Origin of the sequence: Bacteroides sp. BFG-637 (genome assembly GCF_024793605.1) — a bacterium.
GTDB classification, from domain to species: domain Bacteria; phylum Bacteroidota; class Bacteroidia; order Bacteroidales; family Bacteroidaceae; genus Bacteroides; species Bacteroides vicugnae.
The window spans coordinates 3,402,616-3,460,286 of record NZ_JANUPD010000002.1 but is presented as its reverse complement, the minus strand read 5'-3'; the positions used below and the strand labels follow the sequence as shown (position 1 = coordinate 3,460,286).

The 57,671-nt window shown below is 43.0% G+C and carries 31 protein-coding genes and 4 pseudogenes (2 of these 35 only partly in view); 9 read left to right on the top strand and 26 right to left on the bottom strand.

Annotated features, from left to right (window positions below):
- The 5 genes from NXX38_RS13185 to NXX38_RS13165 form a co-directional block, all read right to left on the bottom strand.
- Positions 1–688, bottom strand: the 5' end (the start) of a protein-coding gene (locus NXX38_RS13185; protein WP_297284621.1) for a DUF4874 domain-containing protein. Its footprint begins 878 nt before the window's first position; the window shows 688 of its 1,566 coding nt (coding positions 1–688); the start codon lies at positions 686–688; its stop codon lies beyond the left edge, outside the window.
- A gap of 28 nt (positions 689–716) precedes the next feature.
- Positions 717–2,027: a SusE domain-containing protein gene (locus NXX38_RS13180; protein ID WP_258979669.1), complete on the bottom strand. Its 1,311-nt coding sequence runs from the start codon at positions 2,025–2,027 to the stop codon at positions 717–719.
- Between the two features lie 15 nt (positions 2,028–2,042).
- A complete protein-coding gene (locus NXX38_RS13175) occupies positions 2,043–3,557 on the bottom strand; it encodes a RagB/SusD family nutrient uptake outer membrane protein (protein ID WP_148364391.1) in 1,515 nt (504 codons plus the stop codon).
- Between the two features lie 12 nt (positions 3,558–3,569).
- Positions 3,570–6,959, bottom strand: coding sequence for a TonB-dependent receptor (locus tag NXX38_RS13170; protein WP_309569414.1), 3,390 nt, complete (start codon positions 6,957–6,959; stop codon positions 3,570–3,572).
- A gap of 169 nt (positions 6,960–7,128) precedes the next feature.
- Positions 7,129–8,151 (bottom strand): FecR family protein, encoded by a 1,023-nt coding sequence (locus NXX38_RS13165; RefSeq protein WP_148364389.1) that lies wholly within the window; start codon positions 8,149–8,151, stop codon positions 7,129–7,131.
- Positions 8,152–8,285: 134 nt separating this feature from the next.
- Between NXX38_RS13165 and NXX38_RS13160 the strand changes: the two genes are divergently transcribed.
- Positions 8,286–8,861, top strand: a complete 576-nt coding sequence (locus tag NXX38_RS13160) for an RNA polymerase sigma-70 factor (RefSeq protein WP_148364388.1) — start codon at positions 8,286–8,288, stop codon at positions 8,859–8,861.
- Positions 8,862–9,177: 316 nt separating this feature from the next.
- On the opposite strand, the gene NXX38_RS13155 is transcribed toward NXX38_RS13160, so the two are convergent.
- Positions 9,178–11,076 carry an ATP-binding protein gene (locus NXX38_RS13155; RefSeq protein WP_148364387.1) on the bottom strand — a complete coding sequence of 633 codons (1,899 nt, stop codon included), beginning with the start codon at positions 11,074–11,076 and terminating at the stop codon, positions 9,178–9,180.
- 117 nt (positions 11,077–11,193) lie between these two features.
- Positions 11,194–13,830: a valine--tRNA ligase gene (locus NXX38_RS13150; RefSeq protein ID WP_148364386.1), complete on the bottom strand. Its 2,637-nt coding sequence runs from the start codon at positions 13,828–13,830 to the stop codon at positions 11,194–11,196.
- Between the two features lie 251 nt (positions 13,831–14,081).
- Here NXX38_RS13150 and NXX38_RS13145 point away from each other — a divergent pair, with 251 nt between their 5' ends.
- Together NXX38_RS13145 and mazG are read left to right on the top strand one after the other, a co-directional pair.
- Positions 14,082–15,137, top strand: a complete 1,056-nt coding sequence (locus NXX38_RS13145; RefSeq protein ID WP_234131909.1) for a DUF3810 domain-containing protein — start codon at positions 14,082–14,084, stop codon at positions 15,135–15,137.
- 12 nt (positions 15,138–15,149) lie between these two features.
- A complete protein-coding gene (mazG, locus tag NXX38_RS13140; protein WP_008775510.1) occupies positions 15,150–15,938 on the top strand; it encodes a nucleoside triphosphate pyrophosphohydrolase in 789 nt (262 codons plus the stop codon).
- A gap of 106 nt (positions 15,939–16,044) precedes the next feature.
- On the opposite strand, the gene NXX38_RS13135 is transcribed toward mazG, so the two are convergent.
- From NXX38_RS13135 to rpsA, 6 genes are all read right to left on the bottom strand, one after another.
- A complete protein-coding gene (locus NXX38_RS13135; protein WP_148364384.1) occupies positions 16,045–16,512 on the bottom strand; it encodes a hypothetical protein in 468 nt (155 codons plus the stop codon).
- A gap of 27 nt (positions 16,513–16,539) precedes the next feature.
- The gene (locus NXX38_RS13130) at positions 16,540–16,920 is read right to left on the bottom strand and encodes a hypothetical protein (protein ID WP_074557307.1); all 381 of its coding nucleotides are present in this window, start codon (positions 16,918–16,920) and stop codon (positions 16,540–16,542) included.
- Between the two features lie 47 nt (positions 16,921–16,967).
- Positions 16,968–17,519: an RNA polymerase sigma factor gene (locus NXX38_RS13125; protein WP_148364383.1), complete on the bottom strand. Its 552-nt coding sequence runs from the start codon at positions 17,517–17,519 to the stop codon at positions 16,968–16,970.
- Positions 17,520–17,543: 24 nt separating this feature from the next.
- Positions 17,544–19,085 carry a L,D-transpeptidase family protein gene (locus NXX38_RS13120; RefSeq protein WP_258979663.1) on the bottom strand — a complete coding sequence of 514 codons (1,542 nt, stop codon included), beginning with the start codon at positions 19,083–19,085 and terminating at the stop codon, positions 17,544–17,546.
- Positions 19,082–20,014 (bottom strand): ribonuclease Z, encoded by a 933-nt coding sequence (locus tag NXX38_RS13115; protein WP_148364381.1) that lies wholly within the window; start codon positions 20,012–20,014, stop codon positions 19,082–19,084. Before NXX38_RS13115 ends, NXX38_RS13120 begins: the two co-directional genes overlap by 4 nt.
- 298 nt (positions 20,015–20,312) lie before the next feature.
- Complete coding sequence (gene rpsA, locus NXX38_RS13110) at positions 20,313–22,115, bottom strand: 30S ribosomal protein S1 (RefSeq protein WP_148364380.1); 1,803 nt, start codon at positions 22,113–22,115, stop codon at positions 20,313–20,315.
- A 96-nt stretch (positions 22,116–22,211) separates the two neighbouring features.
- Between rpsA and NXX38_RS13105 the strand changes: the two are divergent.
- Positions 22,212–28,170, top strand: a pseudogene (locus NXX38_RS13105) (DUF3320 domain-containing protein).
- 1 nt (position 28,171) lies between these two features.
- On the opposite strand, the gene NXX38_RS13100 reads toward NXX38_RS13105, so the two are convergent.
- Both NXX38_RS13100 and NXX38_RS13095 read right to left on the bottom strand, forming a co-directional pair.
- Entirely contained in the window at positions 28,172–29,302 is a 1,131-nt protein-coding gene (locus NXX38_RS13100; RefSeq protein ID WP_175353653.1) for a retron St85 family RNA-directed DNA polymerase, read from the bottom strand.
- 204 nt (positions 29,303–29,506) lie between these two features.
- On the bottom strand, positions 29,507–31,714 hold the full coding sequence (locus NXX38_RS13095; RefSeq protein WP_167511727.1) for a DUF5686 family protein: 2,208 nt from the start codon (positions 31,712–31,714) through the stop codon (positions 29,507–29,509).
- A gap of 203 nt (positions 31,715–31,917) precedes the next feature.
- On the opposite strand from NXX38_RS13095, the pseudogene NXX38_RS13090 reads away from it, so the two are divergent.
- Positions 31,918–33,104, top strand: a pseudogene (locus tag NXX38_RS13090) (substrate-binding domain-containing protein).
- Here the strand turns inward: NXX38_RS13090 and NXX38_RS13085 are convergent.
- The 11 genes and pseudogenes from NXX38_RS13085 to NXX38_RS13035 all read right to left on the bottom strand — a co-directional run bounded on the left by NXX38_RS13085 (position 33,093) and on the right by NXX38_RS13035 (position 52,025).
- Positions 33,093–34,550 carry a PA14 domain-containing protein gene (locus tag NXX38_RS13085; RefSeq protein ID WP_258979651.1) on the bottom strand — a complete coding sequence of 486 codons (1,458 nt, stop codon included), beginning with the start codon at positions 34,548–34,550 and terminating at the stop codon, positions 33,093–33,095. The pseudogene NXX38_RS13090 and the gene NXX38_RS13085 sit on opposite strands and share 12 nt — an antisense overlap.
- 20 nt (positions 34,551–34,570) lie before the next feature.
- Entirely contained in the window at positions 34,571–36,895 is a 2,325-nt protein-coding gene (locus tag NXX38_RS13080; RefSeq protein WP_258979649.1) for a beta-N-acetylhexosaminidase, read from the bottom strand.
- Positions 36,892–38,343, bottom strand: a complete 1,452-nt coding sequence (locus tag NXX38_RS13075; RefSeq protein WP_234131904.1) for a glycoside hydrolase family 125 protein — start codon at positions 38,341–38,343, stop codon at positions 36,892–36,894. The genes NXX38_RS13080 and NXX38_RS13075 overlap by 4 nt, the downstream gene beginning before the upstream one ends.
- A gap of 15 nt (positions 38,344–38,358) precedes the next feature.
- A pseudogene (locus tag NXX38_RS13070) lies at positions 38,359–39,962 on the bottom strand (MGH1-like glycoside hydrolase domain-containing protein).
- Between the two features lie 21 nt (positions 39,963–39,983).
- Positions 39,984–41,117 carry an alkaline phosphatase gene (locus NXX38_RS13065; protein ID WP_370540792.1) on the bottom strand — a complete coding sequence of 378 codons (1,134 nt, stop codon included), beginning with the start codon at positions 41,115–41,117 and terminating at the stop codon, positions 39,984–39,986.
- A 54-nt stretch (positions 41,118–41,171) separates the two neighbouring features.
- Positions 41,172–42,035: an endonuclease/exonuclease/phosphatase family protein gene (locus NXX38_RS13060; RefSeq protein WP_148364372.1), complete on the bottom strand. Its 864-nt coding sequence runs from the start codon at positions 42,033–42,035 to the stop codon at positions 41,172–41,174.
- 14 nt (positions 42,036–42,049) lie between these two features.
- Positions 42,050–44,984, bottom strand: a pseudogene (locus tag NXX38_RS13055) (GH92 family glycosyl hydrolase).
- 113 nt (positions 44,985–45,097) lie between these two features.
- Entirely contained in the window at positions 45,098–46,732 is a 1,635-nt protein-coding gene (locus NXX38_RS13050; protein ID WP_258979648.1) for a RagB/SusD family nutrient uptake outer membrane protein, read from the bottom strand.
- Between the two features lie 14 nt (positions 46,733–46,746).
- Complete coding sequence (locus tag NXX38_RS13045; protein ID WP_258979647.1) at positions 46,747–49,956, bottom strand: TonB-dependent receptor; 3,210 nt, start codon at positions 49,954–49,956, stop codon at positions 46,747–46,749.
- A 99-nt stretch (positions 49,957–50,055) separates the two neighbouring features.
- Entirely contained in the window at positions 50,056–50,880 is an 825-nt protein-coding gene (locus NXX38_RS13040; protein ID WP_258979646.1) for an ROK family protein, read from the bottom strand.
- A 152-nt stretch (positions 50,881–51,032) separates the two neighbouring features.
- Positions 51,033–52,025 (bottom strand): phosphatidylinositol-specific phospholipase C, encoded by a 993-nt coding sequence (locus NXX38_RS13035; protein WP_148364367.1) that lies wholly within the window; start codon positions 52,023–52,025, stop codon positions 51,033–51,035.
- 955 nt (positions 52,026–52,980) lie between these two features.
- Between NXX38_RS13035 and NXX38_RS13030 the strand changes: the two genes are divergently transcribed.
- The 4 genes from NXX38_RS13030 to NXX38_RS13015 form a co-directional block, all read left to right on the top strand.
- Entirely contained in the window at positions 52,981–55,173 is a 2,193-nt protein-coding gene (locus NXX38_RS13030) for a glutamine synthetase III (protein WP_258981948.1), read from the top strand.
- 116 nt (positions 55,174–55,289) lie between these two features.
- Positions 55,290–55,991, top strand: a complete 702-nt coding sequence (locus NXX38_RS13025) for a Crp/Fnr family transcriptional regulator (RefSeq protein WP_148364365.1) — start codon at positions 55,290–55,292, stop codon at positions 55,989–55,991.
- A 34-nt stretch (positions 55,992–56,025) separates the two neighbouring features.
- Positions 56,026–56,580: an RNA polymerase sigma-70 factor gene (locus NXX38_RS13020; protein WP_148364364.1), complete on the top strand. Its 555-nt coding sequence runs from the start codon at positions 56,026–56,028 to the stop codon at positions 56,578–56,580.
- 66 nt (positions 56,581–56,646) lie between these two features.
- On the top strand, positions 56,647–57,671 hold the 5' portion of the coding sequence (locus tag NXX38_RS13015) for a FecR family protein (protein WP_195648444.1). 136 nt of this gene lie beyond the right edge of the window; 1,025 of the gene's 1,161 nt are visible here — the first part of the coding sequence; the start codon lies at positions 56,647–56,649; the stop codon falls past the right edge of the window.

Sequence of the window (57,671 nt, the reverse complement as noted above, 5' to 3'; positions counted from 1 at the left end):
TTTCTACACAATAAGGTGAAGGTAAGGCTCTCAATAAAGCACTGACGATTGCATTCTTCGCACTCTGGTCATTCATCAACGGAGAAGTATGCCACTCTCCCCAAGCACCGATAAACCCCACCTGCATGGTAGCAATTTGTCCAATGTATTCATTCAACAGAGGAGTCAGTTGTTCGATGTGCCGGAGAATCCATTGTTTGGATTCGCCACCGGAAGTATTCAGTCCGGCGTGATTGTATGCAAAACGAAGAATGGCTTTATATCCCTGCGCTTTCATCAATTCGAATATCTTGCGGATATTTGACAGAGCTTCAGCATCCAGATCCTTACTCACCCAGTTAGTTAAGTAGATATATTGCTGCACAAGAGTCAGGTTATCGTCCTTTGCATCAAATTGCTCTACTTTCTTCGTATACAAATCATTGCCATAAACCTCATAATCATTATATGGACTTTTCATTTGGTCGGCAAGCAAATTACATTCCAAGTGGAATCCCCTATCGGGATTCCTAAGCGACTCGATCGGTACAATATTTCCTGTTACCTCCGGAGTTTCCGGTTCACTCGTTCCGTCTTCTTCTCCATATTGTCCCGCATATACATCTATTGTATCAGAACAAAAGCTACACATAATACCTAATAATAAGGTAGATAATATGGTCATAGTTTTCTTTATATTGATTAACATGATTGATATACTTTTAATTTTCACCCGATTAATTTTCATTGTAGATAAAACGTGCAGGAGCACCGGTTGTCCAAGGACTCCACAATGTTGCTCCTCCATCATGAAGAATACATTGATGAGACATATCATCAGTGACCAACAGATAAGAATACGGTCCGGTATGATTAGTGATTGCATCACCGCTCCATTGACCGGAAGCACACAAATTGAATTTCCAGTCGTTCAAATGCGCCTGCCCTTTTACTGATTCATAATATTCAGGATCTTTCAATACATTCCATTGACCTTCGGCAGTTCCGGCTTCCGCAAACAAATTCTTATATTCCTGTATGGTCGGCAAACGCCATCCCTTAGGTGCTATCTTATCACGAATATCGTAATGATAATGCACTCCATAGGCTTTCACTCTACCTTCTCCGAGCGACGCAGGTGTATTTTTGAAATTATTCGCTTCAATATCTGTACCATCAGCATATTTAGTCGCACGCAGGTTATCCGCCAACCAAACCAATGACGTTTTATCACTATAAAATATACGAACAACACGGTAAGTAATCTTTTCATCTCCACGAACATCGACGAAGCGCATCATTTCTGTCATATTCAATACTCCGGAAGAACGCGATACCCATTGCCCATCATCAGTCTTCACATTCCAATACACAGAATTGGAAGTCCAACGTTTGATGGAAAGTTTATCGAGCAGTGCCTGAAGTTCTTCATGAGTCAATGATGCTTTACCATTCACAACTCCCACACTCTGTTCGGCAACCATCTGTTTCATTTCGGGATCCAGTGAGAAACAAAGCGAGTACGAGGTGGATTCAGGCCATTCCTGGGTATTCCATTCAAATTGCACAGCAGTCTCCGGCGCATTTTCAGCCAAGGAAATCTTAGTCAAATCTTCCGGCTGCACTAATTTGCTAGTCATACGTTTCACCCGAATGGTGCGTGCTTCCGAAGCTGCTGCGGTTATATTACCTGTTTCTTTGACCGTCCAATACAGTATTGCTTCCTGTCCCGCTTTAATTCCCAATTGAGAAAAACTCTGATCGGCAGTCAATGCAGATATCGTAACAGAAGTCGATTTTCCTGCATCAATTATCACCGGTTCTTTGAATTTCCTGTCAGCACAAATAAGCAGCTTTGCTCCATTTTCCAGAGGCTTCTCCCAAGAGAAACTATATTTCTCAATCGATAAATCATTCAAATCAATGATCGCTCCATCTTGAGGCGTGCTCAAGTAAATATCCGACATCGGAATGATCACATTGTACTTGTCTTCCTTACATCCGGCAAGCAACAATATTCCTAATAGACTATATAATAAATGTTTCATAATGCTATCTATTTTTTAGTAACCGGGATTTTGAATTATAATGCCTTGTCCTTCAGTTATCAGATGAGTAGGCAACGGGAATTTCTCATATTTATATTGTCCATCCACTTTCGTTTCTATTTTACCTGTCGGTTGTCCGGCAAATCTTGCTTTGGCAAGTGCTGCTTCAATAAATTTTCCATGGCGGATCAAATCCTGACGGCGCACTCCTTCAAAATAGAATTCATGTCCACGTTCTTCCAACAGTTTATCCAGAAAATCTTCTACTGATGAGAAATCACTCAATTGATAAGCTTTCAATCCACCATGAGTAACCCGCACCTGATTCAACAGGCCAATCGCCTCTTGAGTGATACTGTTTCCATTGCGAACGATAGCTTCCGAAAGTAAAGTCAATACATCCGCATAACGATAGATGGGCATATCTATTTCGCACTTCTCTCCTATTACACCCTCAATTTTATATTTCACCGGAATTGCACCGTAGAAAAGTATACCTGTCGTACCACCGTCACGGTCAAGCGCCCGGCTATGGTGTACGCCCTCCGTACCTGTATATTCACCAATAATTCTTTCGCGTCTCTTGTCTTTTGGATCATACGATTCGTATGCAGGCCAGGAAATTTTATACCCTCCCCAGGCAGTTACCGACATTCCGGCTGGAAGAGGATAGTCTGAAGTCAGTACGTGAGCGAACCATTTCTGTTCCATCACACCGGCCTCGGCCACACATGAGAATATGACTTCCGAATTCTTTTCACCAGATAAAGAGAACAGAGAGTTATAATCGTCTACCAATTTATAACCATATTCCGGTTTTGTCAATTCACGTCCTATTTTCTCCGCCTCATCCCATTGCTTAGTCATCATGTAGAATTTCAGCAATAATGTATTGGCCAATCCTTTGGTGAAACGTCCGTAATTTGTATCTTCATACTTATAAGGCAACACATTAGCTGCATCTTTCAAGTTGGAAACAATGTATTCACGCATGGCTTCTTCCGACAAACGTGGAATAACAATCTCCGCTTCCGGTTTTTGCAAAGTCTCCAGATCAGCGATAGGTATCGGACCGTACATATCATACATCAGGAAAGCCAGGAAACCACGTCCGCATTTCAATTCCGCCATATAGCGAGCTTTCAAGGTTTCATCCATATTCACGTCCTTGATGCGATCCATTGTCAAAGTCATGGAAGCCAAATACTGGGAATAGTCATACACACGACGATAGTCACCGTCGATATGCCAGTCATTAGCTTCATACGAATTGTATACGGTAGTCCATCCCCAAGTGTTTTCCACATAATCGGTTACCATTTCCGAAGTCGTCACATAGCCTGCCGCTACTTCAAAGATCCCCCACGGAGAGAACACATAATAAGCACTCGAATTGACCAAAGCATTTACGTCTTCAGCATTTTGGGGAAACATTCCCGGATTAATTTTATTATATACTTCCTGCTCCAGCGTACAAGACGAAATGAGGAACAAGAGAGTTGCTATTGCAGTATAAATTGTCTTTTTCATATTCATCACTTATTAGAAAGATATTGATACACCAAAATTATACGAGGTTACATTCGGATATGCATAGGTCCCGTTGTCCGTTTCCGGGTCCAGACCTGTCCAGTTAGTAATCACAAACGGATTGTTCACGTCTACATATACACGGAGATTCTTGGCAATCTTCTGGCTGACAGGCACTTTATATCCCAATGTAATGCTTCCACAACGAACATAATAGATAGATTTCACATAATAGTCACCCCATCCGCTTCCACCTCTGACGAATGTCGGATCAGTGGCTGTCAGGTTATTGCTATTGAAAGCTTTCAGGGCATAAGTAGAAACATTGATACCATTGTCCATACGTGTCCAGCCCTCATAATAACTGGCTCCTCTCTTTCTGCCGGCTTCTCCATAGAAATAGATATTCAAGTCGAAGTTCTTATATCTGAACGAGTTGTTCAGACCGTAGATTATTTTGGGGTCACCATTACCCATATATACTTTATCCTCATCTCCCAATACTCCGTTTCCATCGCGGTCTTTCAGTTTCATCATACCCGGAACCAAGTCTTTTTGAGCGTCCGGAACTTTTTCTCCCGGTTGCAGGATACCAAGCGCTTCATATTCCCACCATGCACGAATCGGATCATTTTCTTTTTCATAAGGTTTGGGTTTCCAGTTCGGGTCACGTGTCAGCCAACGGTCATTGTAATGTGACAAGGTTAATGTCGTATCCCATTCAAAATCTTTAGTAACGATATTCACCGTATTCACTGTGATTTCCACACCCTGACTTTGTGTTGATCCTATATTACCCGCTATTTTATTTATCTCATTATAAAAAGGCAATGGTTTATTTGTCACCAACAAGTCTGTAATCTTACGTTTGAAGTATTCGGCTGTCAACTTAAACCGGTTGTTGAGTATGCCTAGATCCACACCTACATTAAATTCCGTGGTCGTTTCCCAAGTCAGGCTCCTGTTACCCAAATCCGAAGCATATACTCCTGTTGATTCTGCACCTCCGATAATAGCACTTCTTCCCACTTCATAATAGTCGTAAATGCGATAACCGACATTAGAGTTACCTGTCTGTCCGTAAGAAGTTCTTAACTTCAACATAGATAACCAGTTTGAAGCCCCTTTCATGAAATTTTCTTCACTTATCATCCAACCGGCTGATATGGACGGGAAATACCCCCAACGATTTTCCGGGGCGAAATTGGAAGCAGCATCAGCACGAACTGTAGCTTCCAGTAAATATCTGCCTTTATACGAGTAATTGGCACGGGCAAACAGAGAAGCAATACTGTTAATAGAAGCCCATGAACCTACAGAAGGTTTCTTGTAATTACCTGAACCCAAACTATTATATCCGAAACCATCTACAAGAAAGTCTTCATTTCCGGCACTCAATCCATCATTCTTAAATTTCTGGAATGAATAACCACCAATAGCTTTCACGTTATGATCACCAAAACTCTTGGAATATTGTGCTGTCAGCTCCATCAGATAGGTAGTACTTGTTTCCTGCGAAATATCCGCTCTTCCGTTTTTGGTCTTTCCCTGCAAAGTTGTTTTAGGCAAATAGCTGGAACGTTTCTGGAAACTACGGTCGACACCTAACTGCAACTTCACTTCCAATTCTTTCAAAGGTTTCACGGATACGAATGCAGAGCCTATGATCCGGTCTTTTACAGTGTTATCCTTTATATCCAACAGAGACACCGGATTTGCAACAAAAGGACGTTTCGGATCAATATAATAATTTCCTTCAGAATCATAGATAGGAATAGTAGGATTGGACTGGATAGCACCGGTCAATACACCGGAATATTCATTGGCATTGTCTCCCAGCGGAACATTATCATACTTATTCTGTGAGTAAGTAGCAGTCAGTCCGAAAGAAACATATTCACTCAATTCCTGATCCAGATTCAAACGGGCAGAAAAACGGCTGATACCATTATTCTTGACAATACCCTCCTGATTCATATAGTTGACAGAAGCCAGATAACGGGTTTTCTCCGTACCACCATTCACAGAAAGATTGTGCTGTTGCGTATATCCATTGCGCATCACCGCATCCAACCAATCGGTACCGCTAGCTGTCAATATTTCATCATTATTGAAAGTGGGTTTATATTGAGTAGGCGGAGTGTCCTGCTTTTCAACATATCCTTCATAGATACCCATTCCGTTCAACTTTAACCACTCTTCATACATCTGTTTATTATACATATCCATATACATACGGGTATCAAGCATCTTATAGTTGGAACGGGCTACCTGCACCGATCCCATACCGGAATAAGTCACTCTGGGCTTCTGACTCTTACCGCGTTTGGTGGTAATCAAAACAACTCCATGTCCGGCACGCGCACCATAAATAGCCGTAGAAGCAGCATCTTTCAACACAGAAATGGATTCAATGTCATCCGGATTCAATGATTCCAGTACATTATCGATATTACCCGATTCGTAGAAACCATTACCCGAACTTAAATTGGAAGTAGAAGATACCGGGAAGCCGTCGATTACAAATAAAGGTTCATTACCAGCACCTGTAGACGCCTCTCCACGAATACGGAATTTCGCTTCACCGCCCGGCTGCGCAGAAACCTGGTTCACACGGAATCCTGCTGCTTTACCTGCCAACGCACGAGATACATTCGGTACGGTATTCATCTCCACATCTCCCATGTTTACCATAGAAACGGCACCGGTCAATGTCTTCTTGCTCTGTGTACCGTAACCCACCACTACCACTTCGTCAAGTTGTTTGGAATCTTCCTGCAAAGTGATTCTCATGTTTTTTCCGGGTTGTACGGCAACCGTCTGCGACTGATAGCCGATATAGGAGATATCGAGCTGTGCCTTCGATGAAGAAACGGAGAGTTTGAAATTCCCGTCAATATCTGTTATCGTACCGTTACCCTGTACTCCTTTTTCTAACACACTGGCCCCGATAATCGGTTCCCCCTGTGCATCTGATATAGTACCGGATATGGTTATTTTCTTTTCTTGTTCCGGAGACTGTGCCTCGATGGATAATATTATCTTCTTGTCCAGTACCGAATATTTTACATTAGTACCGGAAAAGATTTCTTTCAACACACTAAAAATGTTGCTTTTATCAGCGGAAACTGATACGCGACGATTCAAATCGACATGCTTATTATTGAAGAAAAAATCGAAATCAGACTGCGCTTCAATCTCTTTCAAAATGTCCTCCACTCGCTGATTACGTACATCAATACTGATTAAAGCCTTTTGAGCGTAACTATCGGCTGCATAGCTCAATCCGATAGAACATACAAAGAACAAAACCAATAGTCTCATAGATAATGGGATTTTTTTTGAGGTTAGCCAAAGTGACTTTACCACCCACAAAAATTGGATGCTAAAATAATTTTGCATAAATTTGTAATGACTTAAAGTTAATAAAAAGTTTATCTAAGCTTGTCGCCAAACAAGCATCAAAAAGATTTACCGATTTCCATACGGGGAGATACGCCAATATCCTCCCGTATGTTTTTGTTTAAGGGGATCTGTCTTTCATTGCATTTTTGTTTTTAAGGTTAATCAATCAATATATTTCAATTTTACTCTTTTCATCTTTTATATCCGGCGAATCAAGATAACGCCAACGGATTTGAGAAGAAAGCTGGAAATATTCCAGAATACGCTCCAAGCGTTGATTAGTAAACGTACCTGTAAATGAGTCTCCTTTCAAACGGTCGTTTTTAATAATGAATTCCACGTTATACCGCTTCTCCAACATTCGCAATCCCTCTTTGAGAGGAGTATTCTTGAATATAATCTTTCCCTCTTTCCATGCTATTTCCGACTCGCCGGAGGTGGCATAAAGCTGTACTTTACTGTCTCTTGTATCATAGACCAATTTCTGTCCGGGATCCATCAGTACTTTTTTCGAACCATTGTCAGATGAATAAATAAAACCTATCTTTCCTTCAACCAATGTTGCTGCAATCCGGTCTTCTTTTTCATAAGCCTCTACATTAAAATGAGTTCCCAATACCTCGATCTGTGACTGGTGGGAAGTAGAGACTATAAATTTCTTTTCCGGATTCTTGGCTACTTCAAAATAAGCTTCTCCCTGCAATGTTACATTTCTCGTGTCGCCGTCAAAGCGTGAGGGATAACTCAAAGTAGATTCGGAATTCAGGAAAACCAGTGTACCGTCGGGCAATGTCAAAGAAGTCATCATTCCTGGATTCGTCTTCACTTCCATGATTTGTACCAGTTCCTGTTCGCTTCCTCCCCAGTGTTGTACCATCAGAGTAACGAGAAGTGGAATGAACAGCACTGCTGCCGCACGTTGCGCCCATTCCCACCATGTCGTTTTCCTTTGTCTGTTACCTGTCATTCTACTTTTCACCTTTGTCAATGCTTTCTCTGTGTCGACTTTCGTCATGATGTGAACGGTATCTGTGGCAAGATAGAGAGCATGTATTTGTTTGGCCATCCGTCGGTTTTCTTCCGATTCATCCATCCACGTCTCAACTTGCAGACGCTCTTCTTCCGTTGCCAGTCCCTCACAATAACGGGGAAGCAATTCTTCTATTGTATTTTTATCAGTCTTATCCATATTCGTATTTTATTGCCTTTTACTATAAGACAAGGGAGACTTTAGAGATTCCTAAACCAAATCTCATTTTTTTTCAGAAAATCTTTGTTTTCTTATAAAAAAGCTATATTTGCAGTGAAATATCGAACTAATGCATGAAAGAAATTCACCTGTCAGACAACAATTTTCTATTATCTGCCATACAACAGGGAGACCAAAAGGCATTTGATGCACTGTTTCGGAGATATTATCCGGCACTGTGCGCCTACGGCCATCGCTTCGTCGATCTGGAAGATGCGGAAGAAATTGTGCAGGATTCTCTTTTATGGATTTGGGAAAATAGAGAAAATCTGATTATCGAAACCTCGCTTAGTTCATACCTCTTTAAAATGATATACCGCAAAGCTCTGAACAAGCTTGCACATATTGATGCCACCCAACGTGCCGACACTCGATTTTATGAAGAGATGCAGGAGATGCTACAAGATACGGATCTTTATCAAGTCGAAGAGTTGACACAACGTATCAAAAATGCCATTGCCACATTGCCGGAAAGTTACCGGGAAGCTTTTGTGATGCATCGGTTCCGGGATATGAGTTATAAAGAAATAGCTGAGATTTTGGGAGTATCTCCCAAAACTGTAGATTACCGCATTCAACAGGCACTAAAGCAACTACGTGTAGATTTAAAGGATTATCTGCCGTTATTGCTACCGATTCTATTTCCTTAAAAATAAGCCAGCCATCTATTTTCTTATCTATTACTATCTATTTACTAAAGTACTGATAGATAACTTCTGTTGCATTAGAGGTAAACTTACATTCCCCTGCTGACAAACTTCTTTTTGACCGAGAGAAAACTATAATTGCAAGCTTCATTTATATAACTGCAAGTTCCGGTTATATAAATGCAACTTGCAATTATATAATCAGAACTTGCGTTTATAGTTTCTTCTTAGTCAAAGACAACTTATCCAATAAGGGAAAGGAAGTTTGCAATAAGAGCATAGCAACTTATCTACTGATAGATTGGAGAGAAGTAAAGCACTAATTCTGCCGATAAGGTAAGGTAAACCAGAAAGTAGATCCTTTGTTTTCTTCCGACTCCACTCCTATTTTCCCTCCCAGGCGGTCTACAATCGTATGGCAGATAGAAAGTCCCAGTCCGGTACCTTGCACAAAGGAATTGTACTTCACAAACCGTTCGAATACATGAAGACACTGTTCAGGAGACATTCCACAGCCGGTGTCCGACACATAAAAATAAATCGTTTCAGGATCGAGCAAACGATACCCCATACGGATAGTACCCACCTCTGTAAACTTAATAGCATTAACTGTGAAATTGGCAAGTAACTGAATCAAACGGTTCTTATCCGTATACAATGTACATTGGGGCAGTCTTTCCGCAAATGTGAAAGTCACATTATTGTATCGCAGACGTAGCTGCATACTCTGCTCGATTTCTTCAAGCGCCTGGTTCACATCAATCAAGGCAGGGTAGAAATCGAATGTACCGGCTTCAATCTTCGACAAATCCAGAATATCATTAATCAACTGAAGCAATAAATCTGTATTTGTTTCAATAAGATCTGCATATTCGGACATTTCTTCACGGTTTTCGACATGAGGAAGCATATTCGAGAACCCTACAATAGCATTCAAGGGGGTACGTATCTCATGACTCATATTAGCCAGGAATGCGGATTTCAATTGATTAGCCTGCTCCGCTTTTTCCATCGCTTCATGCAGACGACTATATGCTTTCCGAAGAATGCTGATATAATATACAATAGCAACAATCAATATCAATAAAAAGAAAGAGCAGGAAAGGATTTGAACATAATACTGCTGGAAAAAAGTCCTGGGTTCATTGACATATACCGCATCGTCCGGATAACGGGAAGAAGGTATATTGTAGGATTTCAATACTTGATAGCAGAGATTGGCACTTCCTTGTCCTCCCACCTCACCGGGAATATTACGTGCCTGCTCTCCATCCAAAATACGACCGAGTATTTCCAACAAAGATTTACAGAACGATTCTGTCGAAACGTAATATCCTCCTGCAAAAGTATTGTTCGACAAGTCTTCGGGAGAAAGTAAGAACAATGGAGACGGAGTAAAATTGACAATCACCTCCTGAATATGATCGAAAAGATAGGTATTGTCATTTTTGTTATGTGATTCAAACCAAGAATAATAAATGATCCCCGTATTCGGTTTATAACCATGTAAAGTATCCAGCAACATTTCCGTAGACAACTGAGTGGTGGAAAGTAAATCCAGACGCAAGTCCGGAAAGTTCTCCTTTACAGCTTCCTGTACATCTCTGCGAGTTTCTTCACTGATATACCGATCGTCCGAAATGAATGCCAGACGTTCCATATCAGGTATCAGTTTGTAAATTAAGTCGATTGTCTCCTTTACATAATAATGTTGCTTCAAGATGGTTATATTATATCCGCGCCTCCATTCATCACCGGAAAGGGTATTGGCTTCCGTCAACGGAACGTGAGATAACAAGACCTCAAGGGAAGCCGGTAAATGGTCGCGGGCATTTGTCACAATTACCGGAACTTCTTTCCATACGTCATCAAACAATTCACGGCAGACTATCCATCCCGGATCTCCAATCAACACAACCGCAGTGGGAGGAGTCGGATATTTCTGGCGCAAATGGGTAACCAGAGCATTCACTTCCATCTCATTTTCCAAAGCAGGTACAGAAAGCGACTCCGCTTTGACAGAGATTCCCTGTTTCTGAAGAGCATCATGAAGACACCAATAAAAGTTTTTAGCCCAAGGCAGATTGAAATTAATCGAGTTTAAAACCAGTACTTCTTTATTTGTTTTTTCGGTTCGGGCTGACGCAGGGGATAAGAATCCTTCAATGAAAAGGAATAATCCAAGGAAAAATGGGATGATCCGCAGCGGTTGTTTCATTTGTGATATTCTATAAATAGCGAAAGCAAAGATAGTATTAATTTCTTTAGCGCAAAAAAAAGGCATCCCAAAACGAATTGAGATGCCCTTTATTATATAAAATTAAGTATCAGAGGACTATGATTTCTTCAAAGCCGCAATACTTTCTTTCAAAGATTTGATGATACTCTCCGCATCGGCCTGCTTCTTACGTTCCAGTTCAAGAACGGCAGCCGGAGCATTATTGACGAATTTCTCGTTGCTAAGTTTCTTCATCACTCCCTGCAAGAATCCTTCTTTATGTTTCAATTCGGCTTCCATACGGGCGATTTCGGCTTCCACGTCAATCTTATTGCCCAATGGCACGGCAAATTCGGTCGTTCCTATCATGAAAGAAGCAGCACCTTCTGATTTGCTTTCTACCACTGTTACGGAAGACAGGTTACACATCTTGATAATCACCGGATTCAATTTCTCCACCGGATGAGTACCTACAACCTGCAATTCGAGTTCTTCTTTCAGAGCAATGTTCTTCTGCAAACGGATGCTACGGACATTACTGATGATTTCCTTAGCTACTTCAAACTCTGCCAGGAACTGTTCATTTGCTCCGACCGGTTCAAACAGTTGAGTAACCATCAGGCTTTCACCCGGTTCACGCTCACGCAATTGTTGCCACAGTTCTTCTGTGATAAATGGCATAAAAGGATGCAGCAATTCAAGCAGACGCTCGAAAGAGCTAAGAACCATATCATAAACAAAGCCATTGACAGGCTGTCCATAAGCAGGTTTCACGATTTCCAACAGCCAGGAAGAGAATTCATCCCAGAATAGTTTGTAAACCAGCATCAACGCTTCGCTCAAACGATATTTGGAGAAGAGATCGGCCACTTCAACAGCTGCCGCATCCAGTCTTTGGTCAAACCACTGAACTGCCAGATGTGCATCGGTAGGAATTTCAATAGTGCCTTTGGCATTTGTCCAGCCCTTAATCAGACGGAAAGCATTCCATATCTTGTTGCAGAAGTTACGTCCCTGTTCGCAAAGTGCGTCATCGAAAAGAATATCGTTTCCGGCAGGAGCAGAAAGCATCATACCCATACGTACTCCATCGGCTCCGTATTTCTCGATCAACTCCAACGGATCGGGAGAATTACCGAGTGACTTGGACATCTTACGTCCCAGTTTATCACGAACGATCCCTGTGAAGTAAACGTTCTTAAACGGCATCTTTCCTTCATACTCGTAGCCTGCCATAATCATACGGGCTACCCAGAAGAAGATAATATCCGGTCCTGTCACAAGGTCGCTGGTCGGATAGTAATAGTTGATTTCTTCATTACCCGGATTGTTGATTCCGTCAAACAAAGAGATCGGCCACAACCAGGAAGAGAACCAAGTATCCAGACAATCTTCGTCCTGACGGAGATCTTCCATTGTCAGGGCAGCATTGCCAGTCTTTTCTTTTGCTTTTGCCAATGCTTCTTCTGCTGTAGCAGCTACCACATAACCTCCCTCCGGAAGGAAGTAAGCAGGAATGCGATGTCCCCACCACAACTGACGGCTGATACACCAGTCTTTGATGTTCTCCATCCAGTGACGGTAGGTATTCTTGTATTTTGCAGGATAGAACTTCAGTTCATCGTTCATTACCGGAGGCAATGCCATGTCAGCAAAATGCTGCATCTTGAGGAACCATTGCATAGACAGTTTCGGTTCGATCACTACATTGGTACGTTCCGAGTAACCTACCTTATTTGTATAGGCTTCTGTCTTGTCCAGCAGTCCGGCAGCTTCGAGGTCTTTCTCTATTTGTTTACGGACGTCGAAACGATCCATACCGATATACATACCGGCAGCTTCGCTCAATGTACCGTTATCGTTGAAGATATCAATGCTAGGCAGGTTGTACTTTTCACCCAGCATATAGTCGTTTACATCATGAGCCGGAGTCACTTTCAGGCAACCTGTACCAAATTCGATGTCTACATAATCATCTTCAATCACAGGGATGGTGCGATTTACCAGCGGAACGATCACTTTCTTGCCTTTCAGCCATTCGTTTTTCGGGTCGTTCGGATTGATACACATCGCTGTGTCACCCATGATTGTTTCGGGGCGGGTAGTTGCCACTACGGCATAGCGTCCTTCCGGATCACCTTCCACTTTATAACGGAGGTAATATAGTTTTCCGTGCTCTTCTTTGTAGATCACTTCCTCGTCAGAAAGAGCGGTCAATGCCTTCGGGTCCCAGTTTACCATACGGACACCGCGGTAGATCAATCCTTTATCGAACAGGTCTACGAAAACTTTCAGTACACTTTCACTGCGTTTCTCGTCCATAGTGAAAGCAGTACGATCCCAGTCGCAGGATGCACCGAGTTTGCGGAGCTGTTTCAGGATGATACCTCCGTGTTCGTCTGTCCAATCCCAGGCATGTTTCAGGAATTCCTCACGAGTCAGGTCAGTTTTCTTGATACCTTGAGCGGCGAGTTTGTTTACTACTTTAGCTTCAGTAGCAATAGAAGCATGGTCAGTTCCCGGTACCCAGCAGGCATTCTTGCCTTCCATACGGGCACGACGAACTAAAATATCCTGAATGGTATTATTAAGCATGTGTCCCATGTGCAACACACCGGTGACGTTCGGGGGCGGAATGACGATGGTGTAAGGTTCACGGCCATCGGGTTTCGAACTGAATAAATGATGGTCCAGCCAATACTGGTACCATTTTCCCTCCACGTCAGCGGGATTGTACTTACTTGCTAATTCCATATTGTTTTATGTATATATGATAATGTATATTCTAAAAATAACGGGTGCAAAATTAATAATTTAAATTCAAATCTTACCACCCTCGGGGTGTTTCTTCCTACTTGTAGCCATCTTTTATCCGGTTTATGTTGAATGACTTTTCCTATTACACAAGTAATAAAGCCATTGTTAACAGATTTTTTGCAAATATAGAGGTATTTTTTCGCGCGACGTCTATTTAATGCATATTTTTGTTGACTGATATTAGACAAATGATGAAAAAGAAGCCAAATGTAAGATATTTAGCCCTAGGAGCAATCTTAATCCTGGTGTGGCTAACGCAATGGATTCCTGCTCTGGCAACAATCTATTCGCAAACAATCTATCCTTTTATCTCTTACGTTTTGTCGTTTTTTTCCAATTTATTTCCTTTTGCGATAGGAGACTTATTCATCTTCCTTAGCATCACGGGGGTGATTATTTATCCTATTTACGCCCGTCTCCGCAAGAAGTTGCCTTGGAAAAAAATTTTATTGCGCGACGGCGAATATCTGTTGTGGATTTATGTATGGTTCTATCTGGCATGGGGACTGAATTATTCTCAAAAGAACTTTTACCAACGAACTGAAATCCCGTATACAGCCTACACTCCCGAAATTTTTCAGGAGTTCGTTGACGACTATATCACCCAATTAAATCGTTCGTATACCCCTATAAATAGTATCAACCAGGATTTGATACGGGAAGAAACCGTACGAATCTATAATCAGTTAAGTGATAGCTTGGGCGTGCACCGACCTCCACATGATCATCCGAGAGTAAAGACCATGTTGTTTACTCCATTCATTTCCATGGTAGGAGTAACCGGTAGCATGGGGCCTTTCTTCTGCGAATTCACCCTTAACGGAGATTTGCTTCCCGCCAACTATCCCGCCACTTATGCTCATGAACTAGCCCACCTGTTAGGTATCACCAGCGAAGCGGAAGCCAATTTCTATGCTTATCAGGTTTGCACCCGTTCACAGGCAATGGGTATCCGTTTCTCCGGATATTTCTCTGTACTGGGGCATGTATTGGGAAATGCAAAAAGATTACTTTCAGAAGAAGAATATGCAAAACTCTTTCAACGCATCCGACCGGAAATTATTGAATTAGCCAAGAATAATCAAGCCTATTGGGCTGCCAAGTATAGCCCGGTAGTGGGAGCCGTACAGGATTGGATATACGATCTTTACCTGAAAGGAAACAAGATAGAAAGTGGCCGCCAAAACTACTCGGAAGTAGTAGGGTTGTTGATTTCTTACCAGGAATGGAAAAAAATGAATTAAATAGATAGATTTATGTCACATACCAGACAAGAACAGATGGAAGCCTTCGGACGCTTCCTGGACATTCTCGACGAACTGCGTGTTAAATGTCCCTGGGACCGTAAACAGACAAATGAAAGTCTGCGTCCCAACACCATAGAAGAGACTTACGAACTTTGCGATGCCCTGATGAGGGATGACAAGAAAGAGATCTGCAAAGAATTGGGAGACGTATTATTGCACGTTGCTTTCTATGCCAAGATAGGTTCGGAAACAGGAGATTTTGACATCAAAGATGTTTGCGACAAGTTGTGCGATAAGCTGATTTTCCGCCATCCGCATGTGTTCGGAGAGGTGAAAGCAGAGACAGCCGGACAAGTTTCCGAGAACTGGGAACAGTTGAAACTCAAAGAGAAAGATGGCAACAAGAGTGTATTAAGCGGTGTGCCCGCTGCCCTACCCTCACTAATCAAGGCTTACCGTATTCAGGACAAAGCCCGCAATGTAGGCTTCGACTGGGAAGAACGGGAACAGGTTTGGGATAAAGTAAAAGAAGAAATCGGTGAGTTTCAGGAGGAAGTAGCCAACATGGATAAAGAGAAAGCGGAAGCTGAATTCGGCGACGTGATGTTCAGCCTCATCAATGCGGCACGCCTTTATAAAATCAATCCCGATAATGCACTGGAACTTACCAACCAGAAGTTTATCCGCCGCTTCAATTATCTGGAAGAGCACACCATCAAGGAGGGAAAAAGTCTGAAAGATATGTCTCTCGAAGAGATGGATGCCATTTGGAATGAAGCAAAGAAAAAAGGACTGTAACTTCCTTACCGGCATAAAAAAACTGAGGCTCTATTCCCACCGGACAGAGCCTCCATTTTACTCAAACAGAGCGTCTGTTCATACGAATCAGACGCTCTGTTTTTCTTTATTTCTTCTTTGAATCGTCTCCCTTGTCTTTGCTACGATTCATACCTTTTATCATTTCACGGTGAAAACGCATCTCTGCACGTTGCACGAGAAAAATCTTCTTGCTTGAAAGAATCTTTTTAAACTTACCCAAATAAGTTTTATCAAGCTGGTCGGCAGCAATACGGTTGTTGGCCACTTTCTCGTTGATTTCTGCATATTGAGCTTCCGTTGTTTTATCATCCTTGCCTTTGCGCATCAAATCCCATGACTCATCATTCAGTTTCTTCTTTTTATCCTGGAGTTCAAAATAAACGGGAAAGAACTTGGCTGCTTCTTCTTTATTCAATCCAGCCTGTTCGATAATGAAAGCTTTTTGTTTTTCCCTGAACTCCTCCCGAGATAAATGCTGATCACATCCATCAGCAGCCCAAAGAACAGGCATAAAGCCACACAACAAAACGATCCATGCGATTAGTTTTTTCATTTTCTGTATTCAATCAGTTTTTATAAATCATTCTACACTTGCGTCACTCAAATAAACATATAACGAATAATCATCCAGCATGGCACGATCCACTGCTACATCAATCATTTCGTCAGATACAACTACTTCAGTATCTACTTCTGTCACCGCTACATCATCTGCCGTAGCAGGCTTATGGTCTGTTGACGCCACCCGGATAATCAAGGCCGCCCCTACAAACATAGCTGCCATATAGAGCAATGGTTTCAGTCTTGTCCATGTGCTGACAGGTTCTTCCTTAAAAGCGACTTTCTCTTTTTCAGGAAGTTTATTCATTATCTCCGAAGTCAGGTTCTCAAAGTAACCATCGGGCACTTTGAAGGAATTTTCCTTTCCAAGCTTCTTCAATAAAATATCTTCTTCTTTCATACGTTTTTCTCCTCTCTTTTCATTAGACAGTGTCTCATTTAAAAGGTTTAATCTATTTCTTCTAAAAACTTCTCTATTTTCTTCACCGCATGATGATAAGATGCTTTCAGTGCACCGACCGACGTGCCGAAGATCTCCGACATCTCTTCGTACTTCATTTCCTGATAATATTTCAGGTTGAACACCATACGCTGCTTTTCGGGCAAAGTCTGCAAGGCTTTTTGTAAGCACATCTGTATCTTGTCGCCTGAAAAATAAGCGTCACTCTCCAGCCTTTGCACAACTACTGCTTCGGGATCGTCAATATCTACGGTAGTCATGGCACGCTGCTTATTCAGAAAGGTAAGACACTCGTTCAGCGCGATACGATAGAGCCAGGTTGACAGCTTCGCCTCGGCACGGAAATAATCAATACTCGTCCATGCCTTGATGAAAGTGTTTTGCAGGAGATCGTTCGCATCCTCATGCGACAGTACCATCCGGCGGATTTGCCAATACAATTGCTCGCTATACTGCCCCACAATCATTTCAAATCCTTTCCGCTGTGTACTCTCCTCCTGAAGGAGTTTCAGAACTTCTCGTTCGTTATAAGGGGTCATAATCTCTCGTATCTGTATGTTTATTTATGGTTTCAAATTCAGGTTATTCATCGCCTCTAGTAAAGACGGATCATATTTATAAATGTCCTCACAATACCTTAATTTATTATCGGCAGACAGGTAAACCGTCTGATAATCTATAAATAAAGGTATATATTGTTCCAAACTATAATGTTTCAATTCACGATAAGCCACACTGATGGGCAGCTTCTTTCCCTCTTCGCTCACCGGCTTGATATCCATTGCAATACGAATACGGTCTTCCAACAATTCATCCGGCTCTTTCAACAGGAAAAACGCAAAGTCGAGGGCTTTTTGAAGACGGACACAACCGTGACTCACCGCACGATTATTCCGTGTAAAAGCCCACCGGGAGGGAGTGTCATGCAGATATACGGAATGAGGATTGGGAAAACGGAAGATGATACGTCCCAACGAATTCCCCGTTTTATTGTCCTGTTTCACCGTATAAGGTACGCCACTTCCTGCATACTTCGCCCATTTAATACTGTGGGGATCTACCTGCGTACCATTCTTATCGTACACTTTCATGCGATTACGGGTAAAATACGTCGTATCTCTGCGGTAAGTAGGGATAATCTCTTTCCGGATAATGCTTTGAGGCACATTCCAGTACGGATTCAATTCCATATAATAAATCCTGCTTGACAATAGGGGAGTTTTATTCTTCACAGTCCCCACACAAATACGCATCTCCAGAATAGAGTCCGTTTCTTCGTTGACGGCCTGCAACATAAATGCCGCCACATTGGCTATCACATATTTCTGTCCTTTATCCAATGCATATTGCCAACGTGCCCGCTCCATGTTTACCAATAGGCGGTCGCGATAATAATCCGTAGTATCTGTCACTCCCCAGCCATTCACACGAACCAGCTCTTCCTGCATCTTATGATAAAGTGGAGAAGAGGGTTGCGCCCAACGAAAAGCGGCGTTAGGGTTTGCACGCAAAGAATCAAGGGCAGCCATTGCAAACTCCGTATCACAATGTTTCAGAGGAATGTGGTCTATCGAGTCGTTCCATCTGCGTTCCGAAGGCAGGAATCCAAATTTCAATTGACACACATACGAAAGATAGGCGGCTGTCAACTGATATTCCACGTCTGCCAGCAGACGGTTCATCGTCTTCCCCTCACTCAGATTCAAGGTACGTATCTGTTGCAATTCTCCACGAATACTATCGACAGGATAATAATTCGGATTAATTCCATGCTGTGAAATATTTCCTAACCAGAATAACATCGAGTCCGCCACCTGTATGGCTGGTTTATCGGATATGAGAGAATCGTTCAGCCAAAAGAATTCATCCTTCTCCTGATAATGAGCCAACAAAACCGAATCCCACGCAGTCACCGGATTTTCGTTCAAACAGGAACGGATCATCTGATGAATGCTGTCTGCATTTATTTGATAAGCAGGATGGAACAGTTCCTTGAGGGAAGACAAAGAGTCGGGTATTGGAGATTGAGGCTTCTCTTTTTTACAGGCTGCCAAACAACCAAAGAACAGGATGATTACTCCCCAAAGCAATCGACTACTTTTCATAGACAAGTCCCTCCATCAACGTCAATACACAAATTTTCTTTCGCTAAAATGGTTTGTGGGAAAATGGCGGACGCTTCATTAAGTAAGACAGATTCATCTTCATAACGGGCGGAAAAATGTCCGATCACCAGTTGTCTCACATTAGCATCCACAGCAAGCTGTGCAGCTTGTGCAGCAGTGGTATGATAAGTTTCCCTAGCGCGTGCCTGCTCGGTCTGTGCAAAGGTAGCCTCATGGAAAAGCAAATCTACATTTTTAATCTGTTCAGCAAGGGACGGACGATAGATTGTATCGGAACAATAAGCATATTTACGCGCCGGAGCCGAAGGGCGGGTTAAACGTAAATTAGGTATTACTTCTCCCTCGGGAGTTACAAAGTCGGCTCCGTTCTTGATGCGGTTCAGCTCATAAACCGGGACTTTATAAAAGTCTACCATGTCTCTGATGATATGATTAGGACGCTGTTTTTCTTCAAAAAGGAAACCACAACAGGGAATACGGTGTTTCAAGGGAATCGTCGTTACAGTCACCGAACGATCATCGTAAATGAGCACCGGTTCCTTCGTTTCAAATTCATGAAAGAATACCTTGTAAGTCAGTGTCTTGCAAAAGAAAGCAAGCATCGGGGCAAACAACTCTTCCAATCCCCGTGGAGAATGGATGTGCAAATCGGCAGTTCTCCCCAATAATCCGAATGTAGAGATCAATCCCAGCAATCCGAAACAGTGGTCACCATGTAAATGAGAGATAAAGATATGATTCAACCGGGAAAATTTCAGCCGGGAACGGCGTAACTGCATCTGTGCCCCTTCACCACAATCAATCATAAAAAGCTTTTCACGCAAATTCACGACTTGAGAGGTCGCAAAATGTCGCGTGGTAGGCAAAGCGGAGCCGCATCCCAATATATGTAACTCGAATTTTTCCATGGTATGCAAAGATAGGACATTTCACATTTAATCTTGCAAAGGAAGAAACTTTTTTTTCTATTCACCACAGAGGACACAGAGGACGCAGAGGGTAAAGAGGATATGGAGAGGATGCGGAGGAGAAGAGGGTAGTTTATATAAATAAATATATTACCATCGTTAGTTTGTTAAATCAATCCTTCCTGTCCTCTATATCCTCTATATCCTCCCTACCCTCTGCGTCCTCCGTGTCCTCTGTGGTGAACAAAAAAGCGCCCCCAAACGGGAGCGCCTTTCACTGGAAAATATTCTATTCAGATTATTTCTTTCCTTCCAACTGTTCTTTCAATGCAGCAAGAGCGTCGATATCGCCCAGCGTAGTTGAAGCAGCTTGGTTTTGGATCATCGGAGAATCTTCTCTCTTGTTGCTGGAAGATGACTTCTTAGCACCAGAAGCAGCTTTCTTTTCTGCTCTTTCTTCAGCCTTAGCTACATCTTCGAAGATACGGCTGTGAGACAGAATGATTCTCTTAGCGTCTTTGTTGAACTCGATCACTTTGAATTCAAGTTTCTCATCCAACTGTGCTTGTGAACCGTCTTCTTTTACAAGGTGTTTCGGAGTTGCGAAACCTTCTACACCGTAAGGAAGAGCTACAACAGCACCCTTATCCAACATTTCGATGATTGTACCTTCGTGTACAGAACCTACAGTGAACACAGTTTCGAATACATCCCAAGGATTTTCTTCGAGTTGTTTGTGGCCAAGGCTCAAACGACGGTTTTCTTTGTCGATTTCCAATACCTGAACTTCGATGTCAGCACCAATCTGAGTAAATTCTGATGGGTGTTTTACTTTCTTAGTCCAAGAAAGGTCAGAGATGTGGATCAAGCCGTCAACACCTTCTTCGATTTCTACGAATACACCGAAGTTAGTGAAGTTACGAACTTTTGCAGTATGCTTAGAACCTACAGGATACTTTTCTTCGATTGTTTCCCATGGATCTTGTTTCAGTTGTTTGATACCCAAAGACATCTTACGTTCTTCGCGGTCAAGTGTCAATACAACAGCTTCTACTTCGTCGCCTACCTTCATGAAATCCTGTGCAGAACGCAGGTGTTGGCTCCAAGACATTTCTGAAACGTGGATCAAACCTTCTACGCCCGGAGCAATTTCGATGAATGCACCGTAGTCAGCCATAACAACCACTTTACCTTTCACCTTGTCACCTACCTTCAAGTCAGTGTCAAGAGCATCCCATGGGTGCGGAGTCAGTTGTTTCAAGCCAAGAGCGATACGTTTCTTTTCGTCATCGAAGTCAAGGATAACAACGTTGAGCTTCTGATCCAGTTCAACCACTTCTTTCGGATCGCTAACACGTCCCCAAGAAAGGTCAGTGATGTGGATCAAACCGTCTACGCCACCAAGGTCGATGAATACACCGTAAGATGTGATATTTTTAACAGTTCCTTCAAGAACCTGTCCTTTTTCAAGTTTACCGATAATTTCTTTCTTCTGTTGTTCCAGTTCAGCTTCGATAAGAGCCTTGTGAGATACAACAACGTTTTTGAATTCCTGGTTGATTTTAACCACTTTGAATTCCATTGTTTTGCCAACGAATACATCATAGTCGCGGATCGGTTTAACGTCGATCTGAGAACCCGGCAAGAATGCTTCGATTCCGAATACGTCTACGATCATACCACCCTTCGTGCGGCACTTGATGTAACCCTTGATAATTTCTTCATTTTCCAGAGCAGCGTTAACGCGATCCCAAGAACGAGTAGCGCGGGCTTTTCTGTGTGACAGAACGAGCTGTCCTTTTTTGTCTTCCTGATTTTCGATGTACACTTCTACTGTGTCACCGATCTTCAGATCCGGATTGTAACGGAATTCATTCAATGGGATGATACCGTCTGATTTGTAACCGATGTTCACAACTACTTCACGCTTGTTCATTGCGATTACGGTTCCGTCAACAACCTCACGGTCGTTCACCTTGTTAAGCGTACCGTCGTAAGCTTTTTCAAGTTCTTCGTGGCTTGCATTGGTTACTGATTCGCCATTTTCATAAGCATCCCAGTTGAAATCTTCAATAGGAGCTACGTTCTTTAAGTTTTCCATTAATAAATAAATTGTTTAATACTTTAATTAAATAAGACATTATATTATCTATAAATCGGGCGCAAAGGTAGAAATATTTTCTTGATTGACAAAAGAATGGCAGAAGAAAAGAGAATTATATCCGTATTTTTTGTAATATTGCAATCTTTAATTTATACAGTTTTTGCCATGGACGAGAGATTGGACAAAGTCAAGGTGCAATGCGACTATTTACCGCTTATTAATTTTGCGATACAACAAAACGGTGCATCGGTCATTCATCAGCTTTCTATTGAGAATACGACACCTGCCCCACTGAAGGACATTCAGGTACAAATCACAACAGAGCCGACTTTCGGAAACGCCGTTCCGATAGCTGTGGAACAGATTCCGGCAAACAGTTCGATCTGCCTGTCATCATTCAACCTCACTTTGTCTGCCAACTATTTCACACAGCTGACCGAACGTTTATCCGGCAATCTGAAAATTGAAATTACTTCCGAAGCTGTTTCCGTATTCAGCCAAACCTACCCTATCGACATTCTGGCATACGACCAATGGGGAGGAATCAATGTATTGCCCGAAATGCTGGCCGCTTTCATCACCCCCAATCATACAGCCATTCTGCCGATCATCAAGAGAGCCGCTTCCATCCTGGGGCAATGGACTGATAATCCGTCCCTCGACGAATATCAAAGCCGTACTCCGGACCGGGTAAGGAAACAGATGGCCGCCATCTACACGGCTATCACGGAACAACAGATTATATACAGTACCATCCCCGCCAGCTTCGAGGAATATGGCCAGCGTGTCCGGCTAGCCAACTCCGTGATGGCACAGAAACTGGGAACCTGTCTGGATATGGCCTTACTCTATGCTTCCTGCCTGGAGGCAATCGGACTGAATGCACTCATTATCATCACTCAAGGGCATGCTTTTGCGGGAGCCTGGCTAGTGCCGGAAACTTTCCCTGACCCTACTATTGACGATGTCTCTCTGTTGACCAAACGGACTGCCGAAGGGATCTACGACATAACGTTAGTCGAAACGACCTGCATGAACATGGGACATTCGTCCGATTTCGACGATGCAGTGAAGCAAGCGAACGGAAAGCTGACGGATGGAAATAATTTCATTCTTGCCATAGATGTGAAAAGAGCGAGACATTCGGGCATCCGCCCCATCCCCCAACGCATTCTGCACGGGCAGGTATGGGAAGTGGAAGAAAAGGAGACCGACATTCCAAAAAGTGCTGTTCATGCCACTCCGCAAAGTATCAATCCGTATGATTTGTCAGGCAATGAAACCCAGACCGTAATTACCAAACAACTGTTATGGGAAAGACGGTTGCTGGATTTAAGTCTGCGCAACAATCTGCTGAATATCCGGATCACCAAAAACACGCTCCAACTCATCCCGGCTAATCTATCCTGCCTGGAAGATGCATTGGCCGACGGAGAAGAATTTCGCATCCTTCACCGTCCTGCCGATTGGGAGAGTCCGGCAATGGACTTCGGGATTTATTCCTCCATACCGGAATCTGATCCTGTAGTTGGTTTCGTCAACTCTGAACTTTCACAGAAAAGACTACGTTTCTATCTATCCGAAAACGATTTAGGCAAAGCACTGACCCATCTATACCGGTCTTCGCGTACCTCTATTGAAGAGAATGGAGCCAACACGCTCTATCTGGCTCTCGGACTTTTAAAATGGTACGAGACCCCCTCCAGCGAACGCCCCCGCTACGCTCCCATCCTGCTGTTGCCGGTTGAAATCATCCGTAAATCGGCAGCCAAAGGTTATGTTATCCGTTCTCGGGAGGAAGAAACGATGATGAACATCACCTTATTGGAAATGCTCCGCCAAAATTTCGGAATCGCCCTATCAGGGTTAGACCCGCTGCCTACCGACGGAAGTGGTGTAAATGTCAAACTGATTTATTCCATCATTCGCAACAGCATCAAGAACCAGCGCAAATGGGACGTGGAAGAGCAAGCGATTCTGGGTATTTTCTCTTTCAACAAATTCATCATGTGGAACGACATCCACAACAACGCCAACAAACTGGTTCAGAACAAGATTGTGTCCAGCCTCATCAACGGAAAGATAGAATGGGAAGCCGCCACAGAGGAAATAGATGCAACGGATATGGATAAGCAACTGTCGCCCACAGACATTGTATTACCCATCATCGCCGATTCCTCACAACTGGAAGCCATCTACGAAGCCGTACATGACAAGACTTTCATCCTGCACGGCCCTCCGGGAACAGGAAAATCGCAAACGATTACCAATATCATTGCCAATGCGCTTTACAAAGGAAAACGCGTCTTATTTGTTGCGGAAAAGATGGCTGCCCTCTCCGTTGTACAAAACAGACTGGCGGCTATCGGCCTGGCTCCGTTCTGCTTGGAGATTCATTCCAACAAGACAAAGAAATCCGCCGTTATCTCGCAACTGAAAGAAACTACGGAAATTATCAGGCAGACACCTCCCGAAGAATTCAGAAAGGAAGCGGAACGCCTGCTGAATTTACGGGCGGAGTTGAATCAATATATCGAAGCCCTACATAAAGAATACCCGTTCGGAGTTTCATTATACGACGCCATTATTCATTATCAATCCGTGGATGTCGAATCTTGTTTTGATATTCCACAAGTTTATCTGGATACATTAGATAAAGAAACATTTGCCCAATGGGAAGATGCCATCGAGCTGTTAGTCCGGACGGCCAATGCGTGCGGACATCCTTATCAGCATCCATTAACGGGCATCTCGATTACCGAATATTCATCAGCCGTTAAAGAGGAGTCCTCCCAACTGCTCACCGGATTTGTCGACTTGTTAACCACCATCCGGCAGAAGCTGGATGTATTCTCCGTACTTCTAAAAGATACGGATATACGCCCTACACGCAAGGATTTCCGGACGATTGTCCACATCATCCGAAAAATACTCGACATTCCGGAACTGACTCCCGGATTGCTGACTCTGCCATTGCTCAACGAAACATTGAATGAATATCGGGAAGTAGTGGTTCACGGACGGAAACGGGATGAACAAAGGAAAGAGATAGGAAACCGGATTCACCCAAGAAATCCTGTCCATCAACGCAAAGCAGATGTTAGCCGAATGGAACCGGGTATCCGCCCAGTGGTTCCTTCCCAGATATTTCGGGCTGCGGAAAATCAAAAAAGCAATCAACATATATGCTTTAAAAACGATTGAAACAGAAGACATCAAAGCTCTGCTTCACCGCATTATCAGGTATCAGGAAGAAGCCGAAGCCGTTCAGAAATACACCGGACAACTTCCCTCCCTATTCGGACGACCCGGCAAGAACGAGGATTGGAACACCATTGAACAGATAATCGACGACATGGCTTCCCTTCATTCGCATTTGTTGAACTACGCAAAAGACATTGCCAAAGTTTCGCAAATCAAGCAGAATTTGTCCGCACAACTCACTGAAGGAATTCAAACATTCAGAGATATTCATGCTCATTCTTTCAATGAACTGTATCAACTCGCAGATACACTCACAGCCACTGAAAAGAAATTGTCCGGCATGCTGGGTATCTCGGTCGAAGAACTTTATACCGATTCAGCCGACTGGATAACAATTGCCTTATCAAAAGCCCGAACCTGGAAAGAGAACCTCGACAAGCTCAAGGACTGGTATCAGTGGCTACAAGCCTACCAAACCCTGCATAGTCTGGGAATAGGATTTATCGCAACGGAATATAAGGAAAAGAATATTCCTACCGCCCAACTTACAGACAGCTTCCGCAAGAGTTTCTATCAGGCGGCTATCCGGTATATCATCGCCAAAGAGCCGACTCTGGAATTATTCAACGGCAAGATATTCAATGACATCATTGCTAAATACAAACAAATATCCGCCAAATTCGAAGAAACGACGCAAAGAGAATTATTTGCCCGGTTGGCCTCCAACATTCCGTCTTTCACTCATGAAGCCATCCAAAGTTCCGAAGTGGGTATCCTTCAAAAGAATATCCGCAACAATGCCCGCGGCATATCTATTCGCAAGCTGTTCGACCAAATTCCCACTTTGTTGTCGCGCATGTGCCCGTGTATGCTGATGAGTCCTCTTTCCGTCGCTCAATTCATCGATACGGACGCTGATAAATTTGATTTGATTGTCTTTGATGAAGCCTCACAGATGCCTACTTATGAAGCGGTGGGCGCCATTGCACGGGGTAAAAACGTCATTATCGTAGGCGACCCGAAACAAATGCCTCCTACCAGTTTCTTCTCGGTCAACACCATTGATGAAGACAACATTGAAATGGAAGATTTGGAGAGTATCCTTGACGACTGTCTCGCTCTGTCTATCCCTTCCAAATATTTATTATGGCACTACCGAAGCAAACATGAGAGCCTCATCGCTTTCAGCAACTCCGAATATTACGATAACAAACTGATGACTTTCCCCTCACCGGACAACATTGAATCGAAAGTCAGGATAGTCAACATCAACGGTTACTATGATAAAGGCAAGTCGCGCCAGAACCGGGCGGAAGCTCAAGCTGTGGTGGACGAAATAGCCAGAAGATTGAGAAGCGAGGAATTAAGAAAGAAAAGTATCGGTGTAGTCACTTTCAGCATTGTCCAGCAAGCCTTGATAGAAGACTTATTATCCGACCTTTTCATCTTTTATCCCGAACTGGAAACTCTTGCGTTGGAATGCAACGAACCGTTATTTATCAAGAACCTAGAGAATGTGCAGGGAGACGAACGCGATGTTATTCTCTTCTCTGTGGGCTATGGCCCGGATGCAGAAGGGCGCGTCAGCATGAATTTCGGACCACTGAACCGGGCAGGCGGCGAAAGAAGATTGAATGTAGCCGTTTCCCGTGCCCGGTATGAGATGATTATCTATTCCACCCTAAGGTCGGATATGATCGACCTGAACCGGACTTCTTCTATTGGAGTAGCCGGACTAAAACGTTTCCTCGAATATGCGGAGAAGGGAACCCGAAGCACCATCAGCAGTGTGCCAAGACAACTGTCGGAAACAACAGCCTCCATCGAAACGATCATTGCCGACAGACTGCGCTCATTGGGTTACACCGTGCATACAGACATCGGTTGCTCCGGATACAAGATAGACATAGGTATCGTCGACACCGAAAATACCTCTAACTATCAGTTAGGTATTATCTGCGACGGCAAAAACTACAAACGTACCAAGACCGCACGTGACCGGGAAATTGTGCAGAATAATGTATTGAAAGCACTCGGATGGGACATCTACCGGATATGGACAATGGACTGGTGGGAAAAGCCGGACGAAGTAATGGCAACTATCCAAGAGGCTATCGCCCGGAAAAAGAATTCAAAGATCGGCTCAATGACAGCAGCCGAAATCAATTCTACTCCGACAGAAGTGGCAGCACCTGCACCGACGGCACAGATAACCAATAATGAGATTTCATTCGTGCTCAAGGCATCACCTGCTGCTCCTGAAAAACAAGCAGCTTCCGTTCTTTCTACGCAAAACCGGATAGAACAAAAGTACAAGTTTGCAAAGATTACCCCATACAATTATTCACCGGAAGACTTTTTCTTTACGGACAGTTACTCTATCCTCCTCTCCCAAATACGGAAGATTATGGAAAGCGAGGCGCCAATCAGTAAATCTCTGCTCTGTAAGAAAATCCTGTCCGAATGGGGAATCAGCCGCTTGGGAACACGGGTAGAGACACAGATAGAAACAGCACTCGACACATTGAATATCTATCGCACAGAATACGAAGGACTTGTTTTCTGCTGGAACGACAAAGAGCAATGCGCTTCCTATTCAATCTATCGCCCGGTTTCCGACCGGGAAGCGACAGACATACCACCTGAAGAAATAGCCAATGCCATCCGGCAACTATTGACCGACTCCATCAGCCTGCCTGTGGCAGATTTGATAAAAGCATGCGCACAACAGTTCGGCTTTGCCCGTATGGGATCGAACATAGACGCTGCCATGCAAAGAGGTATTCGCGAAGCTGTGAAAAGGAATTACGCCAAGATAGAAAATGAACGGGTAACGATTGCCAATTAGATTAATACCCTTTCTCCAAATATTTCAAACGGTTAATAGAATCGGATACATACGCATTGTCCGGTTCTATTGATCGCCAATAACAAAGTTCTCCAATCAGCCGTTTCAGATAAACAGGATCACTCGAGCCAATCCGGTGCTGATGTTCCGCCAAGCCTTTCGTCAGGATAAAATAGACATTTTTCCGGATCTCTCTCTTTCTGGCTTTAGGGATTGTCAGTTTCGCACCGGAAGAAACAGATACTCCTGTAATAATCTTCCTGCCATACTCATTGATAAAACGGGTCTTCTTATGATTCGGTTCGAATTTCTCATCACGGATGATCTGTTTGATCCGGGGAATGATTTGTTCTTTGGGGAACACATCTCCCGAAAAAGTCAGGTCGTCGGCATAGCGGGTATAGGTCAGTCCGTACTCCGCTGCCAGTGCAGCCAATTTCTTGTCCATCTCATACCCCACGATATTGCTTAACGCCGGACTTGTAGGCGCTCCCTGCGGCAAGTGCCTGTACAAGCAGCACAACACTCCCAATACTTTAGACACATTTTCCGGATAACCAATTTTCTCAAATGTCTTTTTCACCCTCCGGCTCCGTATCGAAAAGAAAAAATCATGAATATCCATTTTCAAGATATACCGTTTTCCCAGATGGGGACTGGCATTATCAACCACAGAATGACCGCTCCGGAAACCTACTGCCGCCGGATGAATCATTGTCACAGATGATAATATTCGAGAATTAATAGTGGTTTGAATAGATTGCAATTCTTTGTCAGGAGCAGAAATCATCCGATAACCTCCCTTTCTTTTTCTCATCCAGAACTCCCGGTAATGTTCGGAAACATCCCGTAGAATTTCCTTCAACCGTGCCGTTTCCACTCCCAACAAGTTGGCGCACCAAACAACAGCCGATTCATCAAACTTTTGAACATACTGCGCTCTCGGAACAGTTCCCCCCAAAGCATGCCTAAGCCAGGCTCCGTGTTCCCATTTTACCTTAGTAGTCTTTTCTTCCTTACCACTGCTTGTTGCTTTCCATCTTTTATACCCCTCCTGTTTCCTGCTTGAGGAAATCATCTTATAAACCAGGAAAGCGGTGATAACAATGATCGTTATTAAAATTCCGTCCATTTTGTATATGCATATAAAAAGAGAGAAGAGAGGATGAGTTATTTACTAAAATAAATTTAGGTATTTATACCTTAGAATTTATTTTCTAGGAAAATACCTGTGCTTATGAGGCGACTACACCTCTTTGATGCTAAATTCGGCCCTCATCCTCTCTTATACAAAGATAACTAAAATCTTTCGATAAAACAACCGGAACGAAGAAAACTATCGGTTGAACAACTCAAACGTGAACTTACAGCCTATCCCCCCGAATTTCCAGTTTTCGCTGCTCACAAAAACTCCTACGTCAAAAATATGCGTACCGATGCCATATCCTACTTCCAGATAAGGTTGAAGGTGCGGCATAGAGAGGGCACTGATATAAATACGTTCATTCTGCACATAACGGGTGTACTTCATCAGATGCCTAAGAATGAGAAACGGAGCTTCGTAGGTGAAATGCCCCCGTACATAACGGCGGGAGGAGTTATACCAACGTGAGTCAAGCACCTGAAATACTCCGCCGATTTCATCATTCCAGCCTACGGGAAGATTATGGCGGGAAAAATTGGCAAAGTCCACAAAATACAACTCATCCTGATTGGTGAATGCTCCGAATCCGAAACGATAATAAATGTTACGCATCAATCCCATCCGGATTTGATGTTGAAGGTCAAACTCTATTCTTTCATATTCGCCCGTACTCTTGAACACTCCTTTAATACCCCGTTCATAATCAACCGAGAAAGTCGGATATAAAGAATGAAGGTTAATCTTTCGTTTTCCGTTCATATAATAATAGAGTCCCGGAGTCCACTCTATCCGGATGCGGGGAGCGAAACTGATATAAGTGTTCTTGAATTTATCCATAAATTCCGGAGGCGGCATCGGATAGTCACCGGTGATTACAAAACGTGAAGGCTCTACCGCTGTTCTTTTATGGGCGGAGAACCCCAGACCGATATCCAGTCCGTTGACTACTTCAACGGTATGTCGGAAATTGAAATACAAGTCCTTGAAATAATCGAGATGAATTAAATCGAAATTAAAGATACTGTCTGGCATAGCTTTCAGTTCGTCCAACACTTTACTACTATAAATACGGTTACCGTTACCCACATTCAACCGGAAGAATCCCCGTTTCTGCGGCCAGTATTCAAAGTCGGCATTCAGTGACCAGTAGAATTCCTTACGCGTAAAGTTATATCCGAGCTTAGGCACAATGCGAAGTAATTTATCCCCTCTGAAAAGACGGTTATAACGGAAGTCCTGTCGATAGGACAAACCGTTGCTTCCACTATAACTGAATAAGAGCGGATTGATAAACGGAGAGAACCGTACGCTTCCGATATTGGACAAATTGAATTTATAATCTTCTACCATCAAATCACCCATCGTTCCCCAAAAGGCCTGACTCTTGGATTGCTTTTGTACCGTAGTCGTGTCACGTCTAAGGGTATAGTCATGGTATAGTTTTTTCTCACTTTCATCCAAAGGGATCGGCCGCATGATAGCAAAAGTAGAAGCATCCGTCTTATATGCATTCGTATCACACTGTAAAGAGAAAGATTCCGAAAGATTATATTTTCTTTTCTCTTTCTTGCGTACTTTTTTTTCTTTCAGTTCGATGGATTTATAGTCTAAAGAAGCGGTATAATTACCATCCACCTTATTTCCGAGAAATTTAAAAAGAGCTTCTACGTCATAGCGCACCGGCAGGAATTCATTTTTCTTACCTACATCCCCCATCTTAATCCAACAGGTAAATGTTATCAGTTCCGATCTTCCCGAAAAACGAATTTCACGAACACTCCAAACGTTACTACTGACCACCATATATCCACCCACCAACTGGTCACTCTTGGTACGGGGAATAAAACGTATCCGATAATCCAGATTGTTAGGATCTCCCATCACGCTGTCTATCCGGTATTTATAATATTTCTGTCCGTTTTTAGCCAGTGGTGATAATAAGCGTTCATCATTCAACAGAGACGAAGAGTAGATATTTACATTAAAGTATTCAAGCAAACCCGGCAATCCCCTGTTTCCTCTCACAGTTCCCTGCGAGGCCTTTACTTTCTGATCGTAAATATTGGGAGCCGTATAATGAAGGTCACTGTATGTTTCAAGCAGATATTCGCGAACACCCTTTTGCAAACGAAACATAGAAGGTACATAACGGAGAATAAAATTCTTCTTCTGAATGTCCATCTTACCTTTTATATATAAGTTCGCACGATAATCGCTTACGATTGTTTCATACAAAGGTGCAAAAGTCATCACACGTTCTATGATGGAGTCAGCAGAGATTTCCTGGTGGGTATAAGGATTCATTATATAATTATTGGCTGCCCCCTTTGGAATAAAAGAGAACAGACACAATATGCATCCTATCAATATTTTATCTCTCAATCGTCGTATCTCCTTCATTAACGTAGGCAAATATAAAAAAGAATATCGAAAAGCAAGGAAAGTTAGACACTAAAAAGAGTTATCAGAAGAAAACCTTCATACAGGATGAATACATAACGGTAGATTATTAATTATAAAACATCAGACATTTGTTAGGAATATAAAAATAGAAATCTTATATTTGTGTAATCAAAATAAACATCTTTATATAACCGACGACCATGATTCGACTGATATTACTAACCGACTTCACAGAAACCTTTTCATATAATTTGCTAAAGGGTATACTCGCCTATTCAAAGAGTCATGATCCATGGGTAGTTTGCCGGATGCCACCTTCCTATAAGAACAGCTATGGCATAAAAGGAGTGTTAAAATGGGCAAAGGCTTGGCAAGCAGATGCTATTATCGGAAGATTTGACAATAATGATAATGTAGATATATTTCGCGAGAATGGTATAATTGCTTTAGCACAAGACTACAAATCAAGGTTCAACAATATTCCTAATATCACCGGCAATTACCGCGCAACAGGAAAAATGGCGGCAGAATTCTTTCTGAGTAAAGGATTTCAGAATTTCGCGTTCTATGGTTATCGAGATGCCGTATGGTCACAAGAACGCTGTGAAGGTTTCTACGAATGTATATCTGCTCATGGTTTCGGCAGTAACTTTCATGTATATCAGGATCAATCATTGGATGACTTATGGTTTTATGAATCTCCCCCTTGCTTACATGGCTGAAATCGTTGCCAAAACCAACAGCACTCATGGCGTGTGATGATAATCAGGGAAACCGCATCACAGAAGTCTGTCGTGTGAACAATATCAGAGTGCCGGACAAAATAGCGATATTAGGGGTTGACAATGACGACATCATATGTAATCTCTCCGAACCTCCTTTGTCCAGCATCAACCATAACATCGTAAGAGGTGGATTCGAGGCTGCCGCAATGATAGATCGCTTATTAAATGATGAAGAAAGAGACTGTCGGGACGTAGTGTTACAACCGGTAAATGTTGTAAACAGGCAATCAACAGATTTCTATGCGACGACTGATGTACACATTCACACAGCCTTGACCTATATTCATCAGAATCTGGCTTCTGAAATTACTGTATCGGATATTGTCAGACAAGTACCATTATCACGCCGTTTGTTGGAAATCCGCTTTAAACAAGTTACAAAACAATCCATCCATAAATACATCTTCAATCTTAGAATGGAGCGTTTTGCGCAGATGTTACTGGCCAGCGATGCCCCTATCGCAGACGTGGCGGAACAAGTCGGAATCAGTAATTTTAAGAACTTGTCCCGCCAATTCAAAGCTTTAAAAAACGTCTCTCCCAATGAATACAGAAAAGAACACCGGATGATGAACTGTATTATCGGTGAATCAATCGGGTAAGAACAGCATACTGTCCGGCAGGGTAGTTTCCGGAACATTCCGGCCCGCATATCCTACTTCCAGTTCCTGCCCCATATAGTCTTCAAAGTACAGCAAGTGTAACTCATGAAAGCCTTTTTCAAGAGCTACCTTTCCTTCAACACGGCGAGCACTATGTCCGCCGTCATTATCAACAATCAATTTACCATCTATGTAAAGTTGGGAACCATCGTCGGAATAAGTATAGAAACGATAGACACCTCTTTCGGAGATTCTTACCAATGTACGAAAATCATAAGCAAAGTGATCGGTAACGGCAGCCTCTTTGATTGAGAAGTTACTCATTACCCCTGACTTTACTTTACTGCAAGTATCTATATCAGCAACACGCTTGCACTTTCCTTCGTAGTAAGTATATGCCACTCCGGGATTCCCGGAAGATGTTTTCACTCCCGGCAGATAAGTCATAGTCTGTTCTTCTTCAGAATTCATGCCCGACGGGTAATAATAGGAAGCTTCGCGTCCGGCAGGTGTAGTTATCCATGTATCAAATTTAAACTGATCTTCATACAGTTTAATGATACGGCCCCCTCTGGTCAATGAGCCGTAAGCATCCGTACCGGTCACCCGTCCGTACCCCAGTAGGATTCCCTTATCCATTCCAAGAAAGTCATTGTCATGATCATGTCCCACAAATACTCCCATCACATCTTTCATATCAAGAAAGGAAGAAAACATACCCGAATTAATGTTCGCTGCGGCCACTCCACCTTCCTTATCGTTTCCATAAGTTTTTCCGTCACTTCTGATTTCGTTATACTCAATGAGCGGAATATGAAAAAAAGCCAGTGCTGGTACAGGCTTTCCACCGTTAGCGACAGTGAAGCCTGCACTCTGCCTGCGATACCATTCAATCTGGTTGAAATGAATCCAATCATACGCACCATAAAGTTTATCCGGCTGATAATCATTGGAGTCCAAACAGTAAAGTAATGCTTCTACCGTTCCTTTCCTTTGCGAACCATAAACAGGAATGACACAATTGCCACATCCCATAATATCCGCCGGTCCTTTTGCTCCTACATAATAAGGGGACTTCAGAAGAAAATCATAAATATCGTCCCGTGTCATATACTCCGCATCATGGTTGCCCATAGTCACAACGAAGGGGGTTTTGGTTTCATTGAAGATATTGACTACATCCACCCAGCCTTTAAGGGCTGGATCGTCAGTCACCACATCACCGGTCAATATGGCAAGATCGGGGTGTTCGGATGCCAGAACAGCACGGATAGTGGCAGCAGTTTCAGCACATTTCGGTGATTCCGGTGTCCAGTGTAAGTCCGTAAACTGTGCTATCACAAATTTCCCGTCTTTAAAAGCAAACCGGCCCGGAGCTTGAGCCGACAGCAGAACAGGAAGAAGCGTACACATCCACAAAAACAGAAAAGAAGTTTTCTTTTTCATAACACACATTTTTTTTAAGATCAATATAATTCTATCTCATCAATAGCCAGTCTGCTTGGCTGTCCTTCGTGATAGTAACCTTTCGGGCACGGGCCGCCGTAGACAAATTCAAGGCAGACATATCGTGCCATTATCTCCGGAAACGAGAGCGATGCCGGAAAACAAGTGCCTTCGGTAGGCGTGAAATCATAGGTGAACTTTCCACTGTGCGCAGAAGTAAACACCTTGTTGTCCGCAGAAGTGGAAATATGCAGTTCGCTTACCGGCCAAAGCATATCATAGGGACGCCACAAAGAAGCGAAAGCTACTTTGCTTACAGGCATAGTCCTACCAAGATCGACTGTCACCCGAACAGTATCTCCCCTGAAGATGACCCAACGACGCAAATCACGTGCATAACCGCGAATCCCGTCCGTCAGGCCGATGCCCTCATTTACTTTCTCTGCTGACGGAAGTGGCTTGCATTGATAGGGACGTCCGGTAGCTTTGTTTACAACAAAAGATTGATGAACAGGCTTTCCCAATGGTTTTCCATCTCTATATACTACCGCATAAACAGTAGCATCTGCGGACAAACCGACGGACTTCGTGTAAAAACCGGAAGAGGAGGGAGACAGTACAGAATCATTCACTGCATAATATATCTCCGCATTGGGACAAAATGTCTTCATAGTCACTTCATAAGTTTGGAGAGACTCGTTCCATGCTCCTGTGAAGTTCACTTCATAAAAGTTCCGGCAAGCATTAACTCCGCAAAAATCCAGTCGCCTGAACTCTTTGTCCAACCTGCGGAGGAATGAATCGAAATTCTTATTTCCCGGTTGTGTCCATTGCACTTCAGACATCGCCAACAGGCGGGGGAAAGCCATGTATTCAAAATATTCAGGGGTCTGGATATACTCTCCCCAGATATTAGCTTGTGTACCTATGATGTAAGACTGCTCTTCGGAAGTCAGTACGGCAGGAGTCGGATCATAAGCATACACGCTGTCCAATGGAAGGAAACCGCCGATAGCCAACGGTGCAAACTCCGGACTTTCCTGATAATGGTCAAAATAACATCTATCTCCGGGAGTCATAATAACCTTGTGTTTCTGACGGGCAGCTTCAATACCTCCCTCTTCTCCACGCCACGACATTACCGTAGCATTAGGGGCAAGCCCCCCTTCCAAAATCTCATCCCAGCCAATGATATCACGCCCTTTACTATTCACGAATCGCTCCATCCGATGAATAAACCAACTCTGCAAAGCCTCTTCATCTTCCAGTCCTTCACGCTTCATCAATGCCTGACAATGGCTGCATTTCTTCCACGCTTTCTTCGGACACTCATCGCCACCGATATGAATGTAATGACTGGGAAACAGTTGCATAACCTCTGTCAGTACATCTTCCAGAAAGGTGAATGTATTTTCTTTCGGGCAATAGACTTCATCAAAGACATCAAAATAATCGCGTACAACATACGTTTTCCCCAATCCGCAAGAGAGTTCCGGATAAGCCGCCAATGCAGCGGAAGCGTGTCCCGGCATTTCAATTTCAGGAATAACGGTAATAAAACGGTCGGAGGCATATTTTACGATTTCTTTTATATCTTCTTGCGTATAGAACCCTCTTTGTTCTTTTCCGTCGAAACGCCGCGGATAATAGTAGTCGCAATGCCCTACCTGGGTCTGGTTGCGATGAGAGCCGACTTCAATAAGTCTGGGGTATTTCTTAATCTCTATCCTCCACCCCTGGTCATCCGTCAGATGAAAATGAAACTTATTGAGTTTATACATGGCCATCAAGTCGAGAAACTTCAACACCTCTTCTTTAGGCTGAAAATTACGGCCTACGTCCATCATGGCCCCGCGATGGGGAAACCGGGGAACATCTGTCATGTTGACTGCTGGTATTTCTATCTTTCCATCATACTTCCTGCCGGCATTATAAATCTCCGCCGGCATAAGTTGCAACAGAGACTGGATAGCATAAAACAATCCTGCTGCAGTTTCATTGGAACTTATTTTTATGCCACCGGAGGAAACATCCAATGTGTAAGCCTCATCCGGCAATAAACTGTCTATCAGAAAACAAATATCCCCCGGCTCTGTTTGAGACACACGCTTCAGAGTGACAGAAGTGTTCTTCAATGCATCAGCTAAGTAGCGGAAAACTTTCTGTGAGGCTTCATCCTCCGAGATGGCCACACTCGTTTCGCCTTGCAGAATATAGGTTCCCCGTCCCATAACTATTTCATTGGGAAGGGGAATAATGCCATTAGCCTGTATGGAAGTATGACGGCCCTCCCCACAAGAAATCAGTGTTAACAAAACGGCAATTATCCAATATACTTTCTTCATAATCTTTGTGTTAAAATATCAGGGAATTCACGAATGGTTCTGAGCACAAGCTCTCCAAACAAAGTATTCACCCATGCAAACCAAGAACGGGTGAAATCCGAAGCATTCTCCGAATGAAAAGATTCATGCATAAAACCAGTTCCTCCGTCCGTGTCACGAAGCTGCCTCAAGCAAGCCGCGATTTCTTCGCGATCGTCCGTAGTGAAAGCTTTTATTATGATGCTCATGGGCCAAATATAGTTCAGTCCTACATGAGGTCCTCCCACTCCTTCACCTGCCTTGCCTTTGAAAAAGTAGGGATTGTTATCACTCCAGATCATTTTGCGGGTATTCTGATAGATAGCATCCTTGATAGAGCAGTAACCGAGATAAGGAGCAGCCAGAAGACTGGGAACGTTGGCATCGTCCATGCAAAGCGCATTGCCGAATCCATCAACTTCAAAGGCATAAATTCGTCCGCAGACGGGATGGTTGAAAGTTCCGTATTTACGAATGGCGGCATCCACTTCGTCGGCCAACGCCGCGCATTCTTCGGCAAAGGTTTCATTCTTGCATACCTTGTGCTCTATCTCCGCCAACTGCCTCAACGATACAACTGCAAACATATTGGACGGTATCAGAAAACCGTATTGGGTAGCGTCGTCCGAAGGCCGGAAAGAAGAAACGATGAGCCCGACGGGCTTGACAGGTGCTCCCCAGCCATTATTTATCTGCGAATCAGTGGGGCGGTCACAATCGCGGGTAAAGCTATAGGGTCCCAAGCCCTGCTTGCGTTGTTGTTCCTTGAAGGTTTGCACTACCAGCTTCATGGCTTCATGCCAGTTCGTATCAAACACTGAAACATCGGCCGTCAATTGCCAATAGTGATATGCCAAACGGATGGGATAGCATAGAGAGTCTATTTCCCACTTGCGCTCATGCAGTTCTTTCACCATGTGCTGTGTGTGATCCGTTTCCCAATAACTACCCAACGGACCGTCATTGAAAGCATTGGCGTAGGGATCTGTCAGTATACATTTCACCTGTCGGTTGACCAATCCTGCCACCATCCACTGAAGGTCGCTATCGCCTTTCATCAACGGCAGGTAAGGCCATACCTGTGCAGAAGAGTCACGTAGCCACATAGCGTCAATATCACCTGTGATAACAAAAGTATCGGGACGTCCATCTTTCAATCCGTGCCTGACGGTGGTGTCGAGTGTATTAGGAAAACAGTTCTCGAACATCCAGCGCAGCTTTTCATCCTTTATCTTTTGCTTTGTTTCTTCAATGGTTGCTTCTACAGCCTTGGAAACAAAATGCCTCTTCTCCTTAGGCGGACGCAAGGAAACATATTTCAAACTAGGGATTGAAGACGCGGAAAACATGGAAGAGGGCTGCACGGTCATGGCTGCTAAAGCAAGCCCTCCGGTCTTCAAGAATTGGCGTCGTGACATTTTCTTTTTCATGGTCAATGTTGGTTGTTAGTAAGTATGCTTACCGGGGGTAACTTGAATCCTCTTCTCTTTTCCACCATAGAGCACAAGCAACTCGAATTCTATATTTGAATCTACTGTGATGTGAGGTTCATCGCTTGCTGAACGGCGTGCTTCCGCCTTCATGCCAATCACTCCATCAGGACCGAAAGGATATCGTTCGATTCCGTTAGTCTCGGTCAGATTCATATCCCAGACAATCTGCTTTGTGGCATAGTCTCCCTGAATACCAATGATAAACTCTATCAATTCGGCAATGGGCGGCAGACCGGTCCATCCTACAAATTCTTTTCTTGCCATAAATCCCGGTTCGGCACTTTCCGGAGCATAATATTCCCAAAAGGTTCCTGTCTTCTTAAATACTTCCAACACCTGGGAATAGTGGTTGAGGGAAATTTCTCTCGCTAGTTTGCGATAGCCCTTCTTTACAAGCCCCTGCATCACCATGTAGTTAGTACCCGGCCATATTCCACCTTGCCAATAGCGGCCGTTATCCTTGTACTTGGGGTTATCGGCGGATAAAGAAGGAATCCGGTATTTACGTTTGAAGGTGGCGGGGTTATCCAGTTCTTTCACTAAACGATCCAGTCGGGTGGTATCGAGCACATCGGTGAACAATGCCCAGTAAGCCCCTATCCCTTCGTTTTGCAAAGTGTGCCGTCGGCATACTGGTCATAAAGGAAACCGGACTCTTCATCCCAAAGATTGTCATGGATGTATTCTTTCAGCATCTGAGCTTCGCTTTCAAAATCTTCTATTTCTTGCCAGCGTTCAAGGTAGAACCCCATTTCGAGAAGGAGATTGGCTGTGAACAGTTGTTGCAGGTTGGTGTCCAGCCAAATCATGTGCCCATGACTGTAGATAGGGTTATAACCTGCCGGTACGCGAGGCATATTGTCCATACCAGTCCCCCATCCGCTCGACCAATAGGTTCCATTGCGCCAGGTACGGTTCAGTTTCAGCCATTTGTAATAACCGCAAAGCACCGGAAATATTTTGTGCAGGCGTTCCATATCACCGAACTGGTGATAATAGACCATTTCGCACCAGGGAATCAGATTGGGGCCGGTGCTGGTGGGGTCATAGCGTTCGAAGCAGTCGGCACCGTCCGCCTTTATTTCGCGACAGATAAAACCGTCGGGATGTTGTTTGGCATAGAAATTGTTCAATGTTTGCTGGAAAGGAAAGAAGCGGGTGCCGTAACGGGCAAACATCAGAATGAAAGAGGTATCCCACATAAAGATATTTCCGTTATAGGCGGTATCCAGATAACTGGAAACAAATCCGGAACCCGGTTGGGGAGCACGGATATTGCCGATAGCTATTTCCCATGCTCTCCAATACATCTCCAGTTCCTTCTCGTGCCCGCTCCAAATGGGACACGGCAGAATTTTCCGGGCTTCTTTAAAGCTCTTCGGTTCTATTGTCTCGGGTTTTGCCACACGGTACTCATTCTCGGTGACTAACGGTTCTTTGACATAGGTATTTTTATAAGGCAGATGATATTTGTCATCATTACCACAGCTTTGAGCATTCAGCACAGTCATTGCCGGGCAAGAAAGCAAGCATGCAAATATAATGTGTTTCAGCATGGGAAATAGTTGTTTATGAATTTATAGACCGAGTAATTTCTTTATTTTGTCGCAAACAGCAGTATTCTCATAAATACCGGTGAATTCTTCGGCTCCGGGACCAAAAGCATAGACCGGAACCATCACGCCACTATGACCACCCGTAGAGAACTTACATACAATCTTACCTTCCTGCAAGTCACCGTCCACCAACGTAAGTCCACCGGTTTCATGGTCGGCGGTAACTACCACCAACGTCTCTCCATCTTCGGCAGCCCATTTGTAAATAGCACCGATCGTACGGTCGAAGTCATGCGTTTCCTGCATCAACAAGTCAAGGTCGTTAAAGTGACCGTAATCGTCCAACTGTGAGCCTTCTATCATCATGAAGAAACCATTCTTGTTCTGGTTCAGCAACTCGATGCCTTTCAGCGAAGCGCGTGCAAGGAGATCACCGCGTTCTGCCGGAAGCGGGGTGTCTACCGGATAAGGAACAGCAAATACTTTTCCGCTCTTTATACCTGCCAATTCCTCCCAACTGCGAGGAGTCTGATAACCATTGGCACGCAGTTCCTCGAACAGATTGCGACCGTCTTCACGATTTTCGAAAAGCTTGGCACCACCGCCAAAAGCGTAATCCACGCCGCAATTCACATAATCCGTCACAATCTCCGCTTCGGCATCCCTATCTTTATTGTGACAGCAGAAGTCGGCAGGAGTAGCGTCCCAAAGACGGCAGGTCACTGCTATACCGGTTGATTTGCCTTTTGCGGCAGCATAATCCACCAACGACTTCAAGGGACGTCCTTCCGTATCTACGCCTACGGCATGATAATTCGTCTTGTGTCCGGTAGCCAACGCAGTACCACCTGCACCGGAGTCAGTAATCAGTTTATTGGAGCAGTAAGTCTTAGAAAGACCTACTGTCTGGCAATTATCCAGATACAACTTTCCACGGTTGGCAGTCCATGCAGAATAAACATGCATAAGACTCATGCCGTCACCAATCATCAGAATAACATTTTTAATCTTCTTCCCTTTGGGCGGAGCTATCTTGGTTACTTCATAAGGATGTTCCAACACATACGTTTGTTCCTTGTCACGACGATCTTGCGCAAATGCGCAGGCAGGCAATAATACAACTACCAATACTGCCAATATGCAGTTTTTCCACATCTTCTTCATTGTCATTATTTTTATCAATAATTTCTTTTGTACAATTTAAAACTCTCATTCAACTGTCACTAAAACCGGTGCATGGTCTGACAGAAAAGCCTCATTTTCCGTTTCGGCGAGTACACCATATCTAAGCACATCAAATCCATTGCGAACGAACACATAGTCAATCAACGGGCGATGCTGATAAGGAATCTTGCCGAAGTCGTGAAAACTCCATGCCGGACCGTAAACAACAGGCGACGCAAGACGAGCATCCGTCAGATGTTCCGGATTAGCAGGATCAGTCACGTGCTTGATGACATCCGATTCCGGTTCCGAATTGAAATCCCCTGTAACAATCACCGGCAGTCCGCCACTCAATTGGTTCACTCTGTCCAGCATAAGGCTGATTCCTTCGCGCCGTGCCACTACGCCTACATGGTCCAGATGAGTGTTCAAGGCAAAGAATTCCTTGCCGGAAGTCTTGTCCTTCAGTTTCGCCCACGAAGCGATACGTTCGCAAGCACCATCCCATCCTTTAGAACCGGGCACTTCGGGCGTTTCGCTCAACCAAAAATATCCCGAATCAAGTAAATCAAAACGATTCTTCTTATACCAAAGAGCGCTATACTCTCCTTTCTCCTTTCCATCCTCACGGCCTACACCTACGACTCCGTACTCCGGCAAGCGCTGCTTGAGGTCTTCCAATTGATTATGAAGCACTTCTTGCGTGCCCAATACATCGACATCGTAGAATCGGACAGCATTAGCCGCACGGTCCTTCCTGAATTTCCAATTGTCCAGACTGTCTTCCGGGTTGTCATAACGAATGTTGAATGACATTACATTGATTGGTGCAGGCTTGGTAGGCTGCTGTTTCACTTGGCTGCATGATGCACCAAGTATTAGCAAAGATAAAAAAGCTATTTTTTTCATGGTAGTATTGTTTATTATTTCACATATAAAGTTGAAGCAGGAACAGGTTCAAACTCTTCTGCAGAAGGAAGTTTCCACGCCCAACTGAGATGTTCGCCTTCATAATCTTCAAAATAGTAGAGTTTGTAAGGATGAAAACCTTTTCTTAAAGCAATACGTCCGGTAGCAGGAATAGCGGCATGAGAACCGTCGTTATTCACCACCAGTTCATTGTCTATATACAAAACACTGCCGTCGTCCGAGCGTGTCTGAAAAGTATAGACTCCATCTTCGGGGACGTTGATAAGCCCGGTAAATATATAACCAAAGTGATCTTCCTGTTTGGCATCCTTGATGGAAGGTTCCGACATGATGCCCGTTTCAAGCAAAGGTGTCTTTTCAATATCCGCCACTTTCTGATATGTACCCTCGAAATACTTATAAGAAGTACCGTTTAAAATGGGATTCACCGGAAGTGCAGCTTTCAATTCGGCTTTGGTAGCCTGAATAGACAAGACTTTGCTTGGGCGGAAACCTTCCTTAAATCCCTTTGCCTTTATCTGAGTGGTCTTATCCAACTCGAACGGTTTCTCATAAAGTGGAGATGACTCTGTCGGCTCACTTCCGTCTAACGTGTACCGGATTCCGGCTCCTGCGGTTGCCGTAGCAAGAGTGATTTCTGTTTTATCCATAAAGAGATTCAAATCTCTATCCACATAAGGAATGGACACCACATTTTCGCGGGTATAGGAATAAGGAGCGGCCTCTGCTGAAATTCCCCGGGTCTTATCCGGTGTATCGGTTAAAGTAAAACGAAGTTCACCACCTTCCATCAGTTGTGCATAAGTGATGAAATTGGTATCTATCCGCTTGCCGTTCAGCTCTACTTTACTGATATAAATATTCTTCTTCGGGTTGTTGGCAAGAATAGTCAGCGTCTTTCCGTTTGCCAAATTGACAACCGCTTTCTCGAACAGAGGACTGGTCAGCGCAAATTCATTACTTCCGGGACATACAGAATAGATACCCAGACTAGATAGTATGTACCAGGCAGACATCTGCCCGCAGTCTTCATTACCTATGATTCCCCCGGGCACAGGCTTATACATTTCATGAAGCAACCGGCGTGTCATCTCTTGTGTCTTCCAAGGCTGTCCTACATAATCATACAAATAAGCGATGTGATGACTCGGCTCATTCCCATGAACATATTGTCCTATTAGGCCAGTAATGTCCACAAGGTCGCCTTTCACACCCGATTCTACAGTGAAAATAGAATCAAGTGCAGTGATAAACTCTTCCTCTCCTCCGAACAGTTGTGCCATTCCGTTCACATCGTGAGGGGCGAAAAAACGATATTGCCAGGCAGTAGCTTCGGTATAGGCACGTCCCACTTCAACAGAATTGAATGGCGTTTCCCAATTACCATCCATCCGTTTGGGGCGGAAAAACTTTGTAGAACCATCAAATACGTTGATATAGTTCTGCGAACGCTCCATGTACTTTTGACAAATATCTTCTTTTCCCATCTCCTGTGCCATACGTGCAATACACCAGTCATCATAAGCAAATTCCAACAGACAAGATATGGATTCTTTTTTAATGTTCGAAGGAATAAAGCCATATTTTATATAGTAATCCGCACCTTTCTTATTCTTCTCAGAAGAAACAATCATTGCTTCTAATGCTTTTTCCGCATCAAAGCCTCTGATTCCCTTCAAGTAGGCATCAGCAATAACAGAAACCGAATGGTATCCGATCATAGTTCCCGTTTCTCCGGCAGAAAGCGGCCAGATGGGAAGTTCACCTGAAGCATCGTAAATATCAAGATAAGAATCGATCATATTAGTGACCAATGTAGTATCAATCAGCGTCATCAAGGGATTCCACGCACGGAAAGTATCCCAAAGGGAAAAAGTGGAATATTGCACTTTACCTTTAGACAACTGACCTATCTCCATATTGTGCCGGCGAAATTCACCGTTGACATCACTCACGACATCGGGCACAACCATAGCGTGATACATAGCGGTATAGAAGTTCTTCAAATCGTCTATATTGCCTCCCTCCACAGTAATGGATGAAAGTGCCTGTTCCCAAGCACTACGGGCGGCAGCACGCACTGCGTCAAAATCGAAATCTTTTACTTCAGCGTCAAGATTCTCACGCGCGTTGTCCACACTGACTATGGATAGTCCTACTTTGGCTATAACAGGCTCACTGTCTTTATCGTCAAACGTAAGAACGGCTTGCAAATCCGTGCCGGTCAATTTAGCTTCAGCAGAAAACATCTTTCTATCCTGTACAAAACCAACAGTTTGAAAAGGTTTCGAGAACCGGGCAACAAAATAAACATATTGGTTATCTGTCCAACCTCTGGTTCTTCTCATTCCTGCAATTTCATTGGAAGCCGTCTGTTCTAACTCGGCTTCATAAATATATTCATTATCAAGCAAATGAGCTAAATCAATGATCATAGTCACAGGGTTGGCAGAAGGAAATGTGTACCGGTGCACACCGACATGAGTAGTTGCGGTCAATTCGGCTTTTATCCCTTCATCCTTCAGCAGTACCGAATAATATCCAGCTGATGCCTTCTCATCTTTGTGGGAAAAAGCTGCCGGCCGGCAAATGCTTCCTTCCGCAGTTAAGTCAGGTCTTTGAGTGGTGGGACGAAACAGTATGTCGCCCAGATCAATACATCCCGTTCCGCTAAGATGAGTATGCGAAAAGCCTTTTAAAGTAGTATCACTGTAATGATATCCCGCACAAGCATCCCAGTTTCCGGCACGGGTGTCGGGACTCAATTGTACCCCACCGAAAGGAACGGTTTGCACCCGGATAAGTATGACCATGAAACCCCGTCCCTATAAAGGGATCGACATAGTCAACAGGGGATTGTTTACCGGACGAACAAGAACTGAAAACAAAAAATGCAATGACTGCACATGTAAGAATTTTAAATTTCATCAAATTACATGTTTGAAAGTTTTATCTGCAAGGATTGCTACCTTTTGGGATGTCAATCCTTGCAGATCAGACTAATGTTCTATTTCATGATGGATATCTTTCAAAAAGAAAGATTAATTATAGCCGTCATTCTGTTTCAACTTACCATTAGACTTAGTTATCTGGTCATACGGATATGGGAATACCATCATATAATCTTTATAAGTACTCTTTACCTTATAGTCACCATAAGGTTTTATAGTAAAGCTGGATTCAGGATTAGAACGGTCTGCATACTTACGGATACGTGGACTAGCGTTCAGTTCCTTCTCTGCCAGTTGTTTAATTTCAGCATTTGAAGAACGATGCCAACGCTTGAGGTCGAACAAATGGTCGGTATATTCAAAAGCTAATTCACAACGGCGTTCGTGATACAAATCCGCCATAGTAGGGTTTTCAGTCAATTCTGTCAGGTTAGACCGTTTGCGAATACGGTTCAAGTCCTCTTTGGCTTTACCCGGTTGGTCTGTCATCAGATAAGCCTCCGCGCGGAACAGCAACATTTCAGCAAAACGAATCAACGGGAAGTTTATACGGGCAGTCGGCCAGTTTCCATTCGTGTTTACATACCCCTCTTTATCGGCATCCTTATGCTTAAAGGGATCCATATACTTATTGATTTGGAAACCTACATCCAGGTTCGTATCAGAATAGAACTTACGTTTTTCGCCAAAGAACTGGAATTCCTGATTATATTCCAAAATGGAACGTACCAGACGTTCATTACCTACACCGTCTTTCACCATCTCTTCATAAATATCATAAGATGGCTTAATCTGTCCCCAGCCGTTATACACACCCCAGCCTTTGTCTTCAAGAATCACACCTACAAATTCAACACCACCACCGGAAGAACCGCCGTTGGAAGGAATAGACCAAATATACTCCTTGTTCCAAAAATCTTTAAAATCAGAAGAGAATATTTCAGCAAAAGTGTCAGCCAAGTCACGGTTATAATCAGTTTCCAATGAATTAACCATAGTAATCACATTATTCCACTGGGTTGCATCCCAAGTAGCCCAATAAGCATATACTTTAGCCTTGTAAGCCACAGCGGCAGCTTTATGCGGACGCCCTTTATCGTCATCTGTATATTCCTCAAATTTAGGCAAATAAGAGATAGCTTTATCCATATCTTCTATAATATACTTATAGTCATCGATTACAGAGGCCTGCTGTGGAGGAATAGAATTATCATAGTCCCCCTCAAAATCTTCGTAGCGTACGAAAGGAACTCCCTGTTCTTTCGTTCCGTAACGGTAAGCAATCCAGAAATGGGCCATGCCACGCATAAAAAAGGCTTCGCCCAAGCTACGATGTTCTATTGCGCTCAATCCACTTTTCTTCTCTTTGTCAAGCAACTGCTTGATAATCCAGTTGGAACGAGCCATATTTTGATAGAATAAATCAAATCCTCCCTTAATAGGATCTTCATTACCGGTATAGTCAAATGTTGCCAATGAATTGTAACCGCGTGTCTTAGCCCAAACAATATCGCAGGCTGCCCCTTGTTCCCAAAACAATTCACGTCCGAAGCCCTTTTCCTGATGGATAGGCGCATAAAGTCCGTCGATGGCATCAATTGCTTGTTCATCATTCAAAAAATAGGATGTAGTAGCAGGATTTCCTTCCGGTTGCACATCCAGAAAGTCGGCGCAAGAGCATAATGACAAGGCCGATAAAGCCAATAATGGTATATATTTTTTCATAATCTCTGTTTTTATTAATAAGTTAATTTCACGCCAAAAGAGAATACCCTGGATACAGGATATTTCATAGCATCCCAGCCGCCACATTCCGGATCCATACCCGAATAATCGGTTATTGTAAAGAGATTCTCACCACTGAAGTAGACAGACATACGACTACTGCGCTCTTTCAGATGCGACCACTTTTGCAATACGCCTGATAAGTCATAGGAAACAGTCAGGTTTTTCAGGCGCAAATAAGAAGCATCCTCCAAATACCAATCAGATGCCGTACTGAAGTTTGAATTCGGATCATTCTTTGACAGTCTGGGGATATTTGAAGAGGTATTCGTCGGACTCCAGGCGTTCAGAATTTCCTTTGTACGGTTAAAGTTACCATCTACATCGCTCAACGTCATATATTTCGCAGCATAGAATGCCTGAGCACCACCTACACCCTGAAACATAGCGCTGACAGACAGTTTTTTATAAGTAGCTCCTAATGTGAAAGCATATGTTGTCTTCGGAGTAGCACTACCGCAATATTGGCGGTCTTTATCATCAATCTTACCGTCATTGTTGTAGTCTACGAACTTTAAGTCACCGGCTTTGGCATTTGCCTGAATGCCTTTCCACTCTTTGTTACCATTAGAGTCGGTAACATAAGTACCATGCTCCTTATTCCAGGCAGCAACTTCGGCATCACTCTGGAAAATACCGGCAGTCTTAATCAAATAGTACGAATTCAAAGGTTCTCCCTCTGCAGTCTGACGAGTAAAAGGAATATTGCGGAATTTAGAATCACTATCAGTCCATACGCCAGGAGTACCATCGGCATTCTTCACACCTATGTCGGAAACCCAGTTCTTCAAATACGAAAAGTTACCTGATACAAAATAAGAGAAATTCTTGTTGATACGATCGCTCCAGTTTGCTGATATTTCAAAACCACGATTGCGAACTTCACCTTGATTAATCAACATCGGATCCAATCCGATAGTACTCGGCCAATCCATGGTCTGTTCCTGAATCAGGTTAAAAGTACGCTTATCAAAGTAGTCGAACGACAAAGACAAACGGCTATTGAACATTTCGACATCCAAACCTAAATCGTACTGTTCAGAAGTCTCCCATGTCAGATTCTTGTTCATGGCAGTAGAGTTATACACGAAATTATTCCAGGTTGTATTATTCATCACACCATATTGAGCTTGTTCCTGCCAATACGTTGTTCCCAACAAAAGTGATTTGTAATTATAGTTAATAGAGCCCAAGTTTCCAACACGTCCCCAAGAAGCACGCAATTTCAGCAAACTGATGAAATCATTTTTCTTAAAGAACTTCTCGTTAGAAATCTTCCATGCCAATGTAACTGCCGGAAAGTCACCAAAATTATTTTCTTTAGGTAAACGGCCTGCATAATCGCGCCGCCAAGAGGCCGTAGCAAAATAGCGATCATCGTAAGAATAAGCCAAACGGGCCACCAATGAGACATTGGCATCAGGACCTGTCATATAATCGGTAGCCGAAGTAGAACCTGCATATGCCAGATATTGCAAATATGGGCTTTCATCGGTAAAGTTCTTACCGTTAACATCAAGACCGCGCGTTACAAAATGATCAGCTGTAGTAGAGAACAATGCGCCTACTGTATGTCTTCCGAAAGTATTATCATAAGTCAGCGTATTCTCAGTTTTCCATGCATCTCTACGATAATTCGTTATATCCATGTTATTTGAGTTATTGGGCTTACCCGGTTCATCCTGAATAGGACGGAAATTTTTATAATTATTACTCTTCAGATTGTAAGTGAAACGGCTGGTAAACTTTAACCCCTGTAGTACATTGGCTATTTGCAAACTTGTAGTACTCCAAACATCACTGGTTCTGTTAAAACGGTTTTCCGCTTTCAACAGACGTACCGGGTTAACAGCATCACCATGGGCACCTGCAAAATTGCTTCCATACTTAGCTATGTATTCAGGATCTTCAGTAGTGGTTCCTCCCCAAGTTCCATCCAACGGATTATATACAGTAGCACTGGCTGGCATATAGATTGCTGATAAAACAGGACCTGTATATGCATCGTCTGTATCCTTTGTGCGGCTCTCCGTATTTTTCCAAACAAAATCTTCGCTGATAGACACCCATTTATTCAAGTCGAACTTACCATTGTAACGTATCGAATAATTCTTATTATAAGTATTGATCAATACTCCTTCGTCATTATCAAATGAGAAAGACAAACGACTCGAAAAATTCTCTGTACCTACATTCAACGCTATGTTATGGCGTTGATAAAAAGCTGTACGGAAAATCTCGTCCATCCAATTGGTACGAGTGGTGCCAATCCACGGATTTTTTGCCACATCCCAACCATCGGGAAGTGACATATCCGCATTGGCATAAGAGCGTTTACGCATCTCTAATTCACCCTCAGCATTCAGTGGCTCCGGCAAATTTGTAGCCTGACGAACCCCATAAGTACCTTCGTAACTAAGAGTGGGCGTACCTGCCTTAGCCTTTTTGGTAGTGACCAAAATTACACCGCCTGCACCTGACTGCGCACCATAGATAGCAGCAGAGGCAGCATCTTTCAATACTACGATAGATTCGATATCACTCATTGAAGCAATAGGAGCGCCGGGAACCCCGTCAACTACCCAGAGTACGTTATCCCCACCTTGTTCAACACCAGCAATTTTACGTTTGTAAGAACCTTGTCCACGGATAGTAATCGTAGGAGTAGCAGTAGGGTCACCACCGTTGGCTTGTACCGTGACACCAGCCAGCTGACCTTGCAGCATACTTTCTGTAGAGCTGACCGGACGAGTGGTTAATTCCTCGGTATTGCTCAATACACCTACAGCCGCCGACAAATCCTGCTTACGTGAATTCGCACCGTAACCTAACACAACTACTTCATCCAGAAGTTCCGAATCCTCTTTTAGAATAATCATTAAGGGTTTACCGGTAACCTGCACTTCCTGGTTTGCATAGCCAACATAACTTATAACCAATACGGCATTTTTATCAGTTGACAACTCGAACTTTCCATCCACATCTGTAATGACTCCGTTAGAAGTTCCCTTGATCAAAACATTGGCTCCGATTGCAGGCTCACCCGTTTGATCTTTCACTGTTCCTTTCACTGTGATTTGCTGTGCATAAGCACTTGCAGACAAGAACAGCACTAACAAAATAGTCAGAATCTTTCGATAGATCCTAAAATTTGCTTGTCTCATACATTTAAAATTTAAAGTTTATAATATTGATAATTATAAATCTGCCCCAAAGGTCACAAGACAGAATTATATTCGATTTACAAAAAGATTATACTTTGATTACTTTATCAGAACAGAAGCTCCCAACAAACTAGCATCTTTCTGATGGGAAACCTTCACCTCTACTCTATCCAATATAACTTTGTAAGGAAAAATCCGCATCTCATTTTCCATAGCTCCTCTAAATAAAGGAAATGCTGGTGCAATACCTCCTCCCAAAATAACAGCCTGCGGAGCATACACCAGAAGAACTGCTTTCATAAGGTTACCCAAATGAATTCCAAATTCTTTCCATATTTCCAATGCAGCCCTGTCTCCACTATTTGCCTTTTCAGCAGCCTCAGCACCAGTAGTATTGTACCGTTTAAAAAAGAAACTACTACAATATTGCTCAAAGTCGGAATCTAAATATGGCAATGTTCCTATTTCGCCTGCTCCCATAAATTCGCCGCCATAGAGACGATGATCAATGATGACCCCTGCCCCGATACCAGTTCCTATCGTCACTCCCACCATGTTGGCATAAGGTTGCCCTTCACCGAACATTTTCACCCCCAAAGTGAAACAATTAGAATCGTTGTTGATAGCAACAGGTACTCTAAACTCACTTTCCAAAGCCTCTTTCAAATGAATTTCCTTCCAGGAGGAGATGTTTGCCACATTATAAACAACCCCTTTTTCCGAATCTACAATAGAAGGGACACCTATGCCAATGCCTTCTACATGTTCGTTCATCATTCTTTCAATAAGCTGAGATAGTAAATTGAGAATCGTAGAAGCATCTTGCTGCGATGGACAAGCAACCGATTTCTTATTAAGACACCTGCCATTCTCCACTTGTGCTATCCGAACATGGGTTCCACCTAAATCTATTGACAGTTTCATAGCATTACACTTTTTTATTTTTAATTATAGACAAATGTAGGAATTGGACACCCTTTATAAAGTACCAAATGCGTATAATATTCTTCACTTTGCGCATTTCTGCTAAAAGAACTTCATAATAAAGAGATTTTGTTTGCCTCGGTAGAGTAGCCTCACTTGATATTGCTTTCAATTAAATATTCCACCAGTTCTTTACCGCCTTTATCATTAATAAAATCAATAAAAACAATGCCACAGTTCCGTTTGTGTTCCTGCTCCAGATAGTCTGCTACAGGTTGATTAATTTGGTCTGCAAAGATCTTAGGTGTTCCCAAAGGTAATCCGGTTGCACTGACAAAGCTAATACCCCACTTACGTGAAGAAGCGGGCTGGTCAGACACTACATCAATATTACGAATAATTGTTGTTATTTTCTTTCCAGCATCTTTGCCAGACTCATATTGGTACTCATCTTGAAGCAACACACGACCTTCTTTCCCATCTTTATTGCAAAGAATAAGCAGACAGGTTTTATTATCTTCCCAACCTACACAAGCAGCACCCGGATAATTAATCATTGCAGAATCCCTATGTAAAAAAAGAATCTTTCCGCGACAGTCTTTCAATGTCAGTTCAGGGTGAAAATCTGTTACGAAATAATCTTGATATACAGGATTACTCAAAGAAGCAGACACTAAAGATGCATAATCCTGCAACTCTCCGCCCTCCTTTTTCAGTGAGACAATCAATGTTTCAGAAGGATACGCCTGCAAAAAAGAAATGAAGGCGGGCAAAACATCATCTTCCCAATATAGATCCTGAAAAGCATAACTATGGAAGATACCTAATTTATTATTTTTCTTTTCCAAACGAATATCGAAAGCGCGAATTCCCAACTGCAACTGGACAGGAATGGTTTCAGACTGTGTTTTCAACATATCTCCACCTTTGGTAGTGCCACTGTCATGCGTACCGGGAATGGATATTTTGCACATTAACAGTGTATCATGAAGACACTTCATCCACGTTGTTTTTTCCACACTACCATTCAACCACATACTCGTTTCGGTACATTGAGGAGCGGCCTCAGTGCATAAGCCCGGAAAAACTAATACAAATATGGTCAAAGCTAATATATAACACATTCGTGAAAATTTTCGTCCCATAATATATTGCTTAATAGGTTATAATAAGCGCAAAGTTAAAAGGTTCATTTTTCTTATCTATTCTCAATTGCGTATTTAGTTCTTCATTTTGCGTAAACATTTTCCCCAATTACAATCAATAAAAAATGAACTAGCTGATATCGGTTCGGAAATAAACTAAACACAATCTTCCTATCAGCTTCAGAGACCTCTTTTCTGAATTTTTCGTTTCCATTTCTCATATTCTCATAGTATCCATATAAAGCGAATATAATCAAATAGATAGATTATGAGAAATGATTTCCTAAATAGGCATTTCTCATAGTTTTTCAGCAAAACACCCCCGATTTCACCTCATTTCTCATACTCGTTGGCGGTATTTCTCATAGTATATCTGGCGTGTTTCCCATCAACAGAACTGATTGCTTCTTTCTGTGTGTACTGCTTTTATTCCTACGGCAATAGCATTTTGCAAACAAATCATTGTTTGTTTATATGAAATATACTAGTTAACAATTTATTATTCAATGGATAATACCGTTTTCTCTAAGGGAGAAGTCAATCTTTGCACTCCAGTGAACGGTTCTTTGCACTCTAGTGGAAAAAACCGTTCACTGGAGTGCAAAGGTCTATTCACTAGAGTGCAACAAACTAAATGTTGGTAAGATAATACGGCTTACTATAATGTATGCATCTTGATGCCTTCAAAGGGGTACTTCACCTAATACTACACTAAGATAGACGGAGTATAGGTATGATAGATACCCATCTTTTATAGTAAAAGTATGATAGATGTTCTTCATTATATGAAATTCCGACATGGAACCCAAACGCCCTACAGTTTTCGTAAGTGCCAAATTCCTGAGGGGGCATTATCAATAAAAAATAAGTTATTTCTGAAAATACCCCCTCAAAAATAGGGGTACTTTCAGAAAAAACATATAATTTTGCGCCATCAACCGATAAAAAATAGACCATTTATGTCAAAAATGCGTTTTTTGCTTTACAAGAGCTTTCCAACCGGAAACCTCTGGAAGTTATTGCCCCTTCCAACAAACTCTCTGATTATTATGGTAGCCACGTGTTCGACCGCAAGAAGATGCAAGAGTATCTTCCTAAAGAAGCTTACAAAGCTGTAACCGATGCTATCGAAAAAGGTACGCCTATCAGCCGTGAAATAGCAGATTTAATTGCTAACGGTATGAAAAGTTGGGCTAAGTCACTCAACGTCACTCACTACACACACTGGTTCCAACCTCTGACAGACGGAACAGCCGAGAAGCACGACGGCTTTATCGAATTTGGCGAAGATGGCGGAGTGATCGAACGCTTCTCCGGAAAACTACTGATCCAACAAGAACCGGATGCCTCTTCTTTCCCTAACGGCGGTATCCGCAACACTTTCGAAGCGCGAGGATATACGGCCTGGGATGTTTCTTCACCAGCATTCGTAGTAGATACCACTCTTTGTATCCCCACTATCTTCATTTCTTATACAGGTGAAGCGCTGGATTACAAAACTCCATTATTGAAAGCACTTGCCGCCGTAGACAAAGCAGCAACGGAAGTCTGCCAGCTATTCGACAAGAACATCACACGCGTATATACCAATTTAGGATGGGAACAGGAATATTTCCTTGTAGACTCTTCTTTATATAATGCACGCCCCGACCTCTGTCTGACAGGACGGACACTGATGGGACACTCTTCTGCCAAAGACCAACAGTTGGAAGACCATTATTTCGGTTCTATCCCTCCACGTGTCACTGCATTTATGAAAGAACTCGAAATCGAGTGTCACAAACTGGGTATTCCCGCCAAAACCCGTCATAACGAAGTAGCCCCCAACCAATTTGAGTTGGCCCCTATCTTCGAAAACTGCAATCTTGCCAACGACCACAACCAGCTCGTCATGGATTTGATGAAGCGTATCGCCAGAAAACATCATTTTAATGTACTCCTGCACGAAAAACCATATAGCGGAGTAAACGGTTCGGGCAAGCACAACAACTGGTCGCTCTGCACAGACACCGGCATCAATCTGTTCGCTCCCGGAAAGAACCCGAAAGGAAATATGCTATTCCTCACTTTTCTGGTGAACGCCTTAATGATGGTTTATAAAAACCAAGATTTATTGCGTGCCTCCATCATGAGCGCCAGCAACAGCTACCGTTTGGGAGCCAATGAAGCTCCCCCCGCCATTCTCTCTTGCTTCCTGGGTTCACAACTCTCGTCCACTCTTGACGAAATTGTCCGCCAAGTAGGAAACGAAAAAATGACGCCGGAAGAAAAAACCACGCTGAAGTTAGGCATCGGACGTATCCCCGAAATTTTACTGGATACCACCGACCGCAACCGTACTTCTCCTTTCGCATTCACCGGAAACCGATTCGAATTCCGTGCCGCAGGTTCTTCTTCCAACTGTGCCGCCTCCATGATTGTAATCAATGCGGCCATGGCAAACCAGCTGAACGAATTCCGCGCATCGGTAGAAAAACTGATGGAAGAAGGAGTAGGCAAAGATGAAGCCATCTTCCGCCTGCTGAAAGAAACAATTATCGCCTCCGAACCGATTCGTTTCGAAGGGGACGGCTATTCCGAAGAATGGAAACAAGAAGCCGCACGCCGCGGACTGACGAATATCTGCCATGTTCCGGAAGCCCTGATGCATTATGTAGATAATCAATCGAAAGCGGTACTCATCGGTGAACGTATTTTCAACGAAACCGAATTGAACAGCCGCTTGGAAGTGGAATTGGAGAAATACACCATGAAGGTGCAGATCGAAGGCCGTGTATTAGGCGACCTCGCCATCAACCATATCGTACCTACTGCCGTTGCCTATCAGAACCGTTTGCTCGAAAATCTTCGGGGACTGAAAGAAATATTCCCGGCTGAAGAATACGAAGTATTGAGTGCCGACCGTAAAGAATTAATTCGTGAGATTTCACACCGGGTCACTTCTATCAAAGTACTCGTGCGCGATATGACCGAAGCAAGAAAAGTAGCCAACCACATGGAAAACTACAAAGAAAGGGCATTTGCATACGAAGAAAAAGTACGCCCGTATCTTGACCAAATCCGCGACCACATCGACCACCTGGAGATGGAAGTAGACGACGAAATATGGCCGTTGCCTAAATACAGGGAACTACTATTTACTAAATAAAACGTCCACAAGATTGCACGAAAGCTCCCACTTTTGTGCAATCTTTTTATAGATTCGTTCATTTTCTCATTTTTTCTTTTTACTTTTGTGCTGTATAACACAGTTTTGTAGCACTCATGGTAAAAATGAATATGTCAGACATCGATATTTCGGAACCGTTATCCGATATGTTAGCTCCTCTAAACAATGAGCAAAAGGAGTTTCTGATGAACAATTATACGATACAAACCTACAAAAAGAATGAAACCATCTACTGTGAAGGAGAGACACCGTCTCATCTGATGTGTCTCATCAGTGGTAAAGTGAAAATCTTCAAAGATGGTGTAGGGGGTAGAAGTCAGATTATCCGCATGATTAAACCACGCGAATACTTTGCATATCGTGCTTATTTTGCCAAACAAGATTTTGTAACCGCAGCAGCAGCTTTCGAACCCTCTGTTATTTGCCTGATTCCTATGAGTGCCATCACTACTCTGATTGCCCAAAATAATGATTTGGCCATGTTCTTCATCCGCCAACTCTCCATTGACTTGGGTATCTCCGACGAACGTACCGTTAATCTGACACAAAAGCATATTCGCGGACGCTTGGCCGAATCACTCATTTTCTTGAAAGAAAGCTATGGTCTTGAAGAAGACGGTTCCACTTTGAGCATTTATCTTTCACGTGAAGATCTGGCAAATCTTTCCAATATGACTACTTCGAACGCTATCCGTACCTTGTCGCAATTCGCTACGGAAAGACTAATTACTATCGACGGAAGAAAGATTAAAATTATCGAAGAAGAAAAGCTGAAGAAAATAAGTAAGATTGGGTAAGAGAGTTTCTGCACCAATCGCTCCACCCTAAATAGTGAACATACATATAGAAAATATAATTGCAGACATAAAACGTGGTAACAAACAGGCTTTCAAAAAGCTATTTGATGACTACTATCCTATTCTTTGTGTTTTTTCATCCCACTATATCGATGACAAAGAGGTTTGCAAAGACATCGTACAAGATGCATTGTTGGTTTATTGGGAGCGAAAAGAAGATTTTGATGACATTCTGAAAGTTAAGAGCTTCCTCTATACCGTCACCCGAAATAAATGCCTGAATCATCTCAAACATGAACAATTGGATATTCCAGATTTTCCGGAACAAGAAAAGTTTGACAGCGGTTTTGAAGCTGCAATTATCGAACAAGAAACTTTCCGCATAGTTCGCAAAGCGGTAGAAGAATTGCCTACCCAAATGCGAAATATCATCTTATATTCCATGAAAGGGTTAAAAAACCATGAGATTGCTGACAAATTGCAAATTTCAGAGGGTACTGTCCATACGTTAAAGAAATTCGCCTATCGCAAACTTCGCGAAAGCCTCAAAGGCATAAACTACGCCTTATTACTATTTTTATGCAAATAAAGTAACTTTTTGATTACCCCGTTTTTTCGATTGGATTGTTTTATATACAAACAAATCCTAAAAACGATGAATTCATTCAAAGAAAACTTTAGAATTGCAAAATTCCTTGCTTCCCTATTCACTCATTCGGCTATCCCGGAGGAAGAAAAAGCCTACCGTGAATGGATTAATGAAAATCCGGAGCATCAAAAGCTAGCCAAACGAATATTGAATGAGGAAACGTATGAAAAAAACACTCAGTTAATCAAAAGTTTCTCTTCACAAAAAGCATGGGACAGAATCTACCCGCGATTGGGAGGAGAAAAAGCATCCGGTTTTCTTTCATGGAGAAAGAGCCTGAAATATGCAGCTCTTATTTTGCTTCTGATAATACCGGCTTCCTACCTTATATATAATTGGGTAGCCGGAGAACCAATCGGCGAAATCACTCCGGGAACCCATGGCGGAGAACTGACTTTAAGTAATGGCAACACCTTCAATCTTTTCGATAATGCCCTCCCGGAAGGTGCAGCTGAAATATTCATCATTGATTCTAAAGGGATCAATTATCAAACTCCTGCCAACAAGCCCAAAGTGAAAGAGATCAAGAATACGCTCCGTACACTGCATGGTATGGAATGTCACATTGTCCTTTCGGATGGAACAAAAGTACATCTGAATGCAGAATCTCAACTGACTTATCCGATTTGTTTCAACAATAAGGAACGTATCGTACAAGTTGAAGGTGAAGCCTATTTTGATGTTGCTCCGGACAAAGCACATCCATTCATCGTGCAAACACCGCATACTTCAATCCGGGTGACAGGAACCTCTTTCAATGTAAGGGCCTACGCAGATGAAGGAGTGGAAAGTACAACATTAGTGAGTGGGGCCGTAAAGATAAACAATGAAAATGAAGACTATGAATTGCTTCCAAACCAACACTTCCTTTATGACAAAAATAGCCAGAAAGGTATCGTCTCCAATGTAAATGCTGAATTATATACTTCCTGGGAGTCTGGATCATTCATCTTTATAAACATTCCTCTTGAAAATGTCATGTCATATCTATCCAAATGGTACGGATTCAAATACACTTTTGAAGACGACGC

Coding starts and splice junctions, on each gene's coding strand:
- NXX38_RS13180 (WP_258979669.1), bottom strand. CDS start 2,027: ATGAAACATTTATTATATAGTCTATTAGGAATATTGTTGCTTGCCGGA.
- NXX38_RS13175 (WP_148364391.1), bottom strand. CDS start 3,557: ATGAAAAAGACAATTTATACTGCAATAGCAACTCTCTTGTTCCTCATT.
- NXX38_RS13170 (WP_309569414.1), bottom strand. CDS start 6,959: ATGCAAAATTATTTTAGCATCCAATTTTTGTGGGTGGTAAAGTCACTT.
- NXX38_RS13165 (WP_148364389.1), bottom strand. CDS start 8,151: ATGGATAAGACTGATAAAAATACAATAGAAGAATTGCTTCCCCGTTAT.
- NXX38_RS13160 (WP_148364388.1), top strand. CDS start 8,286: ATGAAAGAAATTCACCTGTCAGACAACAATTTTCTATTATCTGCCATA.
- NXX38_RS13155 (WP_148364387.1), bottom strand. CDS start 11,076: ATGAAACAACCGCTGCGGATCATCCCATTTTTCCTTGGATTATTCCTT.
- NXX38_RS13150 (WP_148364386.1), bottom strand. CDS start 13,830: ATGGAATTAGCAAGTAAGTACAATCCCGCTGACGTGGAGGGAAAATGG.
- NXX38_RS13145 (WP_234131909.1), top strand. CDS start 14,082: ATGATGAAAAAGAAGCCAAATGTAAGATATTTAGCCCTAGGAGCAATC.
- mazG (WP_008775510.1), top strand. CDS start 15,150: ATGTCACATACCAGACAAGAACAGATGGAAGCCTTCGGACGCTTCCTG.
- NXX38_RS13135 (WP_148364384.1), bottom strand. CDS start 16,512: ATGAAAAAACTAATCGCATGGATCGTTTTGTTGTGTGGCTTTATGCCT.
- NXX38_RS13130 (WP_074557307.1), bottom strand. CDS start 16,920: ATGAAAGAAGAAGATATTTTATTGAAGAAGCTTGGAAAGGAAAATTCC.
- NXX38_RS13125 (WP_148364383.1), bottom strand. CDS start 17,519: ATGACCCCTTATAACGAACGAGAAGTTCTGAAACTCCTTCAGGAGGAG.
- NXX38_RS13120 (WP_258979663.1), bottom strand. CDS start 19,085: ATGAAAAGTAGTCGATTGCTTTGGGGAGTAATCATCCTGTTCTTTGGT.
- NXX38_RS13115 (WP_148364381.1), bottom strand. CDS start 20,014: ATGGAAAAATTCGAGTTACATATATTGGGATGCGGCTCCGCTTTGCCT.
- rpsA (WP_148364380.1), bottom strand. CDS start 22,115: ATGGAAAACTTAAAGAACGTAGCTCCTATTGAAGATTTCAACTGGGAT.
- NXX38_RS13100 (WP_175353653.1), bottom strand. CDS start 29,302: ATGGACGGAATTTTAATAACGATCATTGTTATCACCGCTTTCCTGGTT.
- NXX38_RS13095 (WP_167511727.1), bottom strand. CDS start 31,714: ATGAAGGAGATACGACGATTGAGAGATAAAATATTGATAGGATGCATA.
- NXX38_RS13085 (WP_258979651.1), bottom strand. CDS start 34,550: ATGAAAAAGAAAACTTCTTTTCTGTTTTTGTGGATGTGTACGCTTCTT.
- NXX38_RS13080 (WP_258979649.1), bottom strand. CDS start 36,895: ATGAAGAAAGTATATTGGATAATTGCCGTTTTGTTAACACTGATTTCT.
- NXX38_RS13075 (WP_234131904.1), bottom strand. CDS start 38,343: ATGAAAAAGAAAATGTCACGACGCCAATTCTTGAAGACCGGAGGGCTT.
- NXX38_RS13065 (WP_370540792.1), bottom strand. CDS start 41,117: ATGTGGAAAAACTGCATATTGGCAGTATTGGTAGTTGTATTATTGCCT.
- NXX38_RS13060 (WP_148364372.1), bottom strand. CDS start 42,035: ATGAAAAAAATAGCTTTTTTATCTTTGCTAATACTTGGTGCATCATGC.
- NXX38_RS13050 (WP_258979648.1), bottom strand. CDS start 46,732: ATGAAAAAATATATACCATTATTGGCTTTATCGGCCTTGTCATTATGC.
- NXX38_RS13045 (WP_258979647.1), bottom strand. CDS start 49,956: ATGAGACAAGCAAATTTTAGGATCTATCGAAAGATTCTGACTATTTTG.
- NXX38_RS13040 (WP_258979646.1), bottom strand. CDS start 50,880: ATGAAACTGTCAATAGATTTAGGTGGAACCCATGTTCGGATAGCACAA.
- NXX38_RS13035 (WP_148364367.1), bottom strand. CDS start 52,025: ATGGGACGAAAATTTTCACGAATGTGTTATATATTAGCTTTGACCATA.
- NXX38_RS13025 (WP_148364365.1), top strand. CDS start 55,290: ATGGTAAAAATGAATATGTCAGACATCGATATTTCGGAACCGTTATCC.